Source organism: Halobacillus litoralis (assembly GCF_009856355.1).
Lineage (GTDB): Bacteria > Bacillota > Bacilli > Bacillales > Halobacillaceae > Halobacillus > Halobacillus litoralis_B.
In genome coordinates this window covers 399,131-456,801 of sequence record NZ_WMEW01000002.1, presented here as the reverse complement: position 1 = coordinate 456,801, position 57,671 = coordinate 399,131, and the positions used below count along the sequence as shown (strand labels likewise).

The 57,671-nt window shown below is 38.6% G+C and carries 45 protein-coding genes and 1 pseudogene (2 of these 46 running past the window's edge); 39 read left to right on the top strand and 7 right to left on the bottom strand.

Going from position 1 to position 57,671, the window contains the following annotated elements; translation table 11 throughout:
- The 18 genes from GLV97_RS06090 to GLV97_RS06005 all read left to right on the top strand — a co-directional run.
- A protein-coding gene (locus GLV97_RS06090; protein WP_160889253.1) for a hypothetical protein crosses the window boundary here: on the top strand, positions 1–407 show its 3' portion. 172 nt of this gene lie to the left of the window's left edge; 407 of the gene's 579 nt are visible here — the last part of the coding sequence; its start codon lies off the left edge, out of view; its stop codon occupies positions 405–407.
- Positions 404–1,267, top strand: a complete 864-nt coding sequence (locus GLV97_RS06085; protein ID WP_160889252.1) for a hypothetical protein — start codon at positions 404–406, stop codon at positions 1,265–1,267. Before GLV97_RS06090 ends, GLV97_RS06085 begins: the two co-directional genes overlap by 4 nt.
- Positions 1,268–1,518: 251 nt before the next feature.
- Complete coding sequence (locus GLV97_RS06080; RefSeq protein WP_160889285.1) at positions 1,519–1,776, top strand: hypothetical protein; 258 nt, start codon at positions 1,519–1,521, stop codon at positions 1,774–1,776.
- The gene (gene mobP2 / locus GLV97_RS06075; protein ID WP_160889251.1) at positions 1,773–2,936 is read left to right on the top strand and encodes a MobP2 family relaxase; all 1,164 of its coding nucleotides are present in this window, start codon (positions 1,773–1,775) and stop codon (positions 2,934–2,936) included. Before GLV97_RS06080 ends, mobP2 begins: the two co-directional genes overlap by 4 nt.
- Before the next feature lie 10 nt (positions 2,937–2,946).
- The gene (locus tag GLV97_RS06070; RefSeq protein ID WP_160889250.1) at positions 2,947–3,375 is read left to right on the top strand and encodes a hypothetical protein; all 429 of its coding nucleotides are present in this window, start codon (positions 2,947–2,949) and stop codon (positions 3,373–3,375) included.
- A 40-nt stretch (positions 3,376–3,415) separates the two neighbouring features.
- Positions 3,416–3,697 (top strand): hypothetical protein, encoded by a 282-nt coding sequence (locus GLV97_RS06065; protein ID WP_160889249.1) that lies wholly within the window; start codon positions 3,416–3,418, stop codon positions 3,695–3,697.
- Positions 3,684–5,177: an ImmA/IrrE family metallo-endopeptidase gene (locus GLV97_RS06060; RefSeq protein ID WP_160889248.1), complete on the top strand. Its 1,494-nt coding sequence runs from the start codon at positions 3,684–3,686 to the stop codon at positions 5,175–5,177. Before GLV97_RS06065 ends, GLV97_RS06060 begins: the two co-directional genes overlap by 14 nt.
- 59 nt (positions 5,178–5,236) lie before the next feature.
- Complete coding sequence (locus GLV97_RS06055; protein ID WP_160889247.1) at positions 5,237–6,166, top strand: toprim domain-containing protein; 930 nt, start codon at positions 5,237–5,239, stop codon at positions 6,164–6,166.
- Between the two features lie 164 nt (positions 6,167–6,330).
- Entirely contained in the window at positions 6,331–7,530 is a 1,200-nt protein-coding gene (locus tag GLV97_RS06050) for an ABC-three component system protein (protein WP_160889246.1), read from the top strand.
- Positions 7,527–8,018, top strand: a complete 492-nt coding sequence (locus tag GLV97_RS06045; RefSeq protein ID WP_160889245.1) for a three component ABC system middle component — start codon at positions 7,527–7,529, stop codon at positions 8,016–8,018. The genes GLV97_RS06050 and GLV97_RS06045 overlap by 4 nt, the downstream gene beginning before the upstream one ends.
- A 1-nt stretch (position 8,019) precedes the next feature.
- A complete protein-coding gene (locus GLV97_RS06040; protein ID WP_160889244.1) occupies positions 8,020–9,936 on the top strand; it encodes a DUF3732 domain-containing protein in 1,917 nt (638 codons plus the stop codon).
- A gap of 954 nt (positions 9,937–10,890) precedes the next feature.
- On the top strand, positions 10,891–11,130 hold the full coding sequence (locus GLV97_RS06035) for a TIGR04540 family protein (protein ID WP_337194080.1): 240 nt from the start codon (positions 10,891–10,893) through the stop codon (positions 11,128–11,130).
- A 77-nt stretch (positions 11,131–11,207) separates the two neighbouring features.
- Positions 11,208–11,600 (top strand): hypothetical protein, encoded by a 393-nt coding sequence (locus GLV97_RS06030; protein WP_160889243.1) that lies wholly within the window; start codon positions 11,208–11,210, stop codon positions 11,598–11,600.
- Positions 11,601–11,610: 10 nt separating this feature from the next.
- Entirely contained in the window at positions 11,611–14,526 is a 2,916-nt protein-coding gene (locus GLV97_RS06025) for a helicase-related protein (protein ID WP_160889242.1), read from the top strand.
- 11 nt (positions 14,527–14,537) lie between these two features.
- A complete protein-coding gene (locus tag GLV97_RS06020) occupies positions 14,538–19,103 on the top strand; it encodes an Eco57I restriction-modification methylase domain-containing protein (protein ID WP_160889241.1) in 4,566 nt (1,521 codons plus the stop codon).
- A complete protein-coding gene (locus GLV97_RS06015) occupies positions 19,100–25,408 on the top strand; it encodes a DEAD/DEAH box helicase (RefSeq protein ID WP_160889240.1) in 6,309 nt (2,102 codons plus the stop codon). The genes GLV97_RS06020 and GLV97_RS06015 overlap by 4 nt, the downstream gene beginning before the upstream one ends.
- A gap of 16 nt (positions 25,409–25,424) precedes the next feature.
- The gene (locus GLV97_RS06010; RefSeq protein ID WP_160889239.1) at positions 25,425–27,566 is read left to right on the top strand and encodes a UvrD-helicase domain-containing protein; all 2,142 of its coding nucleotides are present in this window, start codon (positions 25,425–25,427) and stop codon (positions 27,564–27,566) included.
- A 238-nt stretch (positions 27,567–27,804) separates the two neighbouring features.
- A complete protein-coding gene (locus GLV97_RS06005; RefSeq protein ID WP_160889238.1) occupies positions 27,805–28,287 on the top strand; it encodes a hypothetical protein in 483 nt (160 codons plus the stop codon).
- A 294-nt stretch (positions 28,288–28,581) separates the two neighbouring features.
- Here the strand turns inward: GLV97_RS06005 and GLV97_RS06000 are convergent, their stop codons facing one another.
- The 3 genes from GLV97_RS06000 to GLV97_RS05990 form a co-directional block, all read right to left on the bottom strand.
- The gene (locus GLV97_RS06000; protein WP_160889237.1) at positions 28,582–28,785 is read right to left on the bottom strand and encodes a hypothetical protein; all 204 of its coding nucleotides are present in this window, start codon (positions 28,783–28,785) and stop codon (positions 28,582–28,584) included.
- 598 nt (positions 28,786–29,383) lie between these two features.
- Positions 29,384–29,776 carry a (deoxy)nucleoside triphosphate pyrophosphohydrolase gene (locus GLV97_RS05995; RefSeq protein ID WP_160889236.1) on the bottom strand — a complete coding sequence of 131 codons (393 nt, stop codon included), beginning with the start codon at positions 29,774–29,776 and terminating at the stop codon, positions 29,384–29,386.
- A 53-nt stretch (positions 29,777–29,829) separates the two neighbouring features.
- A complete protein-coding gene (locus GLV97_RS05990) occupies positions 29,830–30,954 on the bottom strand; it encodes an HNH endonuclease (protein WP_160889235.1) in 1,125 nt (374 codons plus the stop codon).
- Between the two features lie 545 nt (positions 30,955–31,499).
- Between GLV97_RS05990 and GLV97_RS05985 the strand changes: the two genes are divergently transcribed.
- The 6 genes and pseudogenes from GLV97_RS05985 to GLV97_RS05955 all read left to right on the top strand — a co-directional run.
- Positions 31,500–32,345: a bacteriochlorophyll 4-vinyl reductase gene (locus GLV97_RS05985; protein WP_160889234.1), complete on the top strand. Its 846-nt coding sequence runs from the start codon at positions 31,500–31,502 to the stop codon at positions 32,343–32,345.
- A gap of 578 nt (positions 32,346–32,923) precedes the next feature.
- Entirely contained in the window at positions 32,924–33,880 is a 957-nt protein-coding gene (locus tag GLV97_RS05980; RefSeq protein WP_160889233.1) for a hypothetical protein, read from the top strand.
- A 188-nt stretch (positions 33,881–34,068) separates the two neighbouring features.
- On the top strand, positions 34,069–34,530 hold the full coding sequence (locus tag GLV97_RS05975) for a hypothetical protein (RefSeq protein ID WP_160889232.1): 462 nt from the start codon (positions 34,069–34,071) through the stop codon (positions 34,528–34,530).
- Between the two features lie 391 nt (positions 34,531–34,921).
- Positions 34,922–35,575 carry a DUF2971 domain-containing protein gene (locus GLV97_RS05970; protein WP_160889231.1) on the top strand — a complete coding sequence of 218 codons (654 nt, stop codon included), beginning with the start codon at positions 34,922–34,924 and terminating at the stop codon, positions 35,573–35,575.
- Between the two features lie 710 nt (positions 35,576–36,285).
- The gene (locus GLV97_RS05960) at positions 36,286–37,539 is read left to right on the top strand and encodes a hypothetical protein (RefSeq protein WP_160889229.1); all 1,254 of its coding nucleotides are present in this window, start codon (positions 36,286–36,288) and stop codon (positions 37,537–37,539) included.
- A gap of 114 nt (positions 37,540–37,653) precedes the next feature.
- Positions 37,654–37,812, top strand: a pseudogene (locus GLV97_RS05955) (IS3 family transposase); the annotation flags it as partial.
- Between the two features lie 533 nt (positions 37,813–38,345).
- On the opposite strand, the gene GLV97_RS05950 reads toward GLV97_RS05955, so the two are convergent.
- Positions 38,346–39,758: an aminotransferase class I/II-fold pyridoxal phosphate-dependent enzyme gene (locus GLV97_RS05950; RefSeq protein WP_160889228.1), complete on the bottom strand. Its 1,413-nt coding sequence runs from the start codon at positions 39,756–39,758 to the stop codon at positions 38,346–38,348.
- Between the two features lie 112 nt (positions 39,759–39,870).
- On the opposite strand from GLV97_RS05950, the gene gabT reads away from it, so the two are divergent.
- The 10 genes from gabT to GLV97_RS05900 all read left to right on the top strand — a co-directional run bounded on the left by gabT (position 39,871) and on the right by GLV97_RS05900 (position 52,195).
- Complete coding sequence (gene gabT / locus GLV97_RS05945; RefSeq protein WP_160889227.1) at positions 39,871–41,178, top strand: 4-aminobutyrate--2-oxoglutarate transaminase; 1,308 nt, start codon at positions 39,871–39,873, stop codon at positions 41,176–41,178.
- Between the two features lie 21 nt (positions 41,179–41,199).
- On the top strand, positions 41,200–42,594 hold the full coding sequence (locus GLV97_RS05940; RefSeq protein ID WP_160889226.1) for an NAD-dependent succinate-semialdehyde dehydrogenase: 1,395 nt from the start codon (positions 41,200–41,202) through the stop codon (positions 42,592–42,594).
- A 326-nt stretch (positions 42,595–42,920) separates the two neighbouring features.
- Positions 42,921–44,312 carry an APC family permease gene (locus GLV97_RS05935; protein ID WP_160889225.1) on the top strand — a complete coding sequence of 464 codons (1,392 nt, stop codon included), beginning with the start codon at positions 42,921–42,923 and terminating at the stop codon, positions 44,310–44,312.
- A 28-nt stretch (positions 44,313–44,340) separates the two neighbouring features.
- A complete protein-coding gene (locus tag GLV97_RS05930) occupies positions 44,341–44,520 on the top strand; it encodes a hypothetical protein (protein ID WP_160889224.1) in 180 nt (59 codons plus the stop codon).
- A gap of 15 nt (positions 44,521–44,535) precedes the next feature.
- Positions 44,536–46,128, top strand: a complete 1,593-nt coding sequence (locus tag GLV97_RS05925) for a sodium:solute symporter family protein (RefSeq protein ID WP_160889223.1) — start codon at positions 44,536–44,538, stop codon at positions 46,126–46,128.
- Positions 46,129–46,148: 20 nt separating this feature from the next.
- A complete protein-coding gene (locus tag GLV97_RS05920) occupies positions 46,149–47,375 on the top strand; it encodes a Zn-dependent hydrolase (RefSeq protein WP_160889222.1) in 1,227 nt (408 codons plus the stop codon).
- Positions 47,376–47,402: 27 nt separating this feature from the next.
- Entirely contained in the window at positions 47,403–48,668 is a 1,266-nt protein-coding gene (locus GLV97_RS05915) for an ArgE/DapE family deacylase (RefSeq protein ID WP_160889221.1), read from the top strand.
- A gap of 131 nt (positions 48,669–48,799) precedes the next feature.
- On the top strand, positions 48,800–48,919 hold the full coding sequence (locus GLV97_RS20315; RefSeq protein WP_160889284.1) for an Ltp family lipoprotein: 120 nt from the start codon (positions 48,800–48,802) through the stop codon (positions 48,917–48,919).
- 151 nt (positions 48,920–49,070) lie between these two features.
- The gene (locus GLV97_RS05905; RefSeq protein ID WP_160889220.1) at positions 49,071–50,555 is read left to right on the top strand and encodes an acyl-CoA carboxylase subunit beta; all 1,485 of its coding nucleotides are present in this window, start codon (positions 49,071–49,073) and stop codon (positions 50,553–50,555) included.
- A gap of 11 nt (positions 50,556–50,566) precedes the next feature.
- Positions 50,567–52,195, top strand: coding sequence for a class I adenylate-forming enzyme family protein (locus GLV97_RS05900; RefSeq protein WP_160889219.1), 1,629 nt, complete (start codon positions 50,567–50,569; stop codon positions 52,193–52,195).
- A 142-nt stretch (positions 52,196–52,337) separates the two neighbouring features.
- Here the strand turns inward: GLV97_RS05900 and GLV97_RS05895 are convergent, their stop codons facing one another.
- Positions 52,338–53,228: a YitT family protein gene (locus GLV97_RS05895; protein WP_160889218.1), complete on the bottom strand. Its 891-nt coding sequence runs from the start codon at positions 53,226–53,228 to the stop codon at positions 52,338–52,340.
- 13 nt (positions 53,229–53,241) lie between these two features.
- The gene (locus GLV97_RS05890) at positions 53,242–53,634 is read right to left on the bottom strand and encodes a thiol-disulfide oxidoreductase DCC family protein (protein ID WP_160889217.1); all 393 of its coding nucleotides are present in this window, start codon (positions 53,632–53,634) and stop codon (positions 53,242–53,244) included.
- A 131-nt stretch (positions 53,635–53,765) separates the two neighbouring features.
- Here GLV97_RS05890 and GLV97_RS05885 point away from each other — a divergent pair, with 131 nt between their 5' ends.
- Positions 53,766–53,930: a hypothetical protein gene (locus GLV97_RS05885; protein WP_160840738.1), complete on the top strand. Its 165-nt coding sequence runs from the start codon at positions 53,766–53,768 to the stop codon at positions 53,928–53,930.
- Positions 53,931–54,023: 93 nt separating this feature from the next.
- A complete protein-coding gene (locus GLV97_RS19775) occupies positions 54,024–54,182 on the top strand; it encodes a hypothetical protein (protein WP_202409605.1) in 159 nt (52 codons plus the stop codon).
- 45 nt (positions 54,183–54,227) lie between these two features.
- Here GLV97_RS19775 and sda read toward each other — a convergent pair whose 3' ends face one another.
- A complete protein-coding gene (gene sda, locus GLV97_RS05880) occupies positions 54,228–54,377 on the bottom strand; it encodes a sporulation histidine kinase inhibitor Sda (RefSeq protein WP_202410582.1) in 150 nt (49 codons plus the stop codon).
- A 343-nt stretch (positions 54,378–54,720) separates the two neighbouring features.
- Here sda and GLV97_RS05875 point away from each other — a divergent pair, with 343 nt between their 5' ends.
- From GLV97_RS05875 to clpX, 3 genes are all read left to right on the top strand, one after another.
- On the top strand, positions 54,721–55,701 hold the full coding sequence (locus tag GLV97_RS05875; RefSeq protein WP_160840737.1) for a tetratricopeptide repeat protein: 981 nt from the start codon (positions 54,721–54,723) through the stop codon (positions 55,699–55,701).
- A 150-nt stretch (positions 55,702–55,851) separates the two neighbouring features.
- Complete coding sequence (gene tig, locus GLV97_RS05870; protein ID WP_160836268.1) at positions 55,852–57,138, top strand: trigger factor; 1,287 nt, start codon at positions 55,852–55,854, stop codon at positions 57,136–57,138.
- A 323-nt stretch (positions 57,139–57,461) separates the two neighbouring features.
- Positions 57,462–57,671 carry the 5' end (the start) of an ATP-dependent protease ATP-binding subunit ClpX gene (clpX, locus tag GLV97_RS05865; RefSeq protein ID WP_160836267.1) on the top strand. It continues 1,068 nt past the right edge of the window, so the window shows 210 of its 1,278 coding nt (coding positions 1–210); its start codon is at positions 57,462–57,464; its stop codon lies off the right edge, out of view.

The window sequence follows — 57,671 nt, the reverse complement described above, 5'->3', positions numbered from 1 at the left end:
TACAACAACAGGAACCTGCTGACATTCAAGCGAGATATGACGCTTTAGTGAAGCAGGTTTCTACTTTTATAGAGGTTGCTTTTAAACAGGATAAAGAGACCTATCAAGAAAGGAAAAAAGAAGCTCACAAGGTGATGAGCAACGATTTAGCTTCAACCTTCTTTCCTACAGAGACCTATAAAGGAGACAGGAAAACGGAGGTGGATGAAGTAGAAATATTCATCAAAACAGGTCATCTCACAAACAATCAAGCTAGCGTATTAGTTAAGTTTAAACACACGCTCTATTCTTTACAGAGCAATCAAAAACAGGTGTCTCCTGTGTTCCTCAGAATAAATGCTCATAGAGAAGAAGAGCACTGGATAATAACAGATTTTCAAGACGTCGAAGAGGAGGGCTATTCATGAAGAAACAAACGAAACACATCACGGAAGGAACCTCAAAAAAATATCTTATTGGACTAAGCGTCATGGCTATGGCGCTTCTTTTTTTCTTGTTTTCTGGTTTTATATTTGGTGATGAAAATCAGAGTAAAATTCAACAAACGCCTGTCAATGAACCTCTGAACTTACAAGGATCAGGTGAACTTACGATTAAGGACTGGGTTTATAATCCAACGAAAAAGCTGATGGTTGTCACCATAAACATCAATAAATCAACAGCTTTATTAGATGAATCCTTGAGCTTTACTGCTCAGGAAAAAGAGCATCCAAAACGCGATCTTCCAACGCACGTAGAGTACAACGATGAAAGCAGATATGTCATTAGTATCCACCAGGTAAGTCCTTCCTTTGATGTCATGGCACTCGATGTTATTAAGGAAGAAAACGCCATGCTATTTCCTGAAAAGAATGATCAAAATTCCCTGAAAGGGGGTGAGGAAAAGAAAGAGCTGGCACGTATTTATACAGATCAACGTAAAGTGGAAATGGACAAACAATTAAACATTTTAACGGAGCAAGAATATGAAGTTGCTGCTGTATCTGAAGAGATCGAAGAGGTTAAAGAAACAATAAAAGAGAAGAAGGCAAGTATTCAAACCATCGATGAACGAATCAAAGAAGTTGATCAAAAAATCGTTGAATTAGAATCAGAGCTTCTTTACGAAACGGAGGAAGAGAAAAAGAATACAGAGGCTAGAATTAATCACCTAGAAAATGAAAAAGATCAGATCAATCAAGAGGCAGCTGAACATGAACTAACCATCCAAACCATCGTTGAAAAGATTGGGATGTTAGAAGAAAAACGAGAGATGATTTCGAACTAAAAAGGGGCGTAGGTTGTGGTAGAGGTCAACACAGGGTCCACACATCTCCTGTGCAGGGACCACACACCAAGGTGAAAACACGAATGGATGTTCCTGTTTTAGCCGCACAGCGACCGCACATCTGGAGATTTTCTTGTTCCCTCGTTTTGCCCGGCTCTGCCGGGATTCACACGCCAAGTGGGAACAAAAACCCCTTATGCTCTTCTCATTATTTACTAGTATTAGTGTCTTTATTAAAAGGAGTGATTGTAATGGAAGTAAGAATTCGTTATATGGATCCAAAAACCGTCCAACGAATTGACGAAATTGCGGAAGAAAAAGGTTTAAGCCGGCAAGAGTTTTTACATGCTCAGTTGCATCAATTAGCTGTCTTTAGAGAAGAGAACAACCGTGAACAAAGACTACAGCAATTAGTCGATCGAAACATCCAAACGATGGCTCATTGTTATATAGCCATTCGAGAAATGAATGATCTTTTGCAGATTGAAGAACCGGGTGAAAAAGCATGAGTAAAACTATAACGCCTGGAGTGGTTTTAAAAACAAAATTCGTAACAGCGAATAAGAAAGGATTTCAAGATTATGTGCAATACGTGGACCGTGAAGAAGCTAAAGGAAAAGGGGAAGCTCATCCGTCCATGTTTAGTTTATATAATCACTATATGGACGATCCAGATAAAACATCTGCTTTGTTTACTCAGCAATCGGACCATTTGTCGGTGGAAGGAAAGCAGGGCATTAAATCTTTGTTTGAACAAGCTCAAAAGAAGAACAGTATCATGTGGCAGGACGTCATTACGTTTGATAATGATTGGCTTCAGAAACGTGGCGTTTATGATTCAAAGACACACACCTTAGATGAAGATGCTTTGAAGCAAGTGACACGAAAATCCATGCAGTCGATGATGAAAAAAGAAGGATTACAAGAGAGTGCTGTTTGGTCGGCGGCAATTCACTATAACACCGATAACATTCATATCCATGTGGCCACCGTCGAACCCAACCCGACTCGTGAGCGTGGAAAGCGAAAACCGAAAACGTTAGACGCAATGAAAAGTGAAGTCGTGAATGGATTGTTAGATCGAACGCAAGAACGGAACCAAATTAACGCTTTGATCCGTGAGCATATGGTGAATGCGAAGAAAGAGAATAGCAGCATGAAATGGAGCAATAGAGAAATAAAACCTCTGTTCCACGACGTGTATAATCACTTGCCAGAGGATAAGCGACAGTGGCACTATGGCTATCAAACGCTGAATCCTATTCGACCCAAGATTGATGAACTAACGACAAGGTATTTAGATAAGTATCACGCCAAAGATATGAACCAGCTACATGAAAAATTGGATCAAGAAGTCAACGAATTAAAACAAGCCTATGGGCATGGACCTAAGGATAAGAAGCGATATCAGCATTACAAACAAAACAAGTTGGATGACCTCTATAAACGAATGGGCAATGCTTTCTTACAAGAAATGAAACGTTACGATCACCAGCAGTATCCTAGACAAACACCCAATACAAATGCCCATTATAAGTCCATGCCTTCAGGTATTTATTTGCAACGTTCCTTGAGAAGCATTCAACGTTCATTGGGACAAACGTATGACCAGTTTATCAATGACTTGGATCATCAAAAGTTAGAACGAGAAATTGAAAGAGAAAGGTAGGGGTACATGAATGAGAAAACGTCAAAATGTCACGTTGCATGAAGAGACAATTGCGTTAATTAAAGAGTATCAGGACCAGCATCATATTCGTTATCCTGGTGAAGCCTTAGATCGAATGATTGAAGAGTGGGAAACGCAAAAATCGAAGGACCACTCTCAAGAATATCTCCTGAGTTTGATGGCTCAACGTTTTCAAGACATGTTTTCTGAAGAAATGAAACGGTTGCGGTTAGCAGTTAATCGAAGCGATAAAAATACGCAGGTACTCCTTGAATTAATGAATGGTTTTGCGATGGACCAAAACTTAGAAAGCTGTGTGACGACACCAATTTTTGAAAGCCAAGCGATGAAGGATGCGAAACAAGCGGTTGAAGAAAGGATCAGTCATCAGCGTCAGAAGAGACTAAGTGCCGGTGAGACTCAACCAGCATCCAGCTAATGGTATGAATGAGGAATTATCCAACAAAGGAGTGGAAGGAATGCTTTCGTTTAATAGCAATTATGAAGTAGGTGTGTTTAAGCGTTTAAATGAAAATAATGAGCTCGTAATGGACGTGGGAAGTGAGGAATACACATTCACGTTGAATGATGGGGAAATGGATGATCTTGAGCAGCATTTATTGAATCAGGAGAACCTACTCATTCCTTTTCATAAGAAAACAAAGGAACTGATATTAAATACAGAACCCAATTATGATGAGGAAGAAATGGAAGAACTCATGAACATCAGTAAGGGAGCTGGGGATCATGGCGAAGACTAAACAATCCTATAAACAGAAATCACCGGAAAAGGTCAAAGAGGAGATTAATCGACTGACAGAGGGGATGGAAAAAAGTATTTCAAACCACTTTCATTCTCCCGAACAAATGAAAGAGTATCTAGACTTTATGGGGAAGTTCCACCGGTATTCTCCGCGTAATACGGCACTGATTGATTCACAGTTTCCAGGAGCCGAAGCTGTAGGATCTTACGCCTTCTGGAAAGATAAAGGGTTCTCTGTAAACAAAGGGGAGAAAAGTCTAAAGGTTCTTGTGCCCAATCGGTTAGGCAAGCAGTTTCAAGGTGAAGAAGGCGAATGGAAACCTTTGAAATATGCAACGAAAAAAGAAAAGCAACAAGTCAAAGACGGTCAACTCGATAAACGAGATGGCCGTCTTGTTTATTCTACTGGAAGTGTGTTCGATGTTTCCCAGACAACAGCCACTCAAAAAGATCTACCTCAAATCTTTCCTAACAAATGGATCGATGGGGAGATAGAAAACTACAGTCAGCTACGACAAGGGATGGAGGCTATAGCAGATAACAATAACATTCAAATTGTAGAGCCTTATGAAGAGTTAGGAGCAGCTAAAGGCGTCAGTTACACAGGAAGAGATGAAGTCGCTCTTAATCCTCGTAACTCTGAGCGACAAGATACAAAGACTCTGTTACATGAACTGACTCATGCCAAGCTTCATACAAAAGACAACATGAATGACTACACCAAACCGGAGAAAGAATTTCAGGCGGAAATGACAGCTTACACCGTTGCTTCATATTTCAATATTGATACCAGTGACTACTCGTTAGAGTATCTGCATCACTGGACGAAGGACCATGAATTTAAAGACCATGAAAGCCTATTACAAGAAGTTCAGTCTACAGCTAAAGAATTCATAACGACCATTGAAGAATCATTGGACCAAGAAAAGGAAGGGGAGAAAGGAATGAGTGTTAAAGAACAAAAACATGAAATGGAAGAGGAGAAACAAGAAAGAGCGATACTACCTTCAGAAAAGCTTCGGGACATGTACCGAAGCCAAGTGAGTAAGGCTGAGAAGGATAGCGGGCCGTTTGTTAAGGATGACAAGGCCGAAGAGGAATATTCTCATCAAGACTTCAAAGGTGCTTATAAAAAAGAGCTCATGAACTTTATTGAACCAACCGTCGGAAAAGAATTGGATAAAGAAGAAAACAATGACCGGCAAGAACGTTTAAATCAGATGCGTGCCTTTCAGGAGACTCACAGTAAAGAAGAGGTATATCAGCTTAAGAAAGAATCTCTTCAAGAATTAAAAGAACTACCATTGACCGATCGTGGAGAGCAGCGACTATCTCAAATCGAAAGTAAGCTGGACCGAGAGTTCCATGAAGAGAAAGAAAAAGAAAGCACCACTTCGGAAATGCAGAATGGAAAGGGGAATAAGGCGGCTTTTCAGCAGAAGGAAAAGCAAAAAGAAAAAGTAGAGGTTGAACGCTAGGCAGGGAGATTTCTCCCTGTCTTTTTATATATCTAATTTTAGAGAGGAGGAAGTGCTGCATGGCCAAACATGTAAGCGCGGACCAAGTGGAGGTTGCTCGGAATGTGGATCTCATAGACTATCTGGAGCGTAAAGGGGAGCCATTGAAGAAAGAGGGACGTTATTATCGCCATCAAGTCCATGACAGCCTAGTGATTAAAGACCAAATGTATGCCTGGAACTCTAGAGATGAAAAAGGAGCTGGAGTCATAAACTTTGCCAAAATGTTTTATGGGATGAGCTTCCCGGAAGCTGTTCTCGATCTAAATGAACAAGGTTATAAAGTAAAACAAAACGTCCAAGAGCAAAAGCCTAAGGAATCTTATCAATATCCTTCCCACTATGAAGTGAACGATAGGACAAAAGCTAAAGATTATCTAACTAATAAAAGGAAGATTCATCCTAAGATTGTCAATTGGCTTGATAAAAAGGACTTAATCGCACAGGACAAGCTCGGGAATGTGGTGTTTAAATGGAAGCAGCAGGGAGAGATCGTTGGTGCGGATCGACAAGGAACTTCTCCAATGAAAGATGGACGAGTGTTTAAAGGGATTGATAGAAACAGCCATGGTTCGGCTGGTTTTTCTGTAGATATTGGTAAGCCGAATTCCATTTACCTTTTTGAAAGTCCTATTGACGCCTTGTCTTATTGGAGTATTAAAAAAGAGAAGCTTAAAGATACACGCCTGATATCCATGTCTGGTCTGAAGCGTCAGACCATGGTCGATGAGATAAAACGAATGGGGAAGGAAGGTCATAAGGTAAATCAGATAATTTTTTGTACGGACAATGATAAGTCTGGCAGGGATTTTGCTGAAAAATATCACAAGTTACTCACAAAGAGACTATCATGCATTAATATAACAGAGGCTAAGGATTGGAATGAAGACCTTATTAAAAGAGAAGCTAGGAGTAGAAGAAACAGAGGGGACCTCATAGAGAAAAGCTAAAAGTGCTCAGTTTATATAAAAGGGGAGGGGCATGAAACGGCTATCCCCTCTTGTTTATATATGACAGTGGTAGCAAGAGAAAATTGTTCAAATTTTTAAACTGTTGTAAAATGGAAAAAAGCATGAATCTCGATATTAGTGCTTAATTTTAGGAGGTGAATAAAATGACTTCAAAATTTTCTGCTCATGCCCAAGCATTGGGGTATTTATATCAGGTTAGATATGCTTTATTACTTTTATTGAAACCTAAAGATTATGATTCGCAAATTTACATTGAAAAACTTGATGATATAGAGTTTGATCAAGATGGTACCCCTTCAGAGCTCATTCAAATGAAACATCATAGTACTAAGGGGAACTTGACTGATGCAAGTGCTGATATTTGGAAAACTTTTAGGGTGTGGAGTGAAGCGATTTTAGATGGACATGTAAATCCGTTATCTACTACATTCTCTCTGATTACAAATCAAGTAGCTTCAGAGGATTCAGCAGTTAGTAAACTCACGTATGATTCTGATATTAGGGATATAGAGGGTGCCCTAGAAATTCTGTTAGAAATTGCAAAAAATTCTACCAACAATACAAATAAAAAAGCATATGAGCAATTTATTGCTTTATCAGACTATCAGAAAAAAGCGTTGTTAAAAAGTACATATATATTGGATTGCAGTGAAGACATTATTGAAACGGAAGATAAAATTTTATATCAATTACGTTTGGCTACGAGACCTGAGGTTATAAAACCTTTATATGAAAGGTTAGAGGGGATTTGGTTTGATAAAGTTATCAAGCATTTAAAGAGTGAGTCAAAGCATCCGATAACATTTAGGGAAATTCAAGATAACATAAATGACCTTCAAGAGCAGTTGCAAAGAGATAATTTACCGATTGATTTTCATGACCTAATTGCACCAAAAGAGGAAGAGTTAAATGGTCGAGAAAGAATTTTTGTAGAACAACTTAAACTTGTATCTGTAGGTAACGCTAGAATTGAAAAAGCAATTAGTGATTATTATAAAGCATTCCAGCAAAGGTCAAAGTGGGTTAGAGATGAACTAATAATGATAAGTGAACTAGAATCGTATGAAAATAGGCTGGTTGATGAGTGGGAACGTAAATTTGAGATCATTATAGAAGACTTACAAGATGAAGAGTCTGAAAATGCAATAAAAAAAGAAGGGAGAGGTTTGTTTAATTGGGTTGATCAAGAGAACAATATTCAAATTCGGCCTAAATGTGATGAGCCTTATATTGTAAGAGGGAGTTATCACATGCTATCTAATCAATTAAAAGTGGGTTGGCATATGCAATTCTATGAAAGATTAAAATATCTCTTAAGCCAAACATTGGAGGAGAGAGTATGAAATTGTGGGGAGATCGTCCTGTTGAGGTAGGTCATTTACTTAACCCAGCTTTTTGTGGGGAGATAATACGTCGATCTATTAGAGAATATCAAAAACACTCAGAAGATAAGTTCGAGTTTCCACTTATTTATTTAATATTACCTATCACGTTACATAGGGGGACTCGTGCATATATCAATCCCCGTAGCAGAAGTAAAATGCATGTTTGGTTACAAGAGAATCAGGAGGTTAGAATAGGCTTTTCAGAAAGGGCTAAACAGCTTACTCCAATTACGAATGAATCAATCCAGTTCTTACTACATCAAAACGCTCTAGAAATCGGATCATATGGAGATGTAATAGTTCCTCCATATCGTCGTAAAAGAATTGATGGTTATAATTCGGATGAAATAGCAGATATTTTTAAAAAGGCAGAAAAAGTTGGTAAATGGTTCTCTAGTGCTGGAACAACGGCTACAATTTATACAATGTGGGGAGTGAAACCTTGATTTGCAATTAATTCAAATTGTTCTTTATAACAAAAAAGGTGAAAAAAGGATTGTTCCTTTTAATAGAGGAACAGTAAATATAATAACGGGAGGTTCAGGTACTGGAAAATCTGCTCTAATCGATATCGTAGAATATTGTATGGGTAGAAGAACGTGTGGCGTACCAGAAGGGATTATAAGGGAAGCTGTTTCTTGGTATGGAATTTTAATAGAGTTTGAGTATGATATGGCATTTATAGCGCGTAAAAATCCTGCCATTCATCAAACTTCTGGAGATGTGTATATTGAGACTGCTAGCAGTGTGACATCACCAGAAAAAATGCCAGTCTCTAATAGCAATGTTGATGCTTTAGTAGAATATCTGTCACAAAAAGTAGGTATATCTCCAAACTTACACCAACCACCCGAAGGTCAAACCAGAGAAGCCTTGGAAGCCAATATAAAACATTCTTTATTTTTATGTTTTCAACAACAGGATGAAATAGCAAGTAAACGTATATTGTTTCATCGTTCTACAGATGGTTTTATTAAACAATCAATAAAAGACACTCTACCATACTTTTTAGGTGCAATACATGAAGATCGATTAAAAATAGAACATGAATTATCTCGGTTCAAAAGAGAGTTGAAAAAGGCCAAGAGAAGGTTGAAAGAGGTTGAAAATATTAGAGGCGATGTAGCTACTAAAGGAACCACGCTTTTGTCTGAGGCTGAACAAGTAGGGTTAGTAGAGATGGAAGAATATCCATCTGATCTAAATTTAATAGTAGATTTGTTGAGAGGGTTGGACAAAGTAGAACCTACAAATATAAGTATGCCAGGTTTAGATAAACTAACTGAGCACCAAGTCACATTAAAGAAATTACAGAATGATTATAATGAAAATGCAGACCAATTAAATGCAGCTAAAAGTTTTATTAACGATGTAAATGGTTATGCTGCAGAAGCCCATCAACAGGAATTAAGATTAGAATCAATAAATTTATATTCTCAAACCGAATATGATCATTCTAAATGTCCATTATGCTCCAATACATTACATACACCTATACCTACTATAACTGAGATAAATAATTCTTTAAAAGATGTAAAGTCGGGCTTGGAGAATACTATAAAGGAACGGCCTAGGTTGCAGGAGTATATTGAAAACCTTGAAGAAAAAAAAGAAAATATTCAGGAGGAAATTAACCAAGTTAACCATTTGATTGATGGAATCTATAAAGAGCGGGAGTATGTTAAAGAACAAAAAGATTTATATCAACGAAGAGAAAGAGTAATTGGGCGGATTAGTCTTTGGTTAGAAAGTCTAAGTATTGAAGATAATACATTTCTGGTGGATAAAGTTGAAGCATTAAAAGAAAAAGTAAATGAGCTTGAAAAAGAGTTAGATACTGATGAAAAGGATGATAGACTAAACTCTATCTTGAACCGTATTGGATATAAAATGACAAAATGGGCGGAAGAATTAGATTTAGAACATAGTGGAGACCCTGTAAGGTTAGACTATAATGAATTAACTATTGTAGTGGATAGAGAAGATAGACCTATTCCTTTACACCGCATGGGTAGCGGTGAGAATTGGGTAGGCTATCACCTTATCGCACACTTAGCATTGCATTCTTACTTAACCGAACATAATAGACCGGTACCAAGATTTTTGTTTGTTGATCAACCAACTCAAGTTTATTATCCCCGAGATGAAGATGCTCAACTCCAAGGATCAATGGAAAACCTTAAGGATGAAGACAAAGAGGCTGTGAACAAGATGTTCGATTTAATTATAAATGTAGTAAAGAGTCTTTATCCTGGTTTCCAGGTGATAATAACAGATCATGCAGATTTAGCTAATGATAAATTTCAAAATGCAGTGGTTGAAAGATGGCGGGGACAAGCACTAATACCAGATTCCTGGAAATGAATATATTTATAAGATTTAGTTATGCTCTAATACTTAATGGTGGCGCGAGTTTGTTGCGTCACCTTGAATTTTATATGGGTATAAATTCTAATAAGGGTTCTTATACACCATAGATCAACTGTTGCAAAAGTTGGTGTAAAATTTGACAACATTACCCCAATATCATCAGGTCAAATTTAGAAACTCGCGCTTCACCAGGTTTCTAAGATTATTCACTTGTACAGCCTCTTGAGTTCTACTATTCTCTTCTACACCTGTTCCACTCTTTCAAAACTCCCCATGAACTTCACTACTTCTTCTTTGAATAAGCTCCTTTGGGAGTGTCTGTGTCATTACAGGAAAATGCGTCCCGGAGGGTCGCTCTCTTTCAAAGATTCGGTCCTTTCCTTCTCCCTCAAGTAAAGAGGGTACTACGATCTCGGCTCACTTCTGCCGATTCAGCTCATCATCTCTGAAGATGTTGCGAAGGGTACTTCGCTTATCCCACAGACATCCCCGGGCTAGGACATAATCTTCCCTTCCATATCCCCGTCTCATTTACTGCCTATCCCTTTGGTCGGTGGGACTTCGCTTTGTTTCGCAAGCTCATCCCAGATAGAGAGCCTTTTATAAGGGTTTGTTTTTCTTGAGGCAGAGGTCTGCCTCCGGCTTCCTTAAGATTCCAAGTCGCTCTGGACACCCTTGCCTTTGGCTAACGGCTAGAGCGATCTTCGCCGTTCGGGACTTGCCCCCTAGAGTTTATGCCCATGCCGGGCACAAAAAGGAATCGTTATGGATAATAACGTTTATATATAAGGGGTGGAGTATGAAACGGCCATGCCCCCTTGCTCATATATAGATTGTGATGCCTAGGAATTTTTGTATATATTTTTCTGCTAGTCATTGTGAAACTATTGAACTACATATAAAATAAGAGATAAGTATAAAAAAAGTAAGATGAGTGAGGTGGACTAGGTGGGTATCAAGCTCTTTCAAAGGACACAAAGAGACTTAGCTTTATCCATCAATCATGTGATTGACCAGTATTGGAATAACGGATTAGAAGAATCTCAAATGATAGACATGATACAAAATCTCTATAAAAATAACAAATCTAAGTTTATAAAAAATGGAGAATACACCACTATTATTATCCAACAGTGCGGAAAAAGAAGGTTAGAAGTAGTAACTAGAGTTTTGGAACTAAAGCTATAGAATAATTTACATATACAAAGACCTTTCTTTAGCATAGAGCTTTTTAATTCTATTAACCTGTATTAGGAGGGATTAGAATGGTGAAAGAATCATTATTTGGAAAAGAACCTTCAAGGCAGTTTCAAATGGCTTTAAAAGAACATGGAGAGGTATATACTAATCCATCAATTCTTAGGCAAACAATTGAAAATCATTTTGAAAAAATTCAAGAGGCAACAAAACAAAATGAATTTATTAATCTTCACCTGGCTGAGAAAATTCGAGAAGTTTGTTTAATTTTAATAAATGAATATAAAAAGGTTTCACATGACGAACAAAGGTATATTAATGCTACTATTAATTACTTTGTAGATATTAATGATGAAGAAGATGATCTTTACTCTCCATTAGGTTTTGATGATGATGCAGAAATTGTGAATGAATGTCTTGAATTAATAGGAAAAGAAGATTTAACAATTGATATTCAATGAAGGTGAGTAGATGGAAATGAAGACAAATTCTAAAAGAATGATTGCTCCAGGAGCAAGAGTTGAAGTCCGAGGAGAAGAATGGATTGTAAAAAAAGTAAATCCTATACAGGGGGGGCATAGTTACAAGGTAACAGGTGTCTCTGAACTTGTAAGAAACCATGAAGCGATTTTTCTAGACACATTAGATGAAATAACCGAAATAAAACCAGAAGATACTAATTTTGTGTTTGATGATTCAGAAAAGTATAGAGAAAGTAGATTATATATAGAAGCTCTTCTTAGAAAAACTCCCCCGATTGATAACCAACTATATACAGGTTATAGAGGAGCATTTGACCTTTCAGAGTTCCAGTTAAAACCAGCTTCCATGGCATTAGAGAACCTTCGCCCACGAGTATTAATAGCAGATGCTGTAGGACTTGGTAAAACAATTGAAGTAGGGGTACTATTATCAGAATTAATTAAACGGGGGCGTGGAGATCGCATCCTTGTTGTAACAATGAAATCTATGCTTAGTCAATTTCAACAAGAATTGTGGGCCCGTTTTACAATACCATTAGTAAGGTTGGATTCTGTAGGAATTCAAAAGGTACGTTCGAAAATTCCAAGTAATAAAAACCCTTTTAACTTTTATAGTAAAGCAATAATTTCAGTTGATACACTTAAGAATGATAGTCAATATCGAACGTTTCTAGAACAGTCCCACTGGGATGCAATTGTTATTGACGAGTGTCATAATGTTGCAAATGCTAATACACAAAGAAATCGTTTAGCTAGTTTATTGGCTAGAACTTGTGATTCATTAATCTTAACAAGTGCAACACCTCACAATGGAAAAGCACAGTCATTTGCGCAGTTAATTAATATGATAGAACCAACGGCAATTGCAGATGAAGAGAATTATACACATGAAGAGATAGAAGGATTGTTTACTCGTCGTTTTAAGAAGGACATCGAGCATGAAGTTGGGGATCAATTCAGTGACCGGCAACTTCATGTTGAATCTATGAAAACTACTGTTGAAGAAGAGCGTTTATTAAAATATGTCCATAGTCTAAGATTTAATACTTTGGATGGGAAAAGGTCAAAACAACTATCAATCTCTGGCCTATCAGGAATTAGAGGAACAAAGGATACATTATTTAAAAATACATTATTCAAGGCATTTTTATCTAGCCCCGCAGCCTGTTTACATACAGTACAGCAACGTATAAATAAACTACAAAAAAGAATGGAAGAAGACCCGCAAACGGAAGAAGTACTAGGTGAGGATTTAAATAAGCTTCAACATACTGAGGATTTAGTTCTCAAAGTTACAGATGAAACCTTTAGTAAATTGGATAAATTTAAATCACTGTTAAAACAATTGAATTGGGATGGCAAGAAAAACTCTCCTAGAATCATACTTTTTTCTGAACGTATTCAAACGTTAGAATTTCTATCACAGAAAATAAGAAAAGAGTTTAATGTTGATGAGAATGTGGTTCGTGTGTTTCACGCAGGATTATCAGATGTGGAACAACAAGAAGTTGTAGATAATTTTGGTAAGGAAAATGCTCCTGTTCGATTATTGTTAGCTACGGATGTTGCATCTGAGGGTGTTAACTTACACTACTACTGTAACCATCTAGTACATTTTGATATTCCTTGGTCACTTATAACTCTTGAACAACGTAACGGTCGTATTGATCGATATGGTCAACAAGAAACCCCTCATATTTATTATCTATTAACAAAGTCTGATGATGAAGAAATTAAAGGGGATTTTAGAATCTTAGACAAGTTAATTGAAAAAGAAGATGAGGCTCACAAAAATCTTGGGGACTCTGCGACAATCATGAATTTATTTGATCCTGAAAAAGAGGAAGAGTATATCGAAAAAGAACTTGCAGAAGATAAGTCTCCTAATGAAATTTTACCTACTTTAAATGGTCTGGATATGGATAAGATGTTAAGTGAAATGGATCAAATGTTAAACAACGCAGAAACTCCTAAAAGTGAAGAATATAAAAAGAGTACACCCTATCAATGGATGGATGATTATACATTTATGAAGCAAAGCTTACAAGTAATTCTGGATGAAGGAATAAATCAAAGAGACCAAATCGAATTCCATGAGGATAATGATTCAATAGTGTGGTTTGCTCCAGATGACATTAAAAATGTACTCACGCATTTGCCGAATGAAGCTATTCCAAAAAATAAAGAGTTCCATTTAACCACAAACAGAGATAGTATTCAAAAGTCAATCTCTGAAGCTCGGAAACATCAAGGGAAATGGCCTGATAAACAACTTCTATGGGAACAACATCCCTTGTTCACCTATCTAATTGAAAGAGTTATTATGAAATACGATAAAAATGAAGCTCCAATAATACAGTTGCCGAAATTGGAAGGTAATCAGGTTATTTACTTCATGCAAGGAGTTATGTTTAATAAACGAGCACAACCTGTTATTTCTCAATGGTTTGGGGTTGAAGTTAATGAAGTGTCTCAAGAAAATAATAAAGTGTATACATTTAATGAACTCGAGGAGAAGCTTGATACCAGTTCGGAATTATATAATCCTGGTGAATTTGAATATGACATTTCCTTACTTCATGATGAAAAAATAAATGCTATTAATACCGCTAAAGAATTCCTTAATGACTTACGGGATCAGCGTAAAAATTCACTTATGCAAGATATTACAGACGATTTAAGAAAGCTTAAAAAGTGGAGAGAAAAAAAAATGAATATAATAGAAAATGAAGAAAAAGAGAGGTCCGCTCGAGGTGCCATTCCCAAGCGCATTTCCGCAAAACTAGAGCATGAGAAGAAAACAGTTGAAGAGCTGTACAAAAGTCGTAGAGAGTGGATAAATAATACCATGGCAACAGACGAAAGGCCATTCTTACGAATAGCAGCTGTATTGGTAGGTAAATAAGGAGTGAAATAATGGCAATTGATTTAACTGGGATTTCAAATATTAATGAATTTTATAGTCATCATTATTTAGATTCTTTATTAGAAGGCGATTTAAAAGGATTATATAAAAAGTGGAAAGAAAGTTATGACCGTTCGCCGTATGAAAAACTATCTGGTATCGCCAATAAATATTTCAAAGCAAAGACTGATGCGTTTAATGAGAAAAAGCCTGAAGACCGTGTGGAAATAACTCATAAATTCCATAATAATTTTCTTGGAGCATTAGGATATGAGACTAATCAGGTCATTAAGTACACTGAAGATGGACAAGCGCTTCATGTTATAACAAGTGAGAAGCGTGACGGAAACGAGTATCTATGGGTACTTGAAACAGTTTTCTGGTCAGATGATACATCAGTATTTGAACAACAATTAGTTTTCGAAAATGATGAGGATGAGGGCGCTTGGTTTGATGACTCGATCGATATAGCAATTCAACATATATTTCGTCTAGATGAACCTCCAAGGTGGATTGTTTTATTAGCGGGTCAAAAGGCTTATTTAATCGATCGTAATAAATGGGGTCGGGGTAAGTATTTACAGTTTGATTTAGACGAATTGTTCGGACGCAAACAAGCTGAGACGCTTAAAGCTACTGCAGCTCTCCTATCCAAGGACGCATTATCACCTGGAGAAGGAAACATTCTTCATGACGAACTAGATGAAAATTCCCATAAGCATGCTTTTTCTGTATCAGAAGACCTGAAGTATGGTATTCGTCGAGCAGTGGAGCTAATTGGCAATGAATTTATTTATTACCGTTCAAAAGTTTCAAAACAAAAAGTATATGGTGATGAAGAGTTAGCGAGTAAACTTACAAAAGAAAGCTTAACTTATTTATACCGTTTATTATTTTTATTTTATGCTGAGTCCCGCAGTGAAGAATTGAATGTTGTCCCAATGAGAAGCGAAGAATATCGTTTGGGGTATAGTTTAGAAACCTTAAGGGAATTAGAACAAGTTCCATTAACGACTGAGGCTTCTAGAGAAGGTTATTTTTTAAATGAAAGCCTAAACACTCTGTTTAAAATAGTAAATCATGGATTTGGCGATAATGATCAATATGAAGTTGATGTTGAGAGTGGTAATTATGTGGATTTTGGATTTGAAATTGATGGATTACAGAGTCCGTTATTTGATTCCAAAGGAACCCCGCTATTATCCTCAGTGAAAATTCGTAATTTCGTATTACAGGAAGTTATACAATTGCTTTCTCTAACCAAAGAGGGAAGTAAACAACGAGGAAGAATTAGTTATGCTCAATTAGGAATTAACCAATTAGGAGCTGTATATGAAGGTTTACTATCATATTCAGGTTTCTTTGCTCAAGAGAAGTTATTCGAAGTAAAACCAGCAACTGTAAGTAGTACAGATGAAACTGGACAGTCCTATTTTGTACCCGAATCAAATATTGAGGAATACAAAGAAGAAGAATTTGTTCACATTCAAGATGAGGATGGTACTAAAAGACGTAAAAAATACCAAAGAGGAAGTTTTATCTTTCGACTAGCAGGAAGAGACAGAGAAAAATCTGCAAGTTATTACACGCCAGAAGTACTTACTAAATCTTTAGTTAAGTACAGCCTGAAGGAACTTTTGAAAGATAAGACAGCTGATGAAATTTTAGAGCTTACTATTTGTGAGCCGGCGATGGGAAGTGGAGCATTCTTAAATGAAACCATAAATCAAATGGCGGTTGCTTATTTGGAAAGGAAACAAAAAGAATTAGGTGAAACTATTAATCCAGATAATTTCGCTGGTGAAAAGCAACGAGTAAAAACCTATATAGCTACAAATAACATTTATGGCGTTGATTTGAACCCAACTGCTGTAGAATTAGCAAAAGTATCTCTGTGGCTAAATACAATATATGAGGGTTCTAAAACACCTTGGTTTTCAAGTCGTTTAGGAGTCGGAAATAGCTTAATAGGGGTTATGAGTAAGGGATATAAAGTTGAGGATGTAGAAAACAATGATTGGAAAAATAAAAAACCAATTAAATTGACTCATAAAAAGGAAGAAAAATTAGGTAAAGTTGATTTTATATATTATTTCTTATTACCAGATGAAGGGATGGCATCATTTGAGAGAGATAAATTTGCATTAGAGGTTGCAGGAAGTCAGGTTAAAGATATACCAAAATGGCGAGCTGACTTTACTAAAAGATTTACTAATGATGAATTAAGGAGTCTAGAGGAATTAACAGTTAGAATTAAAAAGTTATGGAAGCGTCATTATGAAAAACGTAAGAAAATGCATGAAATAACAAAAGGAAATTTGAAAGTTTGGAAGCAAGAAGAATTTAATCAGAGTAATAATAATCTTAGAGTAGATTATAAGGATGAACAGCTTTCACTAATTAAAGAGTCCCCTACGTCATCGTACAGTGCTTTGAAATTGGTTATGGATTACTGGACAGCTTTGTGGTATTGGCCGATGGATAAGACAAATTTACTTCCTACAAGAGATGAGTTTTTGTTAGATGTTTCTGTAATACTTGATTCAGCTGAAGGATTCGGGTCAAATATTAACGATTTAATTAATAGCGTACCACGCCTAAAAGTTGTCCACGATTTAGCTAGAGAAGTGAAGTTCTTTCACTGGGAATTAGAATTCCCAGAAGTTTTCTTTCAAAAAGACGGTTTTGATTTTATTGTAGGGAATCCCCCCTGGCTGAAGCCTAAATGGTCAGAAAAGGCTATTATTTCAGATTTTTTTCCGTTAGTTAATTTAAGGAAAGTATCTACTAAAGAAATTAAACAATTAAAAAATGTATTATTTGAGAAGAAAGAAACTAAGGGGATCTATCTTAAGGAATTAAATCAACACTTAGGGTTAATCTCTTTTGCAAAGTCTAAAACGAATTATGGTTCTATAGGTAAAAATTCCATTAACCTTTATAAACTATTTACCCTTCAGTCTTTTTCGATCATTAATAGTACTGGGATTATAGGTTTGCTAACTGATACGGGGGTATATGAGGATCCAGATGCAATAGAACTTAGGAAAGAATATTATTCACGTTTGAAATATTTATTCAAATATATAAACCAATTAAATTTATTTGCTGAAGAGAGTTTAGCTCATGTTGGAACATACTGTGTGAATATTTTTAATGGGAAGAAAAAGAAAGATATAGATTTTTATTTTATGGGTAATCTATATCACCCTAAAACAATTGATGAGTCATTTAATGATCAAAATAGTTTATATAAGCCAGCCTTAAAAAATGTTGAAGGAAAGTGGGAATTAAAAGGTCATAGAGAGAGAATTATTTCAGTGAACAAAGAAATGTTAGAGGCCATTAATTATCTTTATGAAGGAAATCATGATGGGTACAGTAGTGTTAGGTTACCGATGATCCATAATAATGATATTTTAAATATTATTTATAAGCTACAATACCAAAAAGTAAGATTACGTGATATTGAGGATGAAATACTTCCTACAAAAATGTTGGATGAAACTGGAGCTAAGTCTGAGGGGTTAATAAAGGAAGAGGTATCTATTCCAGACAGAATACAGCAAATGGTTTTATCCGGTCCTCATTATTACGTAGGAAACCCTCTAAATAAACAGCCTAGAGAGAATTGTAGGAGTAAAGGTGATTATGAATCAATAAATTTACTGAATATTCGAGAAGACTTCTTGCAAAGGACTTTTTATGTACCAAAAAAAGAAGCTTTAAATAAAGTTCCAAAGATTCATAATCAACTTTCTACAAAATATTATCGTTATGTTAACAGAGCGATGGCTCAACCTACAAATGAGAGAACATTAATATCTGCATTAATCCCACCGGACTTAATTCATACAAACAGTTCTGTAAGTATTACCTTCATGGATTATGAAAAGTTAGTTCTGTTTTTAGGGTTAACTCACTCAATCGTTTATGATGGTTTGGTGAAAATAATAGGTAAGTCAAATATAAATTCAGATGTATTAAAGGTATTACCAATACCTAAATTAAACAACAAAATTAAAAGTTTAATTAAACATAGGGTGTTGAGATTAAATTGCTTAACTAAAAGTTTTAGTGAAATTTGGGAAGACCAGTATAATGAAGATTTTCAAAATGACGTATTCTCAAAAGAAGATAAAAGGTTGACTAATTTAGGGAATATTAATTCTGAGTGGTCAAGTCAGGTTCCTTTAAGGAATTATTATGAAAGAAGACAAGCTCTGGTTGAGTTAGATGTGTTAGCTTCTATATCACTGGGTTTAGAGTTAGAAGAATTAATAACCTTGTATAAAATACAATTTCCATTAATTAATATATACGAGTCAGATACATTTTACGATCAAAAAGGGAATATTGTTTTTACTAAAAATAGAGGTTTAACAGATGTAGGGTTAAAGCGAGCAGACTGGAATAAAATCTGTGAAATTAATAATCCAAACAACATCCCAGAAGAATATAGTGAATATACTCCACCATTTGATAAATGTAATCGTGAAGTTGATTTAAGACAAGCTTACGAATATTTTTCAAAGATATTAAGTAATGAAAAAGCTAAAGGAGAGATTAATAAATGATTCCATCTATTCTTGCTAGTGAAATAAAAAGAACAGTTTTAGATTATTTGGATACTACCTTTAGCTTTCAAGATGATTCATTATCGGAACACCTAAAAGATTTTTTACTAAATTCAGATGAAAAAATGTTTAAGGGGCCTTATGTTTCTGTAAGGCTTCCTTACCGTAAAGCGGAGGAAGGTAAAAAGAATTTAACTATTTTTCCTCCATTTACACCATATGTACACCAATTACATTCTTTTGAGAGATTATCTAGTCAAAACCAACAACCTAAACCAACTCTAGTCACAACAGGTACAGGATCTGGTAAGACGGAGTGTTTCTCTTATCCAATTTTAGATTATTGTTATCACCAACGTGAACCCGGAATAAAGGCAATAGTTTTGTATCCAATGAATGCTTTAGCATCAGACCAAGCTAAACGATTAGCAGAAATGATCTATAATGACCAAGAGAATCTGGGTCATATTCGTGTTGGGATGTATGTAGGCGGAAACGGTACATATAAACAGATGGGAAAAGACCATGTTATTGATGACCGTGACACACTGCGTAAAAACCCACCTGACATTTTATTAACCAACTACAAAATGTTGGATTATTTGCTTATACGTCCCGAAGATCGGCAATTATGGCAAAACAATGAAGAGGACATGCTTAAATATTTAGTGTTAGATGAGTTACATACTTATGATGGTGCACAAGGTTCTGATGTTGCTAATTTGATTCGAAGACTGAAAGCACGACTTAATATTGATACTGGAAAGGTAGCAATGGTGGGGACTTCAGCTACAATCGCTAGTGAAGATGAAACCTCTATTAAATCTTTAACAGACTTTGCCAGCGATATATTTGGAGAGAAGTTTAATAATGATAGTGTTATTTTGGAAGATAGAATTGAAATAGATAACTTTTTGGATTATCAGACAAGGTACTATGAACTACCTAATGATTTAGAAAAATTAACTCATGATATTGGTGAGTCTCAAGACAGCTTTATTAGTTCACAGATGAAAGCTTGGTTTGGTAAACAGCAAATGAGTACAATCGAGTTAGGAAATGCATTGAAACAGCATACTTTTCTTGAGTCGATGCTGTCTTCTTTCCATAATGAAATAATAGAAATTGAAGAACTTATTGATAAGCTCTCTAAGAGAGACCCAGACTTTGCATCAAAATCAAACAATCGTCAGCAGGAAATTATTCATTCGTTTATTACGCTTATTTCTGCAGCTAGGTTACTAGATGGGGAAAGGATGATCCCATTCCTACAAGTACAAGTTCAAATTTGGATACGTGAAATGCGACGATTGTTGCGAAAGGTAAGTAACAAGCCTGAGTTTTACTGGAAAGATGGGAATAAGCCAATCGATAAAGTGGGATTACCAATGTATTATTGCCGGGAGTGCGGACACTCTGGATGGTTAACATATCCAATTGATGGTAGTGGTCCTCTTCAAAAAGATTCAACATCAATATATAACAGGTTTTTCGATAAAAGTCGATTTATCAGTTACATATATATTTATGATGGTGAAGACATCTATGTAGACGATCAGCAGCATATTACTCAAAAGGGATTTCTTAACCCTAAGGACTTGTCTATTGAAGCAGAGCAAAATAAAGATGGAAATTATGTTCCCGTTGTAATAAGGGAAGCTAAGGTAACAAACACAAAGCCACCAAAGGATAGACATTGTTGTCCTAAATGTGATGCAGAAGATTCAGTTATTATCACGGGTTCCCAAGCTGCTAGTTTGGCTTCAGTTGCAATTAGCCATTTGTACACTTCACCATTCAATGAAGACAAAAAATTATTAGTATTTACTGATTCTGTGCAGGATGCGTCTCACCGTGCTAGCTTTTTTGAAAATAGAACATATCGCTTTAACTTCCGTACGGCACTACAAACAGCTGTAGAATCTTTGGATGGTCCGATGACTTTGGTAGAACTACCAGATCACTTTTATAATTTTTGGATGAATTGTTTTAAAAATGACAAAGAAATAAAAAATCCTGTTCAACATTTTACAGCCGTATTTTTGCCACCTGACCTAAAAGAAGAGCCAGTTTATAAAAAGTTTATAAAAAGTAAGACTGAGCTTCTTCCAGGTGAATTAGAATCAATATTAAGAAAACGATTATCATGGGAAATTACGATGGAATATGGTTTTAGTGCTAGAATCGGTCGAACGCTAGACAAAGTGAGAAGTTCTATTGTTTATTTTGACCCAGCTAAAATAAATGATATTTCCGATAAGTTCACCATGCTTTTATCTGGTGATTATGGCCACCTATCTGATCTTGGGGAGGAGAAGATAAAGCAATTTGTTTTAGGTCTCCTGACGAGAGTGAAATTTAGAGGTGGTATAGATCATGAATTTTTATTGCATTATCGTAATGACCAGAAGGGGAATACTTATTTATTAAGAAAAGAAAAAAACAAATACATGTCACCGATTGGTGGGGCAGTGCCACACTTTTTAACAGACGATAAAAATAGTAAAAATTTTGATTCCATTGTTACTGGAGGGAACCGAAATTCTTGGGCTGTTGATTGGATGAGCCGAAGCCTATCAGCAAAACTTTCTATTACAGATATGAATAAATTGTATATTCGATTTGTGGAGTATGCTAGAGAAGCTGGAATTTTGGACAAAGTGACCCGAGGCAATATTTCCAACTATGGGATAAGGTCGGAATCTCTTTACCTCACCACGGAGACCAAAGGTATCATTTGTGATAAATGTGGTTATCGTTTAACAATTGCGGATGATGAACAATCTACGTGGATTGGTGCAACTTGTCGTCGTTATCAGTGTAGAGGTCACTATGTAATAGATGATGATGAACGACAAAGCTTTTACCGTAACCTTTACTCAAAAGGCCATATACAAAGAATATACACTGCAGAGCATACAGGGTTACTTGAAAGATCAAAAAGAGAAGAAGTTGAGCATTTATTTAAGTCTAAACAAGGAGAAACATATGCTGATGCTCCTAACCTTCTTACGTGTACCCCTACGCTTGAAATGGGAATTGATGTTGGGGATTTGTCAGCAACGATGTTGAACTCTGTTCCGCCAACTACAGCAAATTATGTTCAGCGAATAGGTAGGGCTGGACGTAAAACAGGGAATTCTTTAATCATAACCATGTCTAAGGCACAAAAACATGACTTATACTTTTATACTGAACCTAAAACGATGATGGCAGGTCACGTCGCACCTCCTGGAAGCTATTTGGACGCACCTGAAATATTAAAACGTCATTTTTTTGCTTATTGCATGGATACATGGGCTAGAGATGATTATAGAGCGAAAAATTTACCAAATAAAGTTCAAATGATGCTTACTCAATATAAAAAAGGTGAATTTCCTGACACGTTTATTAAGTTTTATGAGAAGAAAAAGTCAACTTTAATAAATAAATTCACAAGTCTTTATGAAGGCATTTTATCTTCCTCTAACAATGAAATGCTTCATGAATATGTAAAACAAAATACGCTCGAAAATTCTATTTTGCACGTTATTACAAAAACAGAGAAAGAATTAGAGAAGTTTAAGAAATTGTCTTCGAGTATTAGAACTGAATTGAAAAAGATAGAAGCGAACAAATTAGTAATAGAAGATTTTGAAATTAAGATCAAAGAATTAGAAAATGAAAGAAAACTTGTTTTTCGAATGATGAATGAAATTAAAGAGAAATATCCATTAGAACTTTTCACAAATGAAGGATTGTTACCAAACTATGCCTTCCCAGAAAGCGGAATAAAGTTAAGAGCTATTATAAAGAAAAGGCGTTTAAATGAGGAAGAAGACCCGTATGAAGTGTTTGAGTTATTAAGGCCCGCAAGATCTGCTTTAAGAGAGTTCGCGCCATATAATACCTTTTATGCTTCGAGAAGAAAGATTTTAATAGATCAAATAGATACTGGGGGAATAAAAAACTCTAAGATTGAGAAGTGGAAGTTTTGTAATAACTGTACGCATACAGAATTAATAACCGAATCTCATTATAAAACTGCATGTCCTAGGTGTGGTAGTACAGCGTGGGAAGATAAAGGTCAAAATCGCGAAATGTTGAAACTGGAGTATTTTGAATCAAAAACAGATGAAGTTGCTAGTTCAATGATAGATGAAGGAGATGAACGGGAGAACATCAGGTTCCATATTCAACATTTCTTTGACATCAAAAAAAATCAAGATAGTAAGGCATTTGTAATTGATGATATTCCTTTTGGGTATGAGTATTTAAACGAAGTAAAGATGAAAGAAATTAATTTTGGTTATCAACAGAATTTAGCTTTAAATAACAAAATGGAAATTGCTGGAGATGAAGTATCTAAAACTGGATTTAGTGTTTGTAAAGACTGTGGAATTGTTGAAAAGCCAGTATTCATTGAAGGACATAACCAACCAAGACATCGATATAACTGTAAGTACAACCAACAAAATCAAGATCAAAAAGAAGCATGGACAAATGTAGTGCTGTATAGAGAAATTACTTCCGAAGCAATAAGGATGTTAGTACCTGTATCTACCACACAACAATCCGAAAAATTGTTAACATTTAAAGCTTGTTTGGAACTTGGGTTAAGAGAGTTCTATAAAGGAGATCCAGGGCATTTATTTGTCAGAGATCACTTTGAACCAGTTCAAGGTGAGGAACATGGAAGCCGTCATTATTTAGTAATCTATGATGAGGTACCCGGAGGAACTGGTTATTTAAAAAACCTTGTTGAAACAGACACTTTTATGGAAGTATTACAGAAAGCATACGATGCTTTAGTTGCATGTGAATGTCAAAATGATGACGAGAAAGATGGATGTTACCGTTGTTTGTATGCTTATCAGAACCAATTCGAAATTGATTCAATATCAAGAACACAAGGAATAGATTTGCTAAAACAAATTTTAGATCAAAGAGATAAGTTGGAATCAACTACGACATTATCTAATGTAACTATCGATAGCCTTGTTGAAAGTGAGCTTGAAGAAAGATTTTTAAATAGCTTTAAGGCATATATTAGCTCACTTACCATTGACAAAGCTTGGAACCAAACCATTTATCAAGGTAAGCAAAGCTATGAATTTACATTGGATAATGAAAACTGGTGGAGACTTGTGCCACAAGTAGATTTAAACAGAGATGATAATGTGCTGATTTCTAGTAGACCAGATTTTGTCTTTTATCCAATAAGCCAAAATTCTGATGTAGCCCCAATTGCGGTTTTCTTAGATGGATTTAAGTACCATGTAAAACCTGATGAAAGAAGAGGGGAAATTGGACAAGATATTCGTAAAAGGATGGCCATCAGAGATTCAGAGCAGTATCTGGTATGGACACTTACATGGGAAGACGTCGAGGAGTTTAACAATAATCAAGAATCACAAAGCATGCTACTAGCACCTGATGAAGCTAACAAAGTAGTTCAATATGGTAACGGAATCAAGAACCCTCTTCAAGGTACTCAGAAGACACTAGTTAATGAGAATAAAATTACTCAACTCATAACTCTTTTGAAGAATCCAAGGCAGGAACATTGGGCAAGGCTTGCTATGGCCATTTTATTTTCTTGGATAGAAAACCGCCCGAAAATATCAGAGGAATATGGATTTTCAAAATTAAGAACAATTGCAACTTCAGATATCAAACCTAAAATCGAGATATCTGAGGAGGCACCTCCAGGGGATTACTTGTATATTCCAAAAAACAAATTTTCAAAGAGTGACATTTTAAAAGGGTTCTTTTTAATTCCATTTCAACAATTCCAACAGATGTTTTTATTAATAAAAGGTGGAAAAGGAGTCTTAAATCCTAAATCTATTGAAGGAATCATACGGATAGAAGATGACCACACAAGTCGAAACCAAGAAGATTATAAGCGTACATGGAATGAATTCTGGCGATTAAGTAATTTACTCCAGTTCTTACCTAATGTATATCAAGTTTCAAGGGAATTAATTGAAGAATTTGGAGACGATCTGTCACTTGAAACACAATCGGATAATGATATGTCTGAAGAATGGCTGGAGCGTTTCGAAATAGTAGATGAGAGTTGCGAAGCAATCCTTCATGAATTAATGGAAAATAAAGCTTCTGTACCAGAAATAGGCTATGAAGTTGCATCTAGTCAAGGCACAGTGGGAGAATTGGAGCTTGCGTGGGAAGATAAAAAAGTAGGTGTTTTACTTGATGAAGACGAGAATTTACTTAAAATTCTTAAGGGAAAACAATGGCAAGTATTTTTACTAGCCGAGATAGATCATAATGTAACGTCATTATTAGATAGTTTAAATTAGAAAGGGGGAGGAGTAATTGCCTAAAATAGCTATTGGTGCTGAATTTTTAAAATCAATGTCTAATATACCAAAGTCAGAACAAAAGAAAGTTCGGGAATTCACTGAGAAATTTAGAAAGGATCCTACGCAATCTAGTATTAACTATGAACCTATTAATGACGTCAAAGATAAAAAAGTTAGGACGGTTCGAATAGGATTAAGTTACCGTGCTGTAGTAATTCATCCCCCCAAGGGAGATGTGTACCTTCTTGTTTGGGTAGATCATCATGATGAAGCCATGCGATGGGCAAAAAATAAAGTGTTTGAAATCAATAGTGAAACTGGTGGATTACAAATAATTGATACTGAAATTATTGAGAAAGAACAAGTTGAAAATGAAGTTGTTGATGAAGTAGAAGAAAGTAATAAAGAAGATAAACAGGAGTATTTATTATTCGATGATTATACAGATAAACAACTTCAAAAATTAGGTGTTCCAAGATTATTATTGCCTTCTATTAGGAGATTAGAAAATGAAGAAGAGTTAGAACAGATTAGAAAACATTTACCAGACGAAGCATATGAAGGTTTGCTCTCCCTCGCTGCGGGATTTAGTTTTGAAGAAATATTAGTTGAACTAGGAAGAGAACCTGACAACGAAGAAATTGATCCCGATGATTTTGAAAAGGCATTAGATAATCCAGATACAAAGAGAAGGTTTGCAACGGTAACTTCTAATGAGGATTTGCTCGATATGTTGAATGCACCGTTGGAAAAATGGAGAGTATTTCTTCATCCAACACAAGAGAAAATTGTAAAAAACAATAATAAAGGCCCCGTTCGCGTTTTGGGGGGAGCTGGAACTGGGAAAACAGTTGCAGCAATGCACAGGGCGAAATTCTTAGTCGAAGAAGTGTTTACAAACACATCAGATAGTATCATCTTTTTGACTTTTACTGCAAACTTAGCAAAGGTTATCAAAAACCAATTAGATTCCATCGTTCCAGAGTCTTTAAGAAAACGAATCATAGTCACGACTGTGCACAGTCTGGCCAGTCGTATTCTAAAGAGATATGACGAAAACTTTCAAACTGTTTCCTCGCATGAGATAAGAGAACAGGTGAAACATGCATGGGAAATCGCTGTATCAACCGAAGAATTAGGTTTTGATGAATCATTCTATCGTGAAGAATGGGAAGATGTTGTTCAACGTAAAGGCATTTCAACGGAAAAAGAATATTTAAGAGCAAAAAGAATTGGAAGAGGTACTCGAATATCTCGATTACAACGTAAACAGATATGGAAAGTTTTTGAGGACTACCGTAGCTTTTTAAACAGGCATAACATTAAAGAGTGGGTTGATATCGTACGAGAAGCCCGAATGATTGTAGAACAAAACGATTTTGTAGTGCCCTATAAAGCTGCAATTGTCGATGAGGCTCAAGATTTACACCAAGAAGACTTTAAACTAATTCGTACAATTATTCCCGAAGGTCCAAACGACTTATTTATAGTAGGGGATACACATCAACGTATCTATAAAAATAAAGTAGTACTAAGTCATAGTGGAATAAATGTGCTGGGTAGACGATCAAAAAGGTTAAAAGTTAACTATCGAACTACAGAGCAAATTAGAAAGTGGGCTGTTTCTATAATTGATGGACTCTCGTATGATGATTTAGATGAAGGATTAGATGATCAAAAAGGGTATAAGTCATTATTACATGGGTTAGATCCTGAATTACGTCATTTTAATAAACTAGATGATGAATTAAGGTTTATTACTGATTTTGTCCATAATGCTATTTCTAATGATGTTAAGCTGTCAAATCTTTGTTTAGTTGCAAGATCAAAGAGCTTAATTAAAGACGTGTATAAACCATTATTTGATGAACTTGGAATTGCATCTACTATTTTAGATCCTAGTAAGACTAATCAAGGTGAAGGTATTCGTCTTGCTACTATGCATAGAGTCAAAGGGCTAGAATTCTCTCACATTATCATCGCATCTGTAAATAAGGGTGTTATACCTCCAGAAAATGTTCTAAAGAAAGCTGCTGATGAAATCTCAAGAAGTGACCTTTTACAGAGAGAAAAATCATTACTATATGTAGCTGCAACCCGAGCAAGGGATTACTTGGTAGTTACTTCTTATGGAGAGAAAAGTGAAGTGTTATAAAAAGAAGTATTTATAAATAAAGATTCACAATGTGAAACTTATGCGATGTTATATACTAAACAACACAAAACCATAATTCCTTATAAAGCCAGTTTCGATAAAAGTAAAATATATAATTGAGGAAGCATATCGACCAAGTAGTGAGAGTGTAGATATAGAGCCACTTAGGAATGGTAATTGACCTTTTATAGTGTTTGCTGTAATGGTATGAAAGTAAACATAGAGGGAGAGACATTATATGCCTGTAACTAATTCTAACCTTTTGAACCCTGATCCATTTGTTATGAATGAAGATGAAGTAAACATTGCTGTAGCAAATTTTCTAAAAAAGGCAAGGTTTGAAAATGTGAAATACCTCTCAGGTAATAAAACTGGAATAGATGTGAGAGGATCAAAGGATGAGTGGGCAATTTTTGTGGAATCCAAAGGTTCACAAGCCAACAAACATGAAAAAACACTAGTATTTGATACTAATCAAATAAAAACGCATACTTATATGCAGGTATGTAAGCTCATGGAATACGATAATGAACAACATTCAAATGCAATTTTAGCTATGGCTAACCCGGATATACCTAGAATTAGACAAAGGGTTCAAAAAGTAAAAAGTTCACTAGAAAAATTGCAACTTATACAGATCTGGGTTCAAAAGGATTATTCAGTAATTGTTGAAGCATCTAATAGTCAGCTTAGCGTTTTGAAAAGGTTAAACTTAGTGTAATTGACATACTTGATGACATACTTTAATGCATTTATGGTTACGTTATAATAATCCAGAATTTGTTCTTGACCTTGAGATTACCTTGAATCAGAAAGTGTTTCGGTATTTATTTAACACTATTTAACTAGGTGAATCCATGGGCGGCATACCGTTTTCTCATATCCAATGAAACCAAATAACGACATGAATTTTTATAGAAAAAGCTGGTGATTTGTTTAGAAAGTCTAATATAACTTGACTTTGTTTGAAAACACACCTGGTTGCGTCGAATTTGACGGAACCAGGTTTATTAAATTAGTGTTTGTCCTCATCCGTAATTAAATCTCCTTGCCCCAAACCTTCTAAGTACCCCTCACAAGTAAGAGCTTTGAATTTCAATCGATTAATCTCATAATCCAGATCACCTAAATACATATGGATCTCTTTTAATACCTGCTTCAATTCATCGGTCAAATCCTGCTCAACTAAAACCTCTTGCCACTTGTCCAGCTTTTTCATTGCTTTGTTCTTCGCCTCCTTACTCTATAATCGTTAGATAGGAGGCTTTGGTGTCATGTTTTGCTAAAATTGTTTTGTGAATTTTATGTAAGCATGGTTACTCTTCAGTTTTAAGCTCGAAATCCTCCACTTCTTCACTAAATTTTGCGGGTATCCCAATAAAATTCATCGATATCTTGAGTGGATCCCCTTGAGCAACAAGAACAGGCCTGTTTCGTATTTACTTGCCGAGCCAATTTTCGTTCATTTTATCTTTGTAGCTGTATCATCGTAAAAGATGGCCATTTCTAAATACTTGATTTCTCTATTATTAGACCTTCATTTTCCAGTTTACTTCTTATTAAGATGTAATATTGTACATAACAAAAATAACAAACGTTCGTGTTAAGATACAGGTACTAAAGAAAGCCTTGAAATGATTTATATCGATTGAAAGGGGAACATGAGCGGAGAAAATTCGGGTTATAGAAGTCCGCAAAACTCATGTACTTGCTTATTGCTACAACCGAATGAAAGTTCGTTCATTTAGAAAGAGTGGAATTCTGTCTGTTTATCCTTATAAAGATAAAAGGAAAGTGGTCAATTTATAAATGACATATCACATTTCATACATTAGACGATTAACCGTCGGAATGTCTGCAGATGCCCATTTAAGATTTCTAAGTTCTATAATATTCACCCACCGTAATTCTTCATGTTTAATGGCCTCAGGGACTCCAGCAATAATTTTAGCTTTATATGTAGAAAGGTTTATAATGTTGGAGTCACTCTCCTTAGTGGTTTCTTCAACTCTCGACTGGACAACTATGTCACAATTAAGTTCTTCTTTTATTTCTCTCTTCAGTGCTTCCTCTGGTGTTTCGTTTTCTTTAATTTTGCCTCCTGGAAACTCCCAATGGAGAGCAAGTGACATATTTGCACTTCTTAAAGCACAAAGGACATAACCATTACTCATAATAACGGCTCCCACAACATTAATTATTGGCTTCAATACTATTTCCTCCTAGTAGCTCTACACAATATGTATTTTTTAGATCTTAAAGTTTATTTACCTATTTTATTAGTTAGAGTATTTTCTTTCTCTGAGATTAATTCAACAATATACTTATTGAATTCTTTGGCATCTTTACTATAATGAGCTTTACGATGGCAATTAGGACAGATCGCAGCTACGTTTTCAGGGTGATCAGGGCCGCCATCCGAAAGTCTTTGCAGGTGATGTACTTCAAGAAATGGACTTCCATCTTGTGTTTGAAAGGGAGCGTCTTCTTTACATGCTTCACAAATTCCGTTCGCCCTTTTTAGAGCATATTTTTTAATAGCTGCTGCTCTCTTACGGATAATTGTTTTGCGTTGTTGATAGGTTAAACTTTCGTAGTCATTTACATTTTTTAGAGCTATGTTACGCAAGTCACTTAGATCTTTTGAGCCTATTGTGGGTTCTGTGCTATTGCTATCATTATTTATTTTCTGTGTGGTCTCAAACTCAAAGACAATCATCTTTCTGTGATTTCCTTCTTTATCGTTACCTGTATTATAATGATATCCAATGTTAGTAAGTTGGTCTTTAAATTCATACATTCCAGAAGGTGCTGAATCTGTCTTCTCGAATAAATAAACATCTTTCCCGTTCTTAATATGTTCTCCTAGTGCTTTGTTTCCCTCTTTAAAAACTTGGTCTCCAGATTGTCCTTCACCTGTATAAAAAAAGGTATTGGCATCTTGCCAGCCATCTTTATATCCGTAATCTTCTCCAGATTTGCCAGAAAAGATAAATATCAATGGATGATTTCTGCAGGCTGATATTCCTCTCTGTCTATTACCTCCGAATTCATCATGAATGTCAGAGCGTTTATATACTTGTCCTGTGACAAAGGGATAAATGCTTTTCTTTTTCTTATAATTTCGTAGTCCCCATCTTCCTGATCCTTTTTCATCAGTCGCGTATATTAAGTCATTATCATCACCGGGAGTGCCACGAAAAATTTCACAATCACTTGAGTGTAGATAAAGGTTTTTTCTAATTTGTGCTTTCCAATCTGTATATGTATTCAATGTTATTGTACTGCCGTTTTTTACCTCTTCATATATCTCATCTAGTGATCCTTTACCATCCAAGTTACTTAAGGCAGTAATAACTGCTTTTATCCATTTATTTTGTTGTGGCATGATTCTCTCTCCTATCTATTATCTAGCATTACATAAATTGTATGTGTAAGTGATAGGATATGACAATATTTTAATGAAGAAACTCGATTCATGTTAATCATTCTGGGGCAGAATTTCATTATTATTGCCCCCTTTATATAAGCAGACATCGACTTTAATCATAAGGAATACTGATTTAATAGTGTGTGTGGTTAGGACTCATCGTGTGCAATCATACCCACTCCAACAGCCTTCTAACCTGTTAATGGATATACACTGTGGGTGTAACATGCTGATGCCATCATAATACTTGCGATGGGGAATGAAAGTATTCCATCATGCTGATGAACCGACGTAGATATTGGGAGGAAATTCCACCTTTCTGTCGAAATAGTTGCTATGCACCAGTAAGGATTAAGAGCATGAAATTTAGTATTGAAAATTTGGAACCGTGTTAATTTAAAGCTTGAGAGGAAGGGTTTTTAGCTTTTTTCAATTAAAAGATTTTGATTAGAAGAGTTTAAAGAAAGTTTATTAATCAAATTTACATAGTTGGAGGAAAAAAATTGGAGGAAATTATTAATAAAGGGAATTTTGAAAATATTTTAGGTGCAGCTTTGCAAATACCGGGGGTGAAAGTTTCTCGAGATGAATTCTTAACAAATATTTTTGCTGAGCGTAAAAATCCTAACCAGTTAGTGAATATACTTGAAAACGGGCCATATGATGCAGGTATTGAAAGAAAAGAAATTGATAATATTGCTAGTTCAATCATACTTAAAAGAACTTTAACTAGTACTAGTTTATCTTTTGGAGCAGGCTTACCCGGAGGTTTTGCAATGGTAGGAACAATACCGGCAGATATTGTCCAGTTCTTTGGTATTGCTCTAAGATTATCTCAGGAATTAGCTTATTTATATGGTCACCAAGATCTTTGGTTAGAAGATCATCTTGATACTGAAAAAGCTAGGAATAATTTAATATTATACCTAGGGGTTATGTTTGGTGTAGGTGGATCTACCTCGGGTATCAAATTAATTTCTTCTGGATTGTCAAAGCAGGTTTTGAAAAAACTGCCTCAAAAAGCACTAACCAAAACAATCTATTATCCAATTATAAAGAAAATATCGGGTTACATTGGTGTGAAAATCACTAAGGATTCTTTTGCCAAGGGGGTTTCTAAAGCAATCCCAGTAGTAGGAGGTCTTGTATCTGGCTCGGTAACTTATTATACGATGAGGCCAATGGGCAAAAGACTCGCCTCTACTTTATCTGAGGCTCTTATTCTTACAGAAGATGATATAGAAAATGAATTTAATGAACTAGAAAAAGAATTTCCTGAGATCATTGATGTTGATTTTGAAGAAATAGAGAATGAGGACGATGATGAGGATGAAGGTGAAGATAATTGATATAAATGGTTTCATCGACAGGGCAAAATGCAACGTCAATTCTCATGAAATGAACTGGAAATAACATTTAAATCTATATGTGTCTGATGATTACTGATAAAGTAGATGAAAAACTTACTTTCTAGGAAGTATCATTATACCATTTTAAGAGACGAATATTGATGCAACTAGTAATGAGTGACTGACATACTATTACTCATATTTGTTTAGGATTCATTAATCAATGTATTTTAATTGATTTCATTGAAAGCTTTAATCTCCAATTATTTTGGAGGTTAATATAAACTATTTATTTAGAAGAAACCATGGGTGACATAATATCAGAACACTTAAAACTGTTTAATATCAAGGGTTTATTACTTTTGGTACTGAGAGGAGTCATAAATTTGTTGAACTTGGTACTTCTGCAAAATAAGTTTGTCGGTATATGTATATTATGCCTGAGTTTAATTGATTTATTTTAAATGCTCTTGCTAAATTTTTGGATATGCTATTGGGATTTTTGAACACGTGTGAAATAGGCTTTAAGGATAAAACAGGGGATATGTAAAGGACATTAGTTGAGGGAGGTTAATTAAGTGGAAACAGCTTGCACGCCCAATAAGTTAGAAAACCTTCTTTTAGATAAGGGGGTTCGTGATTTTCATATAACAAGAATGAAAAATGAAAAGACATTGGATGTTTCGGAATATAATATATACTATGATTTGCAGGGTGAACGAACATTAAAAAAAATACCTGTGGATCGTATAAAAACTACCAATAGAGTTAATCCAAATGTTGTATCTTGGTTTGAATTAGCTTTTGCTCCGCACGGAATAAACTTATCTTCTGATAGATTGCATAGATGTCTTCTGAAATTTAAAGATAGTATAAATCTCCAATCTTACTATGATTTCTTTGTGAGTGATGAATGTCGTAAGAAAAACCCAATCTCTTTCAATTATTATGACAAGGATAATATATATACAGCCTCTGCGGGAAATCATAGAACAATCTTTGCTAAAATAACAGATACCCCGTACATAAAAGCAAATACCGACATATTTACATTTAACCAGCAAAAGTACAGTAACTATGTAAAGCTTAAGTCTGCTTTCTTGAAGTTTGAGAAATCATTAGAGGCATTTAATCTATGCCTTGATGAAATTTATGAAGCTAAGTGTATTTCCTACCGGGGGGAGTTTTTTATAGGTGTTTTTGATAATAGCTATTTGTATAATTATTTCCTTTTCAAAGATAAAGAATATTACTTCATATCTAGTTTAGTAAGCCAAGATCATACAATTAACGATATAATTTCCGATCTGAGCCTTTTGAGCAGTCAATTTTATGACATAGAGGAAAAATCGAAGGAATATAAACGTTTATATACATTGGTTAAGTGGCTCAAAAAGAAAAGCGTAATAGGTCAACTTCTTTTGTTTTATCATCATTTCCAGTCAGAAAAAAATAACCTTGTTAATGACTTAGCATTTCTTAAGGCTCAGATTGATTTGGATTTAAAAGTCAAAGACACTTCTACTTTTGTATAACACATAAAGATTGTCAACATCGGTTTGAAATCCCCTCTTTTCAACGGAATCAAATTCCCTGATATTATCGAATATTAGCTAGCTGAACGCTTATATAAAATAATAAACAGTATTTATTAGTAACGGCTGGAGATTAGTTAGTCAAGGAGGTTTTAAAGGTTAACGTTTTTGTTAGTAGACCTAATGCTGTGGATGGAAATCAAAGGGAGACGATTCACAAAATCGAGAAGTTATTAGTTGAAAGAGGGTTGCGTGCAAGGACGATAGGTTCTACAGACTTTCCTAATGTTTCTCCAATGAAAGCAGTCGAGCAATTAATGAGACAATGTTCAGGAGCTGTAATTTTAGGGTTTCCTCAGACAGTAATACATCAAGGGATTTCTAAGCCTAACACTCAACAGGAGAAAAATATAACAGATAAACAATTACCTACCCCTTGGAATCAAATAGAAGCATCTATGGCTTTTATGATAGGTATTCCATTGCTGATAATTAGACAACAGGGAATTGAAGGAGGAATATTTGATATTGGAACAACAGGTCATTATATTCATACATTTAATTTAGATAACTATGATTGGATAAGAGAACCAAGTTTTTTGCAACCATTTAATGAATGGTACAGGGAAGTATTAGTTAACAACAATTGATTTAACTTCTGTGGGAATCTATTGGTACTGATCAAGCGTGGTAATAGTGACTGGCAGTGTAGAGATTCATATAACTAAACGTTTTGAAAGCAACCGTTTAAATGACTGGATTTTGACTGGAGAATACTCATGTTCATCCATGTGATATTTATAAAAAAAGTATCTTTGTTAGGTGAAAAGGCTTTTATATAAGGGGTTTTATTTTCTATTGATAGCTATTCTTGTCAAAAAGGGTATGGGCGGCATACCGTTTTAGTGTTCCTTGGTCGTAGAAGCAAGTAGCGATATAAAATATTTAAAGGCATGGCCATTGAACTATTGGGAAAGTCTTCCGAGGAAACAGCTTTCAAATTTAAATGATATATTCTATTTTAATGGGAGGAGAGTAGAGGTGCCTTACGAATCTTTAAATTGGAAACAAACACATAGAAACCGCACAGATTTAACAGGATTATTAACACATTTAACTAGAAGACAAGAAGAGTATGGATTAAATTCTACTGACGTTCTTATAAAAATCTTAAATGAAAGGACTTTAAGAGCAAGCTCAAAGGGATATATAGTTGGTAATAAACCAGTGGTATGCTTTCAAGAAGTTCCCCTTTATTCAGTTGCTGAGAATGCAATTCTTCATGTGGAAGAATATGAATCAATGGCAGTACAAAAATTAAGATATGATGCATGTGGATTAGTCTTCCATAAGTCGGAGGTTTCTCAATTAGTTATGGATGCTAAGCCTATTCCCGATATGGGTGTTCGACCTGTAATATATGAAAGAACAGAATTGGCAAAACAGTTTTTACCTGATAATGAGTATTGGAGGATAGTAGATTTTGATATAAGGGAACTTATTCATAATGGAAAAATAACGGATTGGACTCATGAACGAGAATGGCGTGTACCTTGTGATATATTATTTAATTATTCATCTATCACGGTTCTTCTAAGAAATACATATCAGTATCAAGAATTCATGTATAAAATAAATCATTCAATTGTCAATCAATTGGGTGGCATAGTAATACTAGAGAAATTATTATATTAAAAAATCACCCGTGCACGGCTCAACATCAACTTGGATAACATAAATGGGGGAGAGATCCTACTATTCTGAAAAGTCTTATACTACTGTCACCTATTCACGTATCCTAATTACAAGTGAGCTATTAAAGAATTCTTTAGCAAAGCACGGTGTAGGAGAAAATAAAACATTTCAATTAACTTTCCCTGACATTCTTAAATCTCTACAGTTCCATTACATCCGAGGTTACTTTGATGGAGAAGGGTCACTTAGTTATTACGCAAAAGCCAACACTTATCAAGTGAAGATTTGTGGAACAAAGGAGATGTTGGAAGAGATTAAGAGAAGAGTAGGATTCGTTGGCCATAAATTATATAAAAGGCACGATGGTCAGACCAACAACTACTACATTTCAATTGGTGGAAACATGCAAGTGATTTCCATTATGGATTTACTTTACAAATATTCTACCATCTCCTTAGATCGTAACATAAAAAATGTTTACAACTAAAAATGCAGTCCCGTCAACGTAGATGTGACCACCGTTTTGTGATGTCTGGATATCGTTTATAAGTGTTTAAAGCCTATATTGCCGAAAGTTGTACCAGTTAAGTATGCAGTAAAATTATTCTTCATGAAATTGAAAAAAGAGTAAAAAGTCAATCATGTAGTTATTACTTAAGTAAAATAATTCCTAAATAGTAAAATGAGGCTCTTAGAAAGGAATAAGCACAATGACTTTAAATCAAATTCCTGAGTGGTTAACCGAAAATCCTGCTACAGAACATGTTGAAATTCCCGTAGTGACAAAAGTACAAGAATTACCGCTAGACAAACTAACTTGGAAAAATTTCGAAAGATTGTGTCTGCGGCTAGTCAGAAAGGATTCGAAAGTTGAATTTTGTTATTTCTACGGTGAAGAAGGAGAGAGTCAAGAGGGAATTGACCTATTTGCAGAATCTGATATGGCAGAAAAATACGATGTTTATCAATGCAAAAGAGTTAAAAATTTTAGTCCCATTAAAATAAAAAATGCAGTTGAAAAATTTATTGATGGTGAATTCTCACCAAAAACTAATAAATTTTACTTGTGTACATCAGAAAGTTTGAGTTCAAGGAAAAGAATGGATGAGATAAAAAAACAAAAGGAAATTCTATCTTCTAAACACGATATTAAATTGCGCCTGTTTGATAAGGGTTCAATAGAAGAAAAATTAAAGACAATGCCAGAGATTGTTGCTGACTTCTTTGGAGAAAACTGGGTGAAAGCCTTCTGTCATAATGAAACTATTGAACATATAAAATCTACTAAAGAAAAAAAAGATCTTATAATGATAGCGTTAAATAGTGACGAAAATTTAGGTTCCCAGGATGATGACGAGATTCTTGCTATAATTCAAGAGGTGTCACTAAAAATGTCTGCAGGTAGTAGTGACAACTATAAAGTAGTTTTTTCTAAAGAGGAAGAAGAGCTTCAATTACTCAAAGAAATTAATAAAAAAACTAGCTTAACTCCACAAGAGAGACTAAGAAAGCTGAGAATTGAAGCGTCTGTAGAATACTCAAAGAAATGTAGAAAAAAGAATGAAGAGTTTATCAGAACTTACTTTAAATTAACCAACTCTAGTTATGGATCTCGTGAGTATAGTTTTGAAGAGAAAGTAGATATATTTAAAAATATGTTGGATACTCAGTACTTTTTAAGTAGTCATCAAGGTGATGGTGTTTCATTAAAAATACATAAAGAAGAGGATGTAAGTGTTAATTTTAGGATTTATTTAACTGCAACTGAATGGGACCAATTTGAAAGAGAGATTAGAAACTATATATCGATGGGTATTCAAAATTCCGTGTCAGTTAAGCAAATACCAAAGGATATATTTATAAAGCGAGTTATACCTAAATATATAAGAGCGTTGGGAAAACAAATGGAATTAGAAGGTAGTTTAGATTTTATTAAAGGCTCTTGGTATGTTTATGAAGATTAATATCCGTCTACTAGATTTAATTCATTAACAGGGAATTGATGGTGGAATAGTGAGTTCTATGGATTTATAGCTAGGAGAGGCTCTTTCGGAATGTAGAAAGTCAACACTGAAAGGTTAAAATCGGAAGAATTCAACCCTCTAGATCGAGGGAAGTTAGATAATCATACAGTACGCGAAAAAGTAGAAACGTACATGTATTATTATAATTATTGTCGACCTTTTAAAAAACTAAACTGCCATACTCCAATAGAATTCAGAGTAATGGATGCCTAGGTGTTTTATTAAGTCTTATTTAACTGTGTCACTCCATTTAAAGGTGGGGCTTTTTGTTATCCTCTTATTTTGTGATATATCAGCTACCCTTGTCTGAACCTTGCTCCACTCTTTTCTACTTATCTAACAATATATAAAGTGTGAGGATAAATGACATGAAAAGACAATATTATAATGAAGAAACTCGATGTAAGTTATCCAACTTGGGGCAGAAAATGGGGTAGAATTTCATTATTATTGCCCTATTTTTATTTTGATATATCCACCTTAATCATAAAGAACGTTGATTTAATGGTGTTCTGCAGTAGTTCATCTTGTGCAATCATACCCACTCCAACAACCTTCTAAGCTGTGGGTCGGGAGTTCGAATCTCTCCTGGGACGCTAAATGAAAAAAACCGAAACCTTTTCAAAGGTTTCGGTTTTTTTATGGAAAATTTTTTATGTCTATAAAAAGCCTTGTGTTAGAGTTTTTTCATGATTTATTACAAATACGTTATAATCCATAAGATGTAGATTCATGAATTCATACGGCTAGAAGAAAAGAGAAGATAAGCGCCTTACAGACTCCCTTATTTTGTTATCTTCCATATTAGCAAAACCAATAACTAGTTTCTTTTTCCCTTTCTCAGTCATCTCATAATCCAGTAAGAAAAAGCGGCGAATCGTATATAGAACGATTTTGTTTTCTCTGGCCCGTTCCTCAATCTCAACATAAGAAAGAGACGTTTCAATATCCACTAAAAAATGAAGGCCGGCAGGAATGTTGTGAATTGTTATCTTGTCTTGAAACGTCTGGCGCAGCTCCCGAATAAGCGCTGCTCTTTTCGCTTTATAATAGGCATTCATCCGCTTAACGTGCCTTCCGTATTCCCCTTCATCAATGAAGTATTTAAGGGTCCACAAGTTGAGTCCTGAAGGGCCGTCAATCCAATAGTCAAAAGCATTCCGGTAGCTTTGTAACAAGTCGGGTGGCAGAACCATATAGCTGATCCGTAGGCTCGGAAGCAGAGTTTTCGAAAAGGTCCCGGTATAGATGACTTGCTGGTTCTGGTCGAGACTCTGAAGGGAAGGGATATGGTCCGTTCCATATTTAAATTCACTATCATAGTCGTCTTCCACAATGTAACGACCAGGAGACTCGGCTGCCCAGTTTAGAAGCTCTATTCTTCTATTTATAGGCATGATTGTCCCAGTAGGAAACTGGTGGGAGGGAGTTACAAAAACCCATTGAGGATCGCTATCCAAAAGGTCCTGAATTGAGATACCCTGTCGGTCCAAAGTCGCTGGAGTTACCGGGAAACCCATATTTTTAAGTAGATTATAAAACCGCTGGTACCCAGGATTTTCGACAGCCACTTGTGTATCTTTTGCCTGTAAAGACATTAATTTATGAATTAGTGGCTGGGTTCCGGATCCGATGACAATTTGTTCGGGCCGGCACCGAACGCCCCTGGTGAGAGCAATCATCGTTGCGATTGATTCGCGGAGTTCATATGGCCCTTGAGGATGTGGAAGGAGGGCGAGTTGGGTTCGATGATGCTCCATGACTTTCTGCTGGTACTTCCTCCATTTCTTAAAAGGGAAATGCTCCGCATCGGTGGCAATATGAGAAAATGTAACCTTGGGATGAAATCCATCTTTAGTACAGTCCTCTCTCAAACCCTCTGGGAAAGGAACGTCTTCTTTGTTTCTTTTAATGTAACTTGTAATATCTTCTACAAAATACCCTTTGCGTTCTGCACTGTATATATAACCTTCCGCTAGTAATTGCTCGTAGGCGTGGGCTACGGAATTAAGACTGACCTCCAGATCCTGGGCCAGTCTCCGTTTCGATGGAAGCTTCTTTTTGCTGAGACGGTCGTCGAGGATCAGGTCTCTTAAGTGCGTATAAATCTGTTTGTAAATGGCAGGTTGTTCGGCTCCTTTTTCAATATGGAAAAACACAAATAGCTCCTCCTACTATGTATCTGGTCCCATTATTATTTAAAATCTGGTACTTTTAATTGTACCAGAAAATTGTCATAATTATCTATAAAATTCAGGGGAGGGATCAGCAATGACCAATAAAACATTGAATAAAGATGATTTGCAGAGGAAAAGAAAGAAATACATACCAAAAGGAATAGGGAATGGGAATACCAATATAGCCGACTATGCTAGAGGAGCAAGAGTATTCGATAATGAAGGCCGTGAATGGATTGACTTTGCTGGAGCCATCGGTACGCTTAATGTAGGGCATACGCATCCAAAAGTGACGGAAGCCGTCAAGAATCAGGCGGACCGCTACCTTCATCCAGGCTTTAATGTGATTATGTATGACAGCTACATCAATCTGGCTGAAAAGTTGTGCACGATTACGCCTGGTTCATTCGATAAAATGGCTATGCTATTTAATTCAGGGGCCGAGGCTGTAGAAAATGCGGTCAAAGTAGCCAGGAAATATACGAAACGACAGGCTGTTGTTTCCTTTGAACGCGCATTCCACGGACGTACGAATCTAACGATGGGTATGACCAGCAAGGTGAAGCCTTATAAATATAATTTCGGACCTTATACGCCGGAGATTTACCAGGCTCCATATCCTTATATGGCCAATAAACCCGAACAGATGACCGATGAGGAATATATTGACTACAGTATCATGCGCTTTAAGGAGTATTTCGTCACCGCGGTCGCACCGGAAACGGTAGCATGTGTCGTAATGGAGCCGGTCCAAGGTGAAGGCGGTTTCATTATTCCTCCAAAACGCTTTGTGCAGGAAGTAAGAGACTTCTGTAGCGAGCACGGCATTGTTTTTGTGGCTGATGAAATCCAGACGGGTTTTGCACGAACAGGACGGTTATTTGCAAGTGAACATTTCGATATTGAGCCGGATGTAATGACGCTGTCGAAATCCCTTGCAGCAGGTATGCCGTTAAGTGCGGTAGTCGGAAAAGCAGAAATCATGGACGCTTCCTCTCCAGGGGAACTTGGTGGGACCTATGCCGGGAATCCGGTCGCCTGTGAAGCAGCTCTTGCTGTCATTGAGGTTATGGAAGAGGAAAATCTAAGCGATAAAGCTGAACACATTGGTGCTACACTGGAGGATAAATTAGAAGAGTTGAAAGCCCGCCACGATTATCTTGGCGATATCCGCAGACTTGGCGCGATGGTTGCTGTAGAAATTGTTGATGCGGAAGGGAAGCCGGACAAAGCAAAAACGGGTGCAATCACATCCTATGCCAACAATAATGGACTGCTGCTTCTTTCTGCTGGGGTAAAAGGAAATGTCGTTCGTTTTCTGACACCGCTTGTAATCACGGATGAGGAATTGAATGAAGGAATGACGATTTTAGGACAGGCTTTTGACGAAGCGGCAGACTAATCGAAGAGAGGAGGAGGCTTTATGGGGAATACGATCCAAGTAAAAAACCCGGCAACCGGGGATATCTTGAAAGAGGTAGATGTGACCTCAGCTTCCGAAATTGAAACGGCCTTAAGAGAGGGAGACGAGGCATTCAAATCGTGGTCAAAGGTGAATGCTCATGAGCGTTCACGTCTTTTGAAAGAATGGTCTGAGAAAATTAAAGAAGAAACGGAACAGCTGACGGAAGTAATGACGCTTGAAAGTGGAAAGCCGCTTAAAGAATCACGTGGAGAAGTCGCCTATGCGGCAAGTTATATCGATTGGTATGCGGAAGAAGCGAAACGAATCTACGGCCGAACGATTCCTTCTAACACTGAATCCAAACGCATTGTTGTAACTAAAGAGCCTGTCGGTCTTGTGGCTGCCATCACCCCATGGAACTTCCCTGCCGCTATGATGACGAGAAAAGCTGCACCTGCCTTAGCCGCGGGCTGCACGTTCGTGGTTAAACCCGCCGAAGAAACGCCGCTTACGACGATCAGATTGGTGCAATTAGCTCATGAGGTTGGGATTCCAAAAAATGTGGTTCAATACGTGAATGGATACGGAGCAGATGTTGGGCCGATTTTCACAGATAGTCCACTCGTACGTAAGATAACCTTTACCGGTTCTACGCCAGTAGGCAAGTTACTAATGGAAAACAGTGCGGCAACCATGAAGCACGTATCCATGGAACTAGGAGGTCATGCGCCGCTTATCTTGGCAAAAGATGCCGATATCGATTTCGCTGTCGAGCAGACGCTTGCTTCGAAATTTCGGAACGCCGGGCAGACATGCATCTGCGCGAATCGAGTGCTCGTCCATGAATCCATAGCGGATGAGTTTTCAGAGAAACTTACCGCTCGCATCAAAGAGCTTAAGGTCGGAAATGGTCTTCATGAAGAAACGGATGTTGGGCCGGTTATTAATGCGGATGGTTATGAAAAGATCCATACGCAGATTGAAGATGCAGTGGATAAGGGTGCGAAGGTTCTTTATGGTCATCAATACGATAAAGATGATGAAAAAGGCTATTATTTTGTTCATCCTACTGTACTCGAAAACGTCGGGGAAGGCATGGACATCATGCAGGAGGAAACGTTTGGTCCCGTAATTCCACTGACAACTTTCCGTGAGAATGAAGAAGCGGTCAACATTGCCAACAATACACCGTTCGGGCTCGCCGCTTACTTCTTCACCAATGATTACCGAACCGGTATTTACTACCAGGAGCATCTGAAGTTCGGAATCCTCGGCTGGAACGATGGAGCACCATCTGCAGCGCATGCACCGTTCGGTGGTATGAAAGAGAGTGGCATTGGACGTGAGGGCGGTCCTGAGGGGATCGAACCTTACATTGAAACGAAGTATCTTTCTATCGGAGGCATTGAATAGTTATTTTAGTTGTTGAAAAAGTTATTTCTTGTTCAAAACCAAGTAGTTTGAAAACTTTAGTATTCATGGGTGGTGCGGCAAGTGCGATTCTACTAGTGCTTGTCCACTTCCCAAAGGTACAAGGGATTTACGAGGCTATTAGCAATGAACCATCTATAATTTCCGCTTTAATTTACTGAATATTTAGCAAACAAGACAATACATAGCTTCCACGTAATCGTTGTAATTTGTGAGTTATACAATATGTGATTTGAATGTAACGATCAGAAAGTTTCTTTTATTAAGAAAAGAGAAATTTGTAACACAAACCTAGGAGGACCTTTTCCATGGAAGAACAAAAATTAAAGAAAGTCCTATCAAACTTTGATTTATTATTTCTGGCCCTCGGAGCCATGCTTGGTTGGGGATGGGTGGTACTCTCTGGTACTTGGATTACGGAAGCAGGCTCACTGGGAGCGGTTATAGCCTTTGTAATTGGCGGTTTTCTTGTCATCTGTGTGGGGTTAAACTATGCAGAACTAGCTTCAGCAATGCCCAAGGTGGGTGGAGAGCATGAATACGTACATAAGGCATTAGGAGCCAAGTACTCTTTTGTAGCCTCTTGGGCAATCACCCTTGGATATGTATCCGTAGCAACATTTGAAGCCGTTGCTCTACCGACTGTTATTGACTACTTACTACCAAATTATCAGGCTGGTTATCTGTGGACCATAGCTGGCTGGGATGTTCACTTAAATTGGGTGTTAATTGGTTCAGTAGGAGCCTTAATAATTACGTTCATTAATTATATCGGTTTAAAGCAGGCAGCAGTTCTGCAGACGGTTTTTACTTTGATGATTATTGCCGTAGGACTCATATTAATTTTTGGCTCTGCCTTCCTTGGAGACCCAGGGAATCTGTCTCCATTCTTCGTTGGAGGTGCAAGCGGTATCATGACCGTGTTAGTCATGGTCCCCTTCTTGTTTGTTGGATTCGATGTGATTCCACAGGTGGCGGAAGAAGCCAATCTCCCTCGCAGGAAAATCGGTACACTATTAATTGTATCTGTAAGCAGTGCTGTCATATTTTATCTTGCGATTGCCTTAGGCGTGGGATTAGGATTAAATCCTGCTCAGCTGACGAATGCACAACTCGCTTCTGCAGATGCGATGGGAGCGCTTTTTAATTCAAATACTTTTGCCCAAATTCTGATCCTTGGCGGTGTGGCCGGGATTATCACAAGCTGGAACTCTTTCATTATTGGAGGTAGCCGCGTCCTCTATGCGATGGCGAAATCCGGAATGCTGCCCGCCTGGTTTGGTTATCTGCATCCGAAGTACCATACACCTTCAAATTCGATATTATTTATCGGCGTTCTTTCTATGCTAGCACCACTATTAGGTAGGTCCGCACTCGTATGGATTGTAGATGCTGGCGGCTTAGGAATAGTCGTTGCCTATTTCTTTGTAGCCCTGTCTTTTATTGTTTTAAGGAAAAAGAAACCCGAGATGGAGCGACCATTCCGCGCAGCAAAATCACCAATCTTTGGCTACTTAGCTCTCGTATTAAGTTTAGGGTTCATAATTCTATATTTCCCTGGGATGCCAGCAAGTCTTATCTGGCCGTATGAGTGGATCATGGTAGCTGGGTGGACTTTACTTGGCGCTTATTTCTTTATTCAGATGTTGCGTGGAACGTATCAGAAGAAAATGAATTCTTCACAAAAGCGGGCTTTATAGAAGATGGAAAAGGGGGGGGGGGAAGACCATGAATGTTGAAATTTTAATTTTATTTATTAACGCAACGCTGGTAACCGTCATTTCATCCGTTGTTGTAATTGCTATTCTCAGAAAGCAATATCTGCCTATTATCAAAGAGATGGAAAAGGAAGAGAATCAGGAAGAGTATACGGAATCGGAAGAAAAACGAATCAACAGTAATTTATAATAGAGGGGAATCAATATGGCCATTACGATATTTGCGCTCGTCTTACTGCTTTATGTAGTTGTAGGAGCTTTCATTAGCCGTTATGTTAAAAATAGTGATGACTTTTATACCATGGGAGGAAGAGGATCGACCATTCTCATCGTCGGTACGCTTGCAGCCACGTATCTTAGTGCTGCAACGCTGCTCGGGATAGCGGGTCAATCTTATAAAGAAGGTCCACTTGTTATTGCGACACTCGGATCATTTGGTGCTTGGCTCGGAACTCTGGTCGCTGTCGTCTATATGGGAAGAAAAATGAAAGCGTTAGGTTGTAAGACGATGCCGGACTTCTTTGATAAGCGATTCAACAGTAAGTGGGTCAGCATTATTGCTATTATCATAATGATTGTAGGTTTGGTTGGGTACGGTGTTATTCAGTTTATTGGAGCAGGACTGGTACTAAGTGAAATAACGGGTATCAATTTCCAATTACTCATTGTCTTATTTACAATTGCGTTGATTGCCTTTACAGCCTTTGGCGGTATGTATGGAGTGGTCGTAACGGATACGCTCATGTTCTTCACGATGCTTACGATCTCCATTGTGATTGCTCCGATAATTATTGGACAGGCTGGGTTTGAACAAATGAAAGGTTTATCAGAAACCATGCCTAATTACTGGACGATCGGCGGTACGGAGAATCGCTCGATTGGTTGGTCAATTTCTCAGTTTCTCGTTTGGATTATGTTCTTTGCCTGTATGCCGGCGCTCGTATCGCGTGTATTTCCGGCTAAAAATGATTTCGTCATTCTAAAAGCAGCTATCATCGGTGTCTTTTTCGCACCTTTCATGCAGTTGACCGTCTTTATCGCAGCAGGTGGTATGCAAGTATTGCAACCAGGTATTACGCCTACGGACAACGCGATGATTGTTGGGTTTATGGAGTTTACACCTCCAGCCGTGGCAGGTGTAGGACTCGCTGCACTCATGGCTTCAATCATGTCCACAGCTTCTACATTATTTGTCCTGGTAGGTTTCGCGTTATCCAGAGATTTGTATGAAAGACTGTTTGAAAAAGAACTTAATGAAAAACAAAGTCTTACTGCAGCAAGAATTGGTCAAATCATAGTAGCGGTCGTCATCTGCGCGATTGCCCTTGCTCGCCCATCCGCGATTTACTGGATTTCTATTTATGCAGGATCCATTTTTGCGGTTGGCTGGCTGCCGACTATCGTAGCATCTTTTGAATGGAAGAAAATGAACAGTAAAGCCGCTATGATCAGCATGTTATCCGGGGTTGCTTCGTTTCTTCTCTTTGGGGAGCTGATCAGAGCAGGGGTTATGACGCTGCCGACCGGTGTGGACGAACTGATGCTGGCGCTGCTTGTCTCTGTACTATCTCTCATAGGCGCTGGGCTTGTAACGAAGCCGAATGCCCATGAACTGAATTATTACACAGAGATGAAGCGTTCAAGTATGGCATCGATAACTATCAAGGAATTTTTGAAGCAGCCGAACGGTCTTCAAAAGATCAAAAAACAGTATAAACAGTTAATTACTGTTTCTGTACTATTTACATTCATATCCGTCGTGGTATGGGGATACTTTTTTATAAAACTCGGACTCTAATAATCTATTGAGACAGGGAGATGGTAAACGTGAACACGATTAATGAAGAACGACTCTTCCGTATGCTTTCCAAAAGTTCAGAAACAGGGACGATTCCGGGAAATGGTCTAAGTCGACTAGCACTATCTGATCAAGATCAAGAGATGAGAAATATATATAAAGAATGGTGTGAAGAAGCAGGATTAATGTTACGGATAGACGATTTAGGAAATATGTATGCCAGAAGGGCAGGAAAGAATAACCTCCCTCCTGTGGTGGTGGGATCCCACCTTGACACACAGCCAGCAGGAGGGCGATTCGATGGCATCCTCGGAGTTTTGTTGGCTCTGGAAGTGGTGCAGACTTTAAATGATAATGGCATAGAAACCGAACGACCTCTGGAAATCGTTAATTTCACAAATGAAGAAGGTGCTCGATTTGAACCTCCTATGCTCGGATCTGGTGGGATCGCCGGGGTATTTGATCAAGCGTATGTATATAGTAGAAAAGATGCTGATGGCTTTAGTTTCTTAGAAGAATTGGAAAGAATCGGATATAAAGGAGAAGCAGGAAACCGACTCGGTGATTTCCATTCTTTTCTCGAGCTACATATTGAACAGGGCCCCATTCTTGAAGATGAAGACAAACAGATTGGAGTTGTGGAAGGGGTTCAGGGCATCAATTGGCTGGAAGTGACTCTTAAGGGGGAAGCGGATCATGCCGGTCCGACCCCGATGCACTTACGAAAAGATGCGCTGATGGCTGCTGCAGAAATTATGAATCAATTGGAAAAAAATATTGCGACTACCGATATTACCGTAACCGTTGGTAAGATCTCCGTTTCTCCAAATTCGGTTAATTGTGTTCCTGGCGAAGCTCATTTTACCGTAGATATCCGAAGCGCCAATGATAAACTTCGAAAGGAAGCCTTTGAAGAAACGAAGAAAACGATTCGCCGTGTCTCTGAGGATAGAGAGGTGGGCGTGGAGATGACAGAATTGTGGGAAACTGAAAAAATTGATTTTGATAGTAATATTACGGAAGTTATAGAGAACAGTGCAACTGAACTCGGGTATTCTTCAAAAAGAATACTTAGCGGTGCCGGGCATGATGCCAAGTACGTCAACAATCTCGGTCCCACAGCCATGATCTTTGTGCCGAGCGTAAACGGCAAGAGTCATGTGCCCAGCGAATTAACACTGGATCGAGATATTGTGAGCGGAGCCAATACGCTCTATCATACGGTCCTTACATTATCTAAGGAATAAAAACAAAAGTAAGGTGTGAACTTATTTATGGAAACCAGTAACGAGCTTGTGCGTAATAAAATAGAAGAGCTATGGGAAGAAGAAAAGTTGTTCTTGAAGACGCTCGGAAGTTTTCCCAGTACATTAGGAAATGAAAAAGGTGTTCAACAGTTTGTTTACAACTACTTACAGGATATTGGGCTGGACACAGAGGTGGTCATGATCGATCCGGACCGATTAAGAAAGTATGAAAACTTTGGTGAACCTGAATGGTCTTATGAAGACCGCCCAGTAGTGGTAGGAGAATGGAAAAATAACGGACCAAAAAAAGGAAAAAGCCTCATTCTGCAAAGCCATATGGACGTGGTAAGTGCCGAACCTGAAGATCAATGGGAAACTTCGCCATATTCGCCGGTAATAAAAGACGGAAAAATGTACGGTAGAGGGATTCTGGATATGAAAGGCGGGTTTGCGGCTATTGTGATGGCTGTTAAAGCACTCCGTGAATCTGGCATTGAACTCGGTGCAAATCTGCAAATTCAGAGTGTCATCGAAGAAGAATGTACCGGGAACGGGGCACTTGCCTTACTAGATCAGGGGTACACGGCAGATGGAGCCCTTATCCCTGAGCCCACCCAATCTCGTTTGATTAAGGCACAAGTAGGCGTTATATGGGTTCGGGTGAAAGTAAATGGAGCCGGTGCCCACGTAGAACGTGCGGAGAGTGCTCAAAATGCCATTATGAAAGCGAATAAATTGATGGAATCGCTGATGGAGTACCGTGAGCATATTAATAACCGTCCAAAACATCCCGATTTTGAGCATCACCCCCATCCACTCAACGTCAGTGTTGGTCTGATTGAGGGAGGGAACTGGGCATCCAGTGTTCCGACAGAATGTACGTTTGAAGCGCGAGTCGGCTTCTATCCAGGAACCGATCCGGAAGATGTAAAAAAAGAGGTCGAGCAATGGTTGTTGGATGCTGCTGAAGAGGATGATTGGCTTAAAGAAGCAAAGCCGCAATTTACGTTTTATGGCTTTTCTGCCCCAGGCTATACGATTTCGAAAGAAGAAGAGATTATGGAGGAAGTGGCTGCCTCGCATTATGCGGTAACTGGAAAAGAGGTAGAAGACCTGTCGTTTACTGCTACCACGGATTTGCGGGCGTTTGGTGAGTTCGATATTCCTGCCACGTGTTATGGTCCGAGTGGGGGCGATATGCATGCGCCGAATGAGTATATTGAGCTTTCAAGTTTAAAAGAAGTGACGCATACGATTGCTGAGTTTATTTTACGGTGGTGTAAAGAAAAGTAGCTTGAAAGGATCGGAAGCTGTGAATGTCTCTGCTTTGCAAGAACAGGCCGTTTACATGGCCCAGGATTATTTGGATTATAGTCCATTTTGAATATGGCCCAGGATTATTTGGATTATAGTCCATTTTGAATATGGCTCAGGATTATCTTGATTCTTCTTCTTTTTCAAGATCAGGTTTAATTGACCAATTGACTTACGAAGGATTCAGTACAGAAGATGCAGTCTATGCGGTGAACCAAGTTGGTTTGTAATGGCAGAAGGAGCAGTGAATAGCTGCTCCTTCTTTTATTTACAGCCCTTTAAAAGAATTGAATTTTCAGACTAATTAACCTATACTAACAAGTAAACCCTATATTTTTTGACCGCTACATACCAACCAGTCAGTATCTTAAGGAGGTTCTTATGAAAACAAACGAAATACAAACCAATTCCTCTACAGAACAGAAGCCTATGGAGCTTACCGCTCATGAAAGAATTCACCTGCTTGCTGATGACGGATCCTTTCTTGAACTCGGGAAATCTGCCCATTCATCTGTCCCGGGAATGGAAGAACGGACGCCTGCCGATGGGCTGATCGGCGGTTTGGTCCGTGTCGATGGCCGGGAAGCGGTCGTTCAGGCGATGGATGTGAGTGTGTTGTCGGGAACGGAAGGAGAGGTTCACCTCCGGAAGAGTGAGTATTTTCATCAGTATGCGAAGAAGAGGAAGCTGCCGCTATTTAATTTATGTGAAGGCGGAGGGCTGCGGATGCCGGATGGGATGGGTTCAGACGGAATCAGTGACAAGCTTTTTCCGAACTGTCTTCTGGATCACTCCAGAGAAACCCCGATCCTTACCGCCATTCTGGGGGACAGCTTCGGCGGTCCGACGTGGATGGCCGTGACATCGGATTTTGTCACACAGGTGCGAGGAACGGGAATGGCCGTTGCCGGGCCGAGGATGTTGGAGATGGCGAGTGGAGAAGAGATTACAGCCGAAGAACTTGGGGGGCCTGATATGCATGCGGCATATACAGGACAGATTGATCACGTCGCTGACACAGAGGAAGAAGCGATAACGGCTATGAAGCGGTTTTTCAGCTATCTGCCTTCTTCATATGAAGACACGCCTCCTTTTAAAGTATCTGTGCCTTCGCCCTCATCTTCAGGGGAAAACGCAGAGAGGGTTGTTCCTTCGAACATGAGACGTCCGTATGACATGAATAAACTCATTCGTGAGATTGTCGATCCGGAATCTTTTATGGCTTTCCGACCTTTTTATGGAAAAGCACTCCTGACAGGTTTTGCGCGTATGGACGGGCGGGTCACAGGAGTGGTGGCGAGTCAGCCGCTTCATATGGCGGGGGCTCCAGGTCCGGAGGAGTGTGATAAGGCGGTGGATTTCATCTGCCTCTGTGATTCCTATCATATTCCATTGATTTTTCTTCACGATACTCCCGGGTTCAGGATCAGCAGTCAGGCAGAAAAGCGGAAAATGCCTTCAAAGATTATGAATTGGAATACGGCGCTTGCTAAATCCACTGTTCCCAAGTACTCCATCGTCATTCGTAAAAGCATTGGAGCGGCGTACGGAAACATGAGTGGTCCAGGCATGGGGGCGGACGTGGTGGCTGCCTGGCCGGAGGCTGAAATTAACTTTACCGGCCCCGACGTCGGTGTGAATGTTGTGTACGGAAGGCAGATCAAACAGGCGGACAATCCTTCTGAAGCCCGTGCGACTTATTTGGAACAGTGGAGCTTCGACAGCTCACCAGCGAAAGCCGCGGGTAAGTTCATGGTTCAGGAAATCATCGAGCCGGAACAGACCCGGGATTTTCTGCTTCGGTTTTTACGAACGGCGTCGGATAAAAGTGAAAGACGGCTGGTCGACTGGCCGATGTCCACATAAGGAGGAGTCGAATGAAAAACGAAATGGAACGGCATCAAATAGAGAACTTGTACCCTCTTGGAAAACACCCGCTTCTCGTATACGTCCAGCACCACGCAGAGGAGCGCCCGCATGAGGCTGCTTACTTTTATTATGAATCCACCCTGACGTGGGCGGAGCTTTTGAATGATATTGAAAAGATGGCTGGATTTTTGTCACAGAAGGGCTTTGAAAAAGGGGACCGGGTCGGGCTTTATATGCAGAACAGCCCGCAGTATATCATTGCCCACTATGCCATCCAGTCAATTGGTGGGATTGTCTGTCCGTTGAACCCGATGTACAAAGCGAGCGAGTTAACTTATTTAATGAAGGAAGTCGGCATGAAAGGACTGTATACCGGCGGGGAACTGCTGAATGAAGTGAGGAAAACGGACAACGATCTTCATGCGGTTCTTGTCGTTTCCTATGAAGATTATATCCCTGAGACTACCGAATGGGAAGTGCCGGGTGACTTGAGGGTTCCGGATCTAACATTAAATGAAAAGGAAACCCACTGGAGCGATGCTGTAAACGAAGCGGAACCGCAAAAAGCGTCTGGAATTGTCGATATGGATGATACGGCGCTGCTTGCTTTCACGTCAGGAACGACCGGTAGACCGAAAGCAGCGATGCTTACGTATGAAAATGCTTTGTATAAAACAGCAGCGGCTGTGGAAGCGAATGGGGTGGAAGAGGAAGAGACGTGGCTAGCGGTGATGCCGCTCTGTCATATTGCGGGCATGGTGATGGGCGTGAACATCCCGGCGTTTACCGGTTCCCCCTGTGTGCTGTTTGCCAGGTTTGATCCCCGGCAGGTGGTCACAGCACTGACTGCTTACGATGTGTCGGTGTGGTACAGCATCGCCCCGATGAATGAGGCTGTGTTATCCGTGGTAGACGGGGAAAAAGCGGATGCTCTGCGACTCAATTTGTGTACGAGCTTTGGTATGCCTGTGACAGAAGGCCTGGCAGAACGCTGGCGTTCTTTTGCGCCGGATTGTTCGTTGTATGAAGCGGCTTACGGTTTGAGCGAGACCCATACCGTGGACACCTACATGCCGGGGGACAGTGTGAAATTCGGATCTGTCGGCCTTCCCGTCCCAGGATCGTCCCTGACTGTCCGCGATCCCTTAACAAAAGAACAGCTGCCCCACGGTGAGGCCGGGGAAATCGCTGTGAAAAGTCCCGGTGTGTTCAAAGGCTACTGGGGGAGGCCAGAGGCGACAGCGGAAGTGCTGATGGACGGATGGATGCATACGGGTGATATCGGTTATTTCGACGAAGACGGCTATTTATACTTTCAGGGACGTCTCAAGGAAATGATCAAATCGTCAGGATTCAGCATTTTCCCTGAAGATGTCGAAGCATTACTGAAGGAACATCCCGCCATCTCCCAGGCCGCTGTCATCGGTTTGCCGGATGAATCAAAAGGGGAGGTTGTCAAAGCGTTCATTGTTCTGAAAGAAGAATCAGAACTGGAGAAAGAAGAACTGATCCAATGGGCCAAAGCCCATATGGCCCGTTATAAAGTTCCGGCGTTTGTCGAATTCCGCCCATCCCTCCCTCAGACCGGCGCGGGTAAAATCCTAAGGCGCGTGCTGAAAGAAGAATCCCGAGACTGAAAAAGAAGTACACAGGGGTGAGGAAAAGCGCTCGTTCCGAGTGAGGACGTGCCCGCAACAGACATCCACGGATAAGCGGCACGTAACCATCCATACGAAAGAGACATCCATAGAAAAGAGGCGCAGTGAAAAGCGCCTCTTTTTAGTGAATTTCTTTTTTCTTAAAGCGTCCACCCCGTACTTCGGCAATATCCCCGATTGCCATGAAAGCTTCTTCATCGTGCTCCTGGACGAGCGCTTTCAGCTTTGCTTCCTCCAGGCGGTTGATGACGCAGAAGATTACTTTCTTCTCATCGTTGGAGAAGGCTCCTTCTCCTTTCAAAAAGGTGACCCCGCGGCCGAGGCGCTGGATGATGGCTTCACTGATGCTTTCGTATTCATCGCTGATGATATGTACAGCCTTTGATTCATCCAGTCCTTTAATCGTAATGTCGATCATTTTATAAGCGACAAAATAGGCGAGCAGGGAATACATCGCCCGATCCCATCCGAAGACGAAGCCTGCGCTTCCAAGGATAAAAAGATTGATGAACATAATGATTTCGCCGACAGAAAACGGGATTTTGCTGCTGATCAGAATCGCAGAGATTTCTGTTCCGTCGAGACAGCCGCCGTAGCGGATGACCATTCCTACACCAATACCGAGGATGAATCCTCCGAATAATGTCGCGAGCAGGATATCATCGGTAAAGGCGGGTACAGGGTGAAGCACGGTTGTTGCAGTTGAAAGGATGGCTATGCCGTAGACCGTTGACCAGGCGAACGTTTTTCCGATCAAATTATACCCGAGAAAAAAGAACGGAATATTCAACAGGAAGATGAACAGCCCGAGCTTCCATTCGGTTAAGTGCGACAGAATAATGGATATGCCGACAATGCCTCCATCAATAACCTGGTTCGGAACGAGAAAAATTTCCAGTCCTACCGCCATAATGATGGCACCGAGCGTGATGAAGACGGCACGTTTCGTGAATTCCTTGGACGTAATTTTCAAGTGCTGGACTTGTTGACCACTGATGGCAGGTCCCCCCATTTTATAGTATTTTTTATAAAAATCGTTTACGGACATCCGGGGTTGGTATCGGACAGGTATCTTCTTTTCTGCCGAACCATTTGTAACGGTTGGCGGCAAACCACCGGTAAAAACCGTTGCGCAGCGGTCTTGGGATCAGAATCAGGATGTACGCAAGCTTCCACATCCCTTTCAGCTGACGGCTGATGGATAAAGCTGCCGTGGATTCTAAATGTGCTTTTCCGTCCTGGATAAGGACCAGGCTGTCGGTGTCGTCCGGGATATTATACTGCAAAAGCAGTTCCCGGCCCTTGTCACTTTGAAGCGATGCAAATTGGAACCGGCTGCGGGGGTCTCGCTGAATGATGAACTGGACACTTTTGTCGCAGAAATGGCACTCCCCGTCGAATAATATGATGGCACTCATAAGGATCACCTCATGTATGATTATACCATTTAATGGATCGATCCTCTAAGGAATTTCAGGAAAACGTCTGTTTTGGAAAAGCGTCACAGGCGCTCTTTTTCTCATACGCTATGGGGGAAGGAGTGGTGGATGTGCTGCTTTTCACATATCTGTTCATCGGTGTGTTCTTCTGTTTTTTTAAAAAAGAGCCGGTGCTGAAAGATAAACAGGAGCAGGCGGTATACATGTTTTACCTGCTTGGCTGGATTGTCCTGTGGCCGGTGTTTCTCATACGGAGACTTATACGAGGGATTTAAAGGCAGAAACGCAAAGGATTGCCGGTCATATTCCGCTGGCAGCCGCAGACAATAAGAGAGGCTTCAAGCCAACCGATTTGAGGAGTGATCAGGATGGAAAAGAAAAATGTGCAGTGGCTGCCGGTTATCGCTTCGATCGGTATCGGTGCGGCCACATACAGCATGATGACTGGTCAGGCCGGGCAGCTGCAGAACGTCATTCCGAGTTTAGCGAAGATGTCCGGGAAACAAGGTACAGCCTCTAATCAGTAAATGAAAAAGGCATGCAGATGACTGCATGCCTTTTTCCACGTCCATTTATATAAGATGTGCGGAATTCTCGGTTGGTAGTTGGATGGATCGTTTATCAATTTCTTGTGTGACTAAGTGAACAAATTCATCGTCCAGCTGAAGCTTTACAGACTCCAGATAGGTTTCCAGCAAGGTTTGATCATCAAGCAGTGACAAAACGATACAACTCCTTAGCAATATGATTCGTTATTATTTTATTGACATTTACTTATTCTAGCAAAAAAATCTGTTTCATCATGAGTAGAAAGACCTGTTTTGCGTAATTGATCGACGATTAAGAAATTATTCTTCTATACGATTGATCCGCGGATGTACATTCCTGTTCGTTCGTGTCTAAACAGGAAGAATAGCGGAAAGCCGGATGCTGACAGCAGGGTTTCAATTGTATTTCTCCTTTATTTGCTTTAGTATAGCGTAATAAGCTGAGGAACCGATGGTTTGAACTGATTCATGATAGGAAAGAATAAGGAAATAAGGACGTTTTAGGGAAGGGTGTCTTATGGAGAATAAAAGAGGAAACCTCGTGATGTTTCCTGGATGGAAATCGAGACTGGAGCAGTCGGGACTGGCTGCTTTGAAGGAAAAGCGTTATAAGGAAGCGGCTGAAGCCTTTGAACCGCTTGTTGAGTATGATCAGGCCGGCCATGATGTCATCACAGGGCTGCTGATGAGCTGGATCGAACTTGGTCATTTTGATCAGGCTGAGGAATTGTGTCAGGAGCAGATGAAGGAAACGATCGACCAGTATTACCATTACTTACATATATATATTACGATACTTTTTCAAAGCAGCCGTTACAGCGACATCATTGATCTGCTCGATGAAGTTTTTGAATCCGAGGACATTCCCCACCAGAGCCGCACACAGCTGTGGCAAATGTACGAGGTCAGCAGAAAGCTGCTGGAAGACAGCCGGAAGGAACAGGGGAAGGAACTATCCCTTGCCTTCAAAGAGGCCTTGAAGTCAGATGAAATACATAAGCAGTGGCAGACCCTCGAGACGTTGAAAAAGCAGGATCCCCATGATTATCTGGAGGAGTTCACCACCTATCTCCGGGAGCCTGCTGTACACCCCATGATAAAATCCTCGATTTTGGAATGGTTTAGAGATGGACGCGTAGACAAAGAAGTGGCTCTGACAAAATTCGGCATGGAGATCACCGTTATTCCCGGTGACTTATCCATGCTGCAGCATGATTACATTATGAAACAGATCCAGATGAGGCTCGGCCGGATGGAACAGAAAAATCCGACCATGTACGAGATGGTGAATAACCTGTTGTTCCATTACTGTTATGTTCGTTACCCGCTGTTCCCGGATGAAGAAGAAGTGCCGCTGCTTGTCGAAGCATTAAAGCAGCTCGGTCATGAATACCTGCAGCTTCCTTATCAACCGGATTCCCCTGCAGAGGACGTCGCCCGGTATAAAACAGATATTGAACTGTGTGAACAGCATTATGTTTTGGTGACCGGTTCCTAGAAAAACCAATGAGGGTCACGCCTTGAAAGCAGCAGGGATTATGTTATAATGTAATGGTTGCAAAAGAGATTCGTATGTAATCAGAGTCATAGAATCAGTAAACCATCGTCTCCGGACGAAAATGTGAATAGATGTTGGAGGGAATTTTTTATGTCAGCAAAATGGGAAAAGCAAGAAGGCAACGTAGGTACATTAACAGTTGAAGTACCTGCCGGCGAGTTCGACAAAGCGCTTGATTCTGCCTTTAAAAAAGTAGTTAAACAGGTACAGGTGCCTGGATTCCGTAAAGGGAAAGTACCTCGTAAATTGTTCGAACAGCGTTTCGGAGTAGAATCTCTGTATCAGGATGCTCTTGATATCATCCTTCCGGAAGCTTACTCAAACGCCGTGGACGAAGCAGGCATCGAGCCGGTTGACCGTCCAGAAGTTGATGTGAAGCAGATCGAAAAAGGCCAGGACCTTATTTTCACAGCTGAAGTAACTGTGAAGCCTGAAGTGAAGCTTGGCGAATACAAAGGTCTTACTTTCGAAGAAGCAGACACAGAAGTTACTGATGAAGACGTAGACAGCGAACTGAAGCAGATGCAGGAGCGTCAGGCTGAGCTTGTTGTTAAAGAAGAAGGATCCGTTGAAAACGGCGATACTGTCGTTATGGACTTCGAAGGCTTCGTTGATGGGGAAGCATTCGAAGGCGGCCAGGCGGATAACTACTCTCTAGAAGTAGGTTCCGGTTCTTTCATCCCTGGTTTCGAAGAGCAGCTTGTTGGTAAACAGGCCGGCGAAGAAACAGAAGTGGAAGTAACATTCCCTGAAGAATATCACGCAGAAGAGCTTGCTGGTAAAGCGGCTACCTTCAAAGTGAAAATTCACGAAATCAAAGGCAAGGAACTTCCAGAGCTGGATGACGAATTCGCGAAAGATGTCGACGAAGAAGTCGAATCCCTGGAAGAACTTAAAACGAAAACACGCACGCGTCTGGAAGACCAGAAGAAAACCGATGCGGACAACCAGAAGCGTGAAACACTTGTAAATAAAGCTTCTGACAATGCAGAAGTTGAAATTCCGGATGCCATGGTCGACACAGAGCTTGACCGTATGGTTCAGGAATTCGAACAGCGCCTTCAAATGCAGGGCATGACAAAAGACATGTACTTCCAGTTCACTGGTCAGGACGAAGACGCCCTTCGTGAGCAGATGAAAGAAGATGCGGCGAAGCGTGTGAAAACGAACATGACTCTTGAAGCTATTTCCGAAGCGGAAAATGTCGACGTAACAGACGAAGACGTCAATGCTGAACTTGAGAACATGGCTGGCATGTACCAGACAGATGTAGCTCAGCTGACGCAGATGCTTGGCGGTAACACGGACATGATCAAAGAAGATCTGAAAGTGCGCAAAGCCATCGACGTTCTTGTCGAAAACAGCAAAGCTGAATAATACAGGTGGAAGACAAGGTGCCCGGGTACCTTGTCTTCTCATATATTTCTTCGGAAACGCGGTTTAGGCCGGTTGTTTTGTGGGGAAAATAATGATACATCCAAGCGCTTTTACATATACTATTTAAGATGCTCAAAGGTTTGACTTATGCGTTTTATATCTACATAATGAGGGTGTCGCAGGAATTGACGGCACACCTCTAAAAGGTATTGCTTTTGTGTTTGGAGTTTATTTGGTATGATGGGCAAAAGAAGCGAAACGTTGGCGTCGTATCAGTAACTTCAGTCGCAACGATTGCGTCATTTTATTAAGGGGTGAAACGTATGTTTAAATTTAACGATGAAAAAGGACAATTGAAGTGTTCTTTCTGCGGAAAGAGTCAGGAACAAGTCCGAAAACTCGTTGCAGGACCTGGCGTATATATATGTGATGAATGTATTGAATTGTGCACAGAAATCGTGGAAGAGGAGCTTGGCAACGAAGAAGAGGTGGAGTTCAAGGAAGTTCCAAAACCTCAGGAAATCCGTGACATT

Excerpts from the sequence above, each read along its gene's own strand:
- GLV97_RS06020 (WP_160889241.1), top strand. The coding sequence starts at position 14,538 with ATGGCAATTGATTTAACTGGGATTTCAAATATTAATGAATTTTATAGT.
- GLV97_RS05925 (WP_160889223.1), top strand. The coding sequence starts at position 44,536 with ATGGCCATTACGATATTTGCGCTCGTCTTACTGCTTTATGTAGTTGTA.
- GLV97_RS05920 (WP_160889222.1), top strand. The coding sequence starts at position 46,149 with ATGGTAAACGTGAACACGATTAATGAAGAACGACTCTTCCGTATGCTT.
- GLV97_RS06030 (WP_160889243.1), top strand. The coding sequence starts at position 11,208 with ATGGTGAAAGAATCATTATTTGGAAAAGAACCTTCAAGGCAGTTTCAA.
- GLV97_RS06085 (WP_160889252.1), top strand. The coding sequence starts at position 404 with ATGAAGAAACAAACGAAACACATCACGGAAGGAACCTCAAAAAAATAT.
- GLV97_RS20315 (WP_160889284.1), top strand. The coding sequence starts at position 48,800 with ATGGCTCAGGATTATCTTGATTCTTCTTCTTTTTCAAGATCAGGTTTA.
- GLV97_RS06045 (WP_160889245.1), top strand. The coding sequence starts at position 7,527 with ATGAAATTGTGGGGAGATCGTCCTGTTGAGGTAGGTCATTTACTTAAC.
- GLV97_RS05905 (WP_160889220.1), top strand. The coding sequence starts at position 49,071 with ATGAAAACAAACGAAATACAAACCAATTCCTCTACAGAACAGAAGCCT.
- GLV97_RS06050 (WP_160889246.1), top strand. The coding sequence starts at position 6,331 with ATGACTTCAAAATTTTCTGCTCATGCCCAAGCATTGGGGTATTTATAT.
- tig (WP_160836268.1), top strand. The coding sequence starts at position 55,852 with ATGTCAGCAAAATGGGAAAAGCAAGAAGGCAACGTAGGTACATTAACA.
- GLV97_RS05890 (WP_160889217.1), bottom strand. The coding sequence starts at position 53,634 with ATGAGTGCCATCATATTATTCGACGGGGAGTGCCATTTCTGCGACAAA.
- GLV97_RS06065 (WP_160889249.1), top strand. The coding sequence starts at position 3,416 with ATGCTTTCGTTTAATAGCAATTATGAAGTAGGTGTGTTTAAGCGTTTA.
- GLV97_RS06070 (WP_160889250.1), top strand. The coding sequence starts at position 2,947 with ATGAGAAAACGTCAAAATGTCACGTTGCATGAAGAGACAATTGCGTTA.
- mobP2 (WP_160889251.1), top strand. The coding sequence starts at position 1,773 with ATGAGTAAAACTATAACGCCTGGAGTGGTTTTAAAAACAAAATTCGTA.
- GLV97_RS05990 (WP_160889235.1), bottom strand. The coding sequence starts at position 30,954 with ATGCCACAACAAAATAAATGGATAAAAGCAGTTATTACTGCCTTAAGT.
- GLV97_RS05915 (WP_160889221.1), top strand. The coding sequence starts at position 47,403 with ATGGAAACCAGTAACGAGCTTGTGCGTAATAAAATAGAAGAGCTATGG.
- GLV97_RS19775 (WP_202409605.1), top strand. The coding sequence starts at position 54,024 with ATGGAAAAGAAAAATGTGCAGTGGCTGCCGGTTATCGCTTCGATCGGT.
- GLV97_RS05895 (WP_160889218.1), bottom strand. The coding sequence starts at position 53,228 with ATGGGGGGACCTGCCATCAGTGGTCAACAAGTCCAGCACTTGAAAATT.
- GLV97_RS05900 (WP_160889219.1), top strand. The coding sequence starts at position 50,567 with ATGAAAAACGAAATGGAACGGCATCAAATAGAGAACTTGTACCCTCTT.
- GLV97_RS06005 (WP_160889238.1), top strand. The coding sequence starts at position 27,805 with ATGCCTGTAACTAATTCTAACCTTTTGAACCCTGATCCATTTGTTATG.
- GLV97_RS05940 (WP_160889226.1), top strand. The coding sequence starts at position 41,200 with ATGGGGAATACGATCCAAGTAAAAAACCCGGCAACCGGGGATATCTTG.
- GLV97_RS05930 (WP_160889224.1), top strand. The coding sequence starts at position 44,341 with ATGAATGTTGAAATTTTAATTTTATTTATTAACGCAACGCTGGTAACC.
- gabT (WP_160889227.1), top strand. The coding sequence starts at position 39,871 with ATGACCAATAAAACATTGAATAAAGATGATTTGCAGAGGAAAAGAAAG.
- GLV97_RS06055 (WP_160889247.1), top strand. The coding sequence starts at position 5,237 with ATGGCCAAACATGTAAGCGCGGACCAAGTGGAGGTTGCTCGGAATGTG.
- GLV97_RS05875 (WP_160840737.1), top strand. The coding sequence starts at position 54,721 with ATGGAGAATAAAAGAGGAAACCTCGTGATGTTTCCTGGATGGAAATCG.
- GLV97_RS06060 (WP_160889248.1), top strand. The coding sequence starts at position 3,684 with ATGGCGAAGACTAAACAATCCTATAAACAGAAATCACCGGAAAAGGTC.
- GLV97_RS06015 (WP_160889240.1), top strand. The coding sequence starts at position 19,100 with ATGATTCCATCTATTCTTGCTAGTGAAATAAAAAGAACAGTTTTAGAT.
- GLV97_RS06080 (WP_160889285.1), top strand. The coding sequence starts at position 1,519 with ATGGAAGTAAGAATTCGTTATATGGATCCAAAAACCGTCCAACGAATT.
- GLV97_RS06000 (WP_160889237.1), bottom strand. The coding sequence starts at position 28,785 with ATGAAAAAGCTGGACAAGTGGCAAGAGGTTTTAGTTGAGCAGGATTTG.
- GLV97_RS05960 (WP_160889229.1), top strand. The coding sequence starts at position 36,286 with ATGACTTTAAATCAAATTCCTGAGTGGTTAACCGAAAATCCTGCTACA.
- GLV97_RS06025 (WP_160889242.1), top strand. The coding sequence starts at position 11,611 with ATGGAAATGAAGACAAATTCTAAAAGAATGATTGCTCCAGGAGCAAGA.
- GLV97_RS05935 (WP_160889225.1), top strand. The coding sequence starts at position 42,921 with ATGGAAGAACAAAAATTAAAGAAAGTCCTATCAAACTTTGATTTATTA.